The 57,671-nt window shown below is 37.4% G+C and carries 52 protein-coding genes (2 of these 52 running past the window's edge); 38 read left to right on the forward strand and 14 right to left on the reverse strand.

Features of this window, described 5'->3' with window-relative positions; all coding sequences use genetic code 11:
• The 18 genes from IGJ03_RS04830 to IGJ03_RS04915 all read left to right on the forward strand — a co-directional run.
• On the forward strand, positions 1-1,109 hold the 3' portion of the coding sequence (locus IGJ03_RS04830; RefSeq protein WP_162783962.1) for an adenine deaminase. The gene continues 676 nt to the left of window position 1, outside the view; 1,109 of the gene's 1,785 nt are visible here — the last part of the coding sequence; its start codon lies beyond the left edge, outside the window; it ends in the stop codon at positions 1,107-1,109.
• On the forward strand, positions 1,093-2,421 hold the full coding sequence (locus tag IGJ03_RS04835; RefSeq protein WP_104866617.1) for an amidohydrolase: 1,329 nt from the start codon (positions 1,093-1,095) through the stop codon (positions 2,419-2,421). The genes IGJ03_RS04830 and IGJ03_RS04835 overlap by 17 nt, the downstream gene beginning before the upstream one ends.
• Before the next feature lie 184 nt (positions 2,422-2,605).
• Positions 2,606-3,496, forward strand: coding sequence for a helix-turn-helix domain-containing protein (locus IGJ03_RS04840; protein WP_002382193.1), 891 nt, complete (start codon positions 2,606-2,608; stop codon positions 3,494-3,496).
• A gap of 222 nt (positions 3,497-3,718) precedes the next feature.
• Complete coding sequence (locus IGJ03_RS04845; protein ID WP_010824556.1) at positions 3,719-4,654, forward strand: FAD:protein FMN transferase; 936 nt, start codon at positions 3,719-3,721, stop codon at positions 4,652-4,654.
• 26 nt (positions 4,655-4,680) lie between these two features.
• Positions 4,681-5,289 (forward strand): NADPH-dependent FMN reductase, encoded by a 609-nt coding sequence (locus tag IGJ03_RS04850; protein WP_104866618.1) that lies wholly within the window; start codon positions 4,681-4,683, stop codon positions 5,287-5,289.
• A gap of 18 nt (positions 5,290-5,307) precedes the next feature.
• A complete protein-coding gene (locus tag IGJ03_RS04855; protein WP_159110099.1) occupies positions 5,308-6,564 on the forward strand; it encodes an NADPH-dependent oxidoreductase in 1,257 nt (418 codons plus the stop codon).
• Positions 6,565-6,975: 411 nt separating this feature from the next.
• A complete protein-coding gene (locus tag IGJ03_RS04860; RefSeq protein WP_010825173.1) occupies positions 6,976-8,466 on the forward strand; it encodes a helix-turn-helix domain-containing protein in 1,491 nt (496 codons plus the stop codon).
• Positions 8,417-9,091: an AP endonuclease gene (locus IGJ03_RS04865; RefSeq protein ID WP_016614976.1), complete on the forward strand. Its 675-nt coding sequence runs from the start codon at positions 8,417-8,419 to the stop codon at positions 9,089-9,091. Before IGJ03_RS04860 ends, IGJ03_RS04865 begins: the two co-directional genes overlap by 50 nt.
• 257 nt (positions 9,092-9,348) lie before the next feature.
• Positions 9,349-10,239, forward strand: coding sequence for a metallophosphoesterase (locus IGJ03_RS04870; protein ID WP_438711084.1), 891 nt, complete (start codon positions 9,349-9,351; stop codon positions 10,237-10,239).
• Positions 10,240-10,530: 291 nt separating this feature from the next.
• A complete protein-coding gene (locus tag IGJ03_RS04875) occupies positions 10,531-11,442 on the forward strand; it encodes an ABC transporter permease (protein WP_002382199.1) in 912 nt (303 codons plus the stop codon).
• Positions 11,443-11,456: 14 nt separating this feature from the next.
• Entirely contained in the window at positions 11,457-12,338 is an 882-nt protein-coding gene (locus IGJ03_RS04880; RefSeq protein ID WP_002357901.1) for a carbohydrate ABC transporter permease, read from the forward strand.
• Positions 12,339-12,355: 17 nt separating this feature from the next.
• Positions 12,356-13,954, forward strand: coding sequence for an ABC transporter substrate-binding protein (locus IGJ03_RS04885; RefSeq protein ID WP_002357899.1), 1,599 nt, complete (start codon positions 12,356-12,358; stop codon positions 13,952-13,954).
• A gap of 56 nt (positions 13,955-14,010) precedes the next feature.
• Positions 14,011-14,604: a hypothetical protein gene (locus tag IGJ03_RS04890; protein ID WP_375804691.1), complete on the forward strand. Its 594-nt coding sequence runs from the start codon at positions 14,011-14,013 to the stop codon at positions 14,602-14,604.
• Positions 14,597-15,514, forward strand: coding sequence for an acetylxylan esterase (locus IGJ03_RS04895; RefSeq protein ID WP_033598838.1), 918 nt, complete (start codon positions 14,597-14,599; stop codon positions 15,512-15,514). The genes IGJ03_RS04890 and IGJ03_RS04895 overlap by 8 nt, the downstream gene beginning before the upstream one ends.
• Positions 15,495-16,259, forward strand: coding sequence for an endonuclease/exonuclease/phosphatase family protein (locus IGJ03_RS04900; protein ID WP_010822724.1), 765 nt, complete (start codon positions 15,495-15,497; stop codon positions 16,257-16,259). Before IGJ03_RS04895 ends, IGJ03_RS04900 begins: the two co-directional genes overlap by 20 nt.
• Before the next feature lie 4 nt (positions 16,260-16,263).
• Positions 16,264-18,414, forward strand: coding sequence for a glycoside hydrolase family 3 N-terminal domain-containing protein (locus IGJ03_RS04905; RefSeq protein ID WP_375804692.1), 2,151 nt, complete (start codon positions 16,264-16,266; stop codon positions 18,412-18,414).
• Between the two features lie 17 nt (positions 18,415-18,431).
• Positions 18,432-21,707, forward strand: coding sequence for a GH36-type glycosyl hydrolase domain-containing protein (locus IGJ03_RS04910; RefSeq protein WP_375804693.1), 3,276 nt, complete (start codon positions 18,432-18,434; stop codon positions 21,705-21,707).
• 15 nt (positions 21,708-21,722) lie between these two features.
• Positions 21,723-22,688 carry a LacI family DNA-binding transcriptional regulator gene (locus IGJ03_RS04915; RefSeq protein WP_002363772.1) on the forward strand — a complete coding sequence of 322 codons (966 nt, stop codon included), beginning with the start codon at positions 21,723-21,725 and terminating at the stop codon, positions 22,686-22,688.
• 32 nt (positions 22,689-22,720) lie between these two features.
• On the opposite strand, the gene IGJ03_RS04920 is transcribed toward IGJ03_RS04915, so the two are convergent.
• Positions 22,721-23,251, reverse strand: a complete 531-nt coding sequence (locus tag IGJ03_RS04920) for a DUF5067 domain-containing protein (RefSeq protein ID WP_002384665.1) — start codon at positions 23,249-23,251, stop codon at positions 22,721-22,723.
• 270 nt (positions 23,252-23,521) lie between these two features.
• A complete protein-coding gene (locus tag IGJ03_RS04925) occupies positions 23,522-24,235 on the reverse strand; it encodes a GntR family transcriptional regulator (protein WP_002363775.1) in 714 nt (237 codons plus the stop codon).
• 242 nt (positions 24,236-24,477) lie between these two features.
• Here IGJ03_RS04925 and IGJ03_RS04930 point away from each other — a divergent pair, with 242 nt between their 5' ends.
• The 3 genes from IGJ03_RS04930 (at position 24,478) to IGJ03_RS04940 (ending at position 27,917) form a co-directional block, all read left to right on the forward strand.
• Positions 24,478-25,911 carry a glycoside hydrolase family 1 protein gene (locus IGJ03_RS04930; RefSeq protein WP_438711086.1) on the forward strand — a complete coding sequence of 478 codons (1,434 nt, stop codon included), beginning with the start codon at positions 24,478-24,480 and terminating at the stop codon, positions 25,909-25,911.
• A 24-nt stretch (positions 25,912-25,935) separates the two neighbouring features.
• Positions 25,936-26,985, forward strand: coding sequence for an oxidoreductase (locus IGJ03_RS04935; protein ID WP_010712336.1), 1,050 nt, complete (start codon positions 25,936-25,938; stop codon positions 26,983-26,985).
• A gap of 473 nt (positions 26,986-27,458) precedes the next feature.
• Entirely contained in the window at positions 27,459-27,917 is a 459-nt protein-coding gene (locus tag IGJ03_RS04940; RefSeq protein ID WP_010824564.1) for a DUF441 domain-containing protein, read from the forward strand.
• A gap of 38 nt (positions 27,918-27,955) precedes the next feature.
• Here the strand turns inward: IGJ03_RS04940 and IGJ03_RS04945 are convergent, their stop codons facing one another.
• The 3 genes from IGJ03_RS04945 to efbA all read right to left on the reverse strand — a co-directional run bounded on the left by IGJ03_RS04945 (position 27,956) and on the right by efbA (position 30,502).
• Entirely contained in the window at positions 27,956-28,297 is a 342-nt protein-coding gene (locus IGJ03_RS04945) for an iron-sulfur cluster biosynthesis family protein (RefSeq protein ID WP_010824565.1), read from the reverse strand.
• 73 nt (positions 28,298-28,370) lie between these two features.
• Positions 28,371-28,634: a hypothetical protein gene (locus IGJ03_RS04950; protein ID WP_429861466.1), complete on the reverse strand. Its 264-nt coding sequence runs from the start codon at positions 28,632-28,634 to the stop codon at positions 28,371-28,373.
• A 155-nt stretch (positions 28,635-28,789) separates the two neighbouring features.
• Entirely contained in the window at positions 28,790-30,502 is a 1,713-nt protein-coding gene (gene efbA, locus IGJ03_RS04955) for a fibronectin-binding protein EfbA (RefSeq protein ID WP_002395068.1), read from the reverse strand.
• Between the two features lie 219 nt (positions 30,503-30,721).
• On the opposite strand from efbA, the gene IGJ03_RS04960 reads away from it, so the two are divergent.
• The 4 genes from IGJ03_RS04960 (at position 30,722) to IGJ03_RS04975 (ending at position 35,126) form a co-directional block, all read left to right on the forward strand.
• Positions 30,722-31,381: a hypothetical protein gene (locus tag IGJ03_RS04960; RefSeq protein ID WP_002386659.1), complete on the forward strand. Its 660-nt coding sequence runs from the start codon at positions 30,722-30,724 to the stop codon at positions 31,379-31,381.
• Between the two features lie 1,079 nt (positions 31,382-32,460).
• Positions 32,461-33,450, forward strand: coding sequence for a tryptophan ABC transporter substrate-binding protein (gene trpX, locus IGJ03_RS04965; RefSeq protein WP_002391629.1), 990 nt, complete (start codon positions 32,461-32,463; stop codon positions 33,448-33,450).
• Between the two features lie 24 nt (positions 33,451-33,474).
• Positions 33,475-34,362 carry an ABC transporter permease gene (locus tag IGJ03_RS04970; protein ID WP_002357879.1) on the forward strand — a complete coding sequence of 296 codons (888 nt, stop codon included), beginning with the start codon at positions 33,475-33,477 and terminating at the stop codon, positions 34,360-34,362.
• Positions 34,359-35,126, forward strand: coding sequence for an ABC transporter ATP-binding protein (locus IGJ03_RS04975; RefSeq protein ID WP_002357878.1), 768 nt, complete (start codon positions 34,359-34,361; stop codon positions 35,124-35,126). Before IGJ03_RS04970 ends, IGJ03_RS04975 begins: the two co-directional genes overlap by 4 nt.
• Before the next feature lie 32 nt (positions 35,127-35,158).
• Here the strand turns inward: IGJ03_RS04975 and IGJ03_RS04980 are convergent, their stop codons facing one another.
• Both IGJ03_RS04980 and IGJ03_RS04985 read right to left on the reverse strand, forming a co-directional pair.
• Positions 35,159-35,620, reverse strand: coding sequence for a threonine/serine exporter family protein (locus IGJ03_RS04980; RefSeq protein ID WP_002357877.1), 462 nt, complete (start codon positions 35,618-35,620; stop codon positions 35,159-35,161).
• Positions 35,621-35,631: 11 nt separating this feature from the next.
• Positions 35,632-36,408 (reverse strand): threonine/serine exporter family protein, encoded by a 777-nt coding sequence (locus IGJ03_RS04985; protein ID WP_002378231.1) that lies wholly within the window; start codon positions 36,406-36,408, stop codon positions 35,632-35,634.
• A 231-nt stretch (positions 36,409-36,639) separates the two neighbouring features.
• Here IGJ03_RS04985 and IGJ03_RS04990 point away from each other — a divergent pair, with 231 nt between their 5' ends.
• Complete coding sequence (locus tag IGJ03_RS04990) at positions 36,640-36,846, forward strand: hypothetical protein (RefSeq protein ID WP_375804694.1); 207 nt, start codon at positions 36,640-36,642, stop codon at positions 36,844-36,846.
• Between the two features lie 17 nt (positions 36,847-36,863).
• Here IGJ03_RS04990 and IGJ03_RS04995 read toward each other — a convergent pair whose 3' ends face one another.
• A complete protein-coding gene (locus IGJ03_RS04995; RefSeq protein WP_002363786.1) occupies positions 36,864-37,643 on the reverse strand; it encodes a Cof-type HAD-IIB family hydrolase in 780 nt (259 codons plus the stop codon).
• A gap of 215 nt (positions 37,644-37,858) precedes the next feature.
• On the opposite strand from IGJ03_RS04995, the gene IGJ03_RS05000 reads away from it, so the two are divergent.
• Positions 37,859-38,578, forward strand: a complete 720-nt coding sequence (locus tag IGJ03_RS05000) for a response regulator transcription factor (protein WP_002381953.1) — start codon at positions 37,859-37,861, stop codon at positions 38,576-38,578.
• Positions 38,578-40,047 carry a sensor histidine kinase gene (locus tag IGJ03_RS05005; RefSeq protein WP_002357872.1) on the forward strand — a complete coding sequence of 490 codons (1,470 nt, stop codon included), beginning with the start codon at positions 38,578-38,580 and terminating at the stop codon, positions 40,045-40,047. Before IGJ03_RS05000 ends, IGJ03_RS05005 begins: the two co-directional genes overlap by 1 nt.
• A 37-nt stretch (positions 40,048-40,084) precedes the next feature.
• Here IGJ03_RS05005 and IGJ03_RS05010 read toward each other — a convergent pair whose 3' ends face one another.
• From IGJ03_RS05010 to IGJ03_RS05020, 3 genes are all read right to left on the reverse strand, one after another.
• A complete protein-coding gene (locus IGJ03_RS05010; protein WP_010822737.1) occupies positions 40,085-40,636 on the reverse strand; it encodes a hypothetical protein in 552 nt (183 codons plus the stop codon).
• Positions 40,637-40,650: 14 nt separating this feature from the next.
• Positions 40,651-41,352 (reverse strand): hypothetical protein, encoded by a 702-nt coding sequence (locus tag IGJ03_RS05015; protein WP_010822738.1) that lies wholly within the window; start codon positions 41,350-41,352, stop codon positions 40,651-40,653.
• Between the two features lie 105 nt (positions 41,353-41,457).
• Entirely contained in the window at positions 41,458-43,566 is a 2,109-nt protein-coding gene (locus IGJ03_RS05020; RefSeq protein WP_375804695.1) for an LTA synthase family protein, read from the reverse strand.
• Positions 43,567-43,823: 257 nt separating this feature from the next.
• On the opposite strand from IGJ03_RS05020, the gene IGJ03_RS05025 reads away from it, so the two are divergent.
• A complete protein-coding gene (locus tag IGJ03_RS05025; protein ID WP_002365543.1) occupies positions 43,824-44,996 on the forward strand; it encodes a class I SAM-dependent rRNA methyltransferase in 1,173 nt (390 codons plus the stop codon).
• 66 nt (positions 44,997-45,062) lie between these two features.
• Here IGJ03_RS05025 and rnhC read toward each other — a convergent pair whose 3' ends face one another.
• Positions 45,063-45,980 carry a ribonuclease HIII gene (gene rnhC / locus IGJ03_RS05030; protein WP_002390139.1) on the reverse strand — a complete coding sequence of 306 codons (918 nt, stop codon included), beginning with the start codon at positions 45,978-45,980 and terminating at the stop codon, positions 45,063-45,065.
• Positions 45,981-46,198: 218 nt separating this feature from the next.
• Between rnhC and IGJ03_RS05035 the strand changes: the two genes are divergently transcribed.
• From IGJ03_RS05035 to rbfA, 8 genes are all read left to right on the forward strand, one after another.
• A complete protein-coding gene (locus IGJ03_RS05035) occupies positions 46,199-48,619 on the forward strand; it encodes a cation-translocating P-type ATPase (RefSeq protein ID WP_002384650.1) in 2,421 nt (806 codons plus the stop codon).
• 141 nt (positions 48,620-48,760) lie between these two features.
• On the forward strand, positions 48,761-50,647 hold the full coding sequence (locus tag IGJ03_RS05040) for an Ig-like domain-containing protein (RefSeq protein WP_142956624.1): 1,887 nt from the start codon (positions 48,761-48,763) through the stop codon (positions 50,645-50,647).
• Positions 50,648-50,852: 205 nt separating this feature from the next.
• A complete protein-coding gene (gene rimP / locus IGJ03_RS05045; RefSeq protein WP_002357863.1) occupies positions 50,853-51,326 on the forward strand; it encodes a ribosome maturation factor RimP in 474 nt (157 codons plus the stop codon).
• Between the two features lie 143 nt (positions 51,327-51,469).
• Entirely contained in the window at positions 51,470-52,669 is a 1,200-nt protein-coding gene (nusA, locus tag IGJ03_RS05050; RefSeq protein WP_002360499.1) for a transcription termination factor NusA, read from the forward strand.
• A 20-nt stretch (positions 52,670-52,689) separates the two neighbouring features.
• Positions 52,690-52,989 carry an RNase P modulator RnpM gene (gene rnpM / locus IGJ03_RS05055; RefSeq protein WP_002363794.1) on the forward strand — a complete coding sequence of 100 codons (300 nt, stop codon included), beginning with the start codon at positions 52,690-52,692 and terminating at the stop codon, positions 52,987-52,989.
• A complete protein-coding gene (locus IGJ03_RS05060; RefSeq protein WP_002357860.1) occupies positions 52,979-53,284 on the forward strand; it encodes a YlxQ-related RNA-binding protein in 306 nt (101 codons plus the stop codon). Before rnpM ends, IGJ03_RS05060 begins: the two co-directional genes overlap by 11 nt.
• Positions 53,285-53,296: 12 nt before the next feature.
• On the forward strand, positions 53,297-55,693 hold the full coding sequence (infB, locus tag IGJ03_RS05065) for a translation initiation factor IF-2 (protein WP_010824569.1): 2,397 nt from the start codon (positions 53,297-53,299) through the stop codon (positions 55,691-55,693).
• Positions 55,694-55,717: 24 nt separating this feature from the next.
• A complete protein-coding gene (gene rbfA / locus IGJ03_RS05070) occupies positions 55,718-56,068 on the forward strand; it encodes a 30S ribosome-binding factor RbfA (protein WP_002360497.1) in 351 nt (116 codons plus the stop codon).
• 372 nt (positions 56,069-56,440) lie between these two features.
• On the opposite strand, the gene IGJ03_RS05075 is transcribed toward rbfA, so the two are convergent.
• Positions 56,441-56,926: a toxin gene (locus IGJ03_RS05075; protein WP_438711088.1), complete on the reverse strand. Its 486-nt coding sequence runs from the start codon at positions 56,924-56,926 to the stop codon at positions 56,441-56,443.
• Between the two features lie 34 nt (positions 56,927-56,960).
• The gene (locus IGJ03_RS05080; RefSeq protein WP_002357856.1) at positions 56,961-57,443 is read right to left on the reverse strand and encodes a helix-turn-helix domain-containing protein; all 483 of its coding nucleotides are present in this window, start codon (positions 57,441-57,443) and stop codon (positions 56,961-56,963) included.
• A gap of 167 nt (positions 57,444-57,610) precedes the next feature.
• Here IGJ03_RS05080 and IGJ03_RS05085 point away from each other — a divergent pair, with 167 nt between their 5' ends.
• On the forward strand, positions 57,611-57,671 hold the start of the coding sequence (locus IGJ03_RS05085) for a hypothetical protein (protein ID WP_002369529.1). The gene runs 122 nt beyond the window's last position; 61 of the gene's 183 nt are visible here — the first part of the coding sequence; it begins with the start codon at positions 57,611-57,613; the stop codon falls past the right edge of the window.

Raw genomic sequence — 57,671 nt, forward strand, 5'->3', positions numbered from 1 at the left:
CAGATCATACCCATCAATTTCCTAAAACGTTAAAAGAAAAAATTGAAGCGGGCGTCTTTATTCAATTTCAAAATAAATCAATCACTCCTGAAAACATTCAGGTGATAGTAGACAATGACTTCTACAATTATGCAAGTATTATCACGGATGACGTGATGGCTGATGATTTGCTAAAAGGTCATCTAAATGAAAATGTCAAAAAAGCCGTTCAAGCAGGGTTGCCTATCGAAAAAGCCATTTATATGACAACTTATACGCCGGCCAAACGAATGGGTCTCCATGATCGTGGCGAAATTGCACCTGGTAAAAAAGCTGACTTTTTGTTATTAAATGACTTAGAAAGTTTTGATATTAATACGGTTTATAAATCTGGAAAGGTCGTTTTTGAAAAAGGCGAGCCCTTCCATTATCCAGAAAAAATCGAAGAGTTTCCAGCCGCTTACCAACAAACCATCCAATGTAAAAAGTTAACAGAAGAAGATTTACTTTTAAAGGTGGCTACAACAAAAGAAACAGTTCGTTGTAATGTGATTCAAAAACAAGAAATTGGCACATTTACAGAACGAATTACAAAAGAAATTCCTGTTGAAAATGGATTGTTGCAATGGCAAAAAGCCAACTGCGCCTTATTAATTGTGATGGAACGTTACGGAAAAAATGGTAATATTTCTTTTTCTTTAATGGATCAACCTCTTTCCGAGAAAGGAGCCATTGCGACAACCTGGGCCCATGATCATCATAATTTAATGGTGATGGGTAATACGATTGAGGATATTCTGTTAGCGCAGAATGAATTATTAGCGATGCAAGGCGGCTATTTGGTTGCTTCGGATCAGCAAGTGATGGCAACTTGTCCTTTACCAATTGGTGGGATTTTATCGCAAGCACCGATTGAACAATTAGGCGCTTCTTTACAAAAAGTCCGACAAGCTATGCAAGCGTTAGGTTATCAAAATATGAATGAAATCATGTCCTTTTCTACACTATCATTACCTGTCTCGCCAGCCATTAAAGTGACAGATTTTGGGATGATGGATACGAAGTCACAACGTTTCTATCCATTAGTTTTTCCAGAGGATGGAGTTCTTTTGCATGAAAACACTCATTAAAAATGTGCATATACTAACAATGGATGAGCAATTTTCAGAAATCAAAGCCGGCTATTTAGTGATTGAAGAAGACACAATTGTGGAATTAGCATCAATGACCACACTTGATGAAAAGCGAGTGGCTGCAAATCAAATAATCGATGGCCAAAATGGAATTTTAATACCTGGGATGATTAACACCCATACCCATGTAGGCATGATTCCGTTTCGTTCGTTAGGAGACGATGTGCCAGATCGACTCCGGCGTTTTCTTTTTCCATTAGAACAATTCATGACAAAAGAATTAGTAGGATGCAGTAGTGATTATGCAATTGCTGAAATGTTACTGAGTGGTATTACGAGCTTTTGTGATATGTATTATTTTGAAGATGAAATTGCTAAAAGTTGTGAAAAAATGAGTGTTCGTGCTTTGCTCGGAGAGACGATCATTGATATGCCCACTTGTGATAGTCCAGAGCCTTCAGGCGGTCTTTTTTACGCGGAAACCTTTATTCGCAAGTGGCAAGGCCATCCGTTGATTACGCCTATACTTGCGCCACATGCACCGAATACCAATTCACCAGAAGTGTTGGCAAAAATTATTGAACTTAGTCGGCAATACCAAGTTCCTGTGACCATGCACGTTGCTGAAATGACTTATGAAATGGCTGAGTTTGAAAAAGCCTATCAAAAAACACCAATTGCTTTCTTAGAAGAACTGGGTTATTTGAGCGAGCCGTTTATTTTAGCGCATTGTATTTTGGCAACAGATGAAGATCTTGCGAGTTTAGCTGCTACTAATGGAAAAGCGCGTGTCGCTCATTGTATTGGTGCGAATACTAAATCAGCCAAAGGCGTAGCGCCGATTAAGCAAATGCTTGATCAAGGGATTATTGTCGGTTTAGGCACGGATGGACCTAGTAGTGGGAATACATTAGATTTATTCACCCAAATGCGTATGGTTGCGAATTTTCATAAGACAGCACACCAAGATCGCTCTTTGTTTCCTGCTAAAGAAATTGTTTATCTGGCAACGATGGGGGGCGCTAAAACGTTAGGCTTGGCGGAGCAAGTCGGCTCATTGGAAGTGGGCAAAAAAGCGGATATAACATTAATTGAAACGCAATCAGTTAATATGTTTCCGATTTTTGATGCCTATTCAGCGTTGGTCTATTCAGCAAATGCTAGCAATGTTGAAGCCGTTTGGGTGAACGGTCAACAGTTAGTTGCCAATAAAGAATTACAACAAGCTAATCTCAAAGAAATCAAGGAAAAATTATATCAGGCCATGAATACGTTTGTGAAAGAAGCTAAAAAAAGAGCTGCTCTCTAAACAAAGCAAGTAGGACGTATCGGATTGATTAAATAACGCTGGATTGACGTTTAGTGATTCAGGTTCTAATAGAGCGCAGACAAACTTTTAATGAAAGAGTTGTCTGTGTTCTTTTTTGTTATAAACATTTTTCTTTTTCTATATATATTTTTAAGGTAAGTTGTATTATAGTAAGTTTGAGAAGATGAGAATGAGAGGAAAAGCAATGAATATACAACGGTTTATAGAAAAACGCAAAGCACGTGGTTTGTCGCAAAGTGAATTGGCTAAAGGGATTTGTACGCAAGTTACGGTTAGTCGCTTTGAAAAGAATGGTCAAGTCCCAACTTTAAAAATATTGATCCAACTATGTAATCGTTTAGAGCTACCTTTGGGGGAACTCTTCCCGCGCGTAGGGATTAAACAACCTGAAATTCTTGAAAAAATGGAAGAAGCAGAATTCTTCTTGATTACCAGCGAACATGACCAATTGCAAACAATTTTAAAAAATATTCCTTTTGATGAAATCAAAGATTCCCAACTGTTATTAGAATATTATTATTTACAAGGCTTTGTCATGATTTTTCAAAATGCTTCGTTGATGGATTGCTTATTTACCTTTGAAAAACTTCTGTTTGAAGAGCAAAAATACACGAGCGATATTTACCGTTTGTTAGCTTTTACTGGAATTGGCATGGCCTATGCCAAAGAAGGCGAAATTGAGAAAGCCGAATTTTATTTCAATAAGGTCTTCAAGGAAATTTATCTTTATACTATTCAATCAATGGAAGATACTTGGCGAGTATTAAATGTTGTCTTTCACTGTGGTGTTTTTTATGCAGAAAAAGGCGATTTAGAAACAAGTGATGCTTTGTTAGAGTATGCGATTTCCATCTGTTCTGATAATCACGTCACGTATTACTTGGCAAGAGCAGCTTTCCAGCTTGCGAAAAATGCCTTAGCTGAAGAAAAGCCGCAAGAGCAAATTTTAGAACTACTACAAGATGCCCGCGCGTATGCAAAAATCAATAAAAACCGCATCTTGTTGGAAGCAATTCAAACATTGAAAGAAACAATTTTATCTAAGAATAATTAGTTTATATAGAAAATTATATATATTTATTTTCAAAATATAATAAAAAAAGCGTTTTTTTAAAAGAGTTCAAGACGCGTTACGACCTTAAATGAAAATTTTAAGGTCGTTATTTTATATAAAAAAATATATAAACGACTTGACTGGCATCAAATAAAGGCGTATGATTCATTTGTGAATAAATGTGAAATAAAACACAATCTTTCGTGGAGAGGAAGTCTTGAGGTGCAACAAAGTCAAACTATTTATTTGATGGGCACAGTAATAGATGTATTTGTAGACCATGAAGAACCTGAAAAAATTCTAGAAGAAGTGCATCAACGATTGATCACTTATGAACAACGTTTTAGTGCAAATGATTCAACTTCGGAACTGATGGCTGTCAATCAACAAGCTGGGCAAAAACCAGTCAGCGTTCATCCAGAGTTGTATCAATTAATTGCATTAGGGAAAAAACATAGTTGTGATCCAGCTAGTCATTTGAATGTTACCATTGGCCCGTTAGTTCAAACGTGGCGAATCGGTTTTAAAGATGCCCGTGTCCCGTCAGACGAGGAAATTAAAGCCTGTTTGAAAAAAATTAATCCAGAAAAGATTCACTTAAATCCCTTAAAACAAACGGTTTTTTTGGAAGAAGAAGGAATGAAATTAGATCTGGGGGCTTTAGCAAAAGGCTATATCGCTGATTTACTAATTGCCTATTTGAAAGAAGTCCATGTTACGTCTGCTTTGATTAATCTGGGCGGCAATATTGTGACATTGGGGCCCTCTACGCATCAAAACAAAAAATGGCGAATTGGTATTCGCAATCCGCAAAAATCCAGAGAAACAATCAGCTTACTTGTCGAAGTGGCTAATCAATCGGTTGTGACGTCGGGCATTTATGAAAGAAGTTTAACCGAAGCTGGGCGAGTCTATCACCATTTGTTGGATCCGACAACCGGATACCCATTGGAAACTGAAATGGCCAGCATCACAATTATCTCGGATGCTTCAGTGGATGGTGAGATTTGGACAACGCGTTTATTTGGTTATCCAATTCCAGAAGCGCTTGAAATCCTCAATCAACTAGATGGGATTGAAGGAGTCATCATTACACAAGACCAGCAAATTTTATATAGCAGCGGGTTAGCAGATACTCTTCACATTATCCATTCATAGAACCGAAAAAGAAAGGACAGCTCATTATGAAAAAAATTATCGGCTTAGTAGGAACGAACTCAGAGCAATCAACCAATCGTCAACTTTTGCAATTTATGCAACACTATTTTGCGCAGGAGGCTGACATTGAACTAGTTGAAATTGTTGACTTTCCTATGTTTAACAAGCCAGAAGACAAAGTTTTGCCAGAAATAGTTAAAACGGTTGCTGAAAAAATTGAAGCAGCAGATGGCGTCATTATCAGTACGCCTGAATATGACCATGCGGTGCCGGCTTCTTTGATGAATTCTCTAAGTTGGTTATCTTACGGGATTTTTCCGTTTGTTGATAAACCAGTTATGATTACTGGTGCATCCTATGGCACGTTAGGTTCCTCTAGAGCACAAGCGCATCTACGTCAAATTTTAGATGCTCCTGAATTGAAAGCACGAATTATGCCAAGCTCTGAATTTCTATTAGCGCATTCCTTACAAGCTTTTGATGAAAACAATGCGTTAAAAGATTCAGAACAAATAGATAAACTAGCTGGTTTGTTTGCAGATTTTTGTGTATTTATTGAAATTACAGAACAGCTGAAACATGCGCATGCGCAAAATAAAAAAGAAGCAGAAAATTTCTCATGGGAAACGATTTAACGAAATGGAGTGAATAAAATGAAATTAATTGGGATCGTCGGATCAAACGCTGATTCTTCTTATAATCGGTTACTACTGCAATATATTGGCAAAGAGTTTTATAAAATGTTCGACTTGGAAATTTTAGAAATTAAAGATATTCCAATGTTTAATCAAAGTAAGGATCAAACGAACAGTGTCTTGATTCAGAATATGAATCGCAAAATTTTACAAGCAGACGGCGTAATTATTGCGACGCCCGAACATAACCATACCATTCCTGCCGGTTTGAAAAGTGTGTTAGAATGGTTATCTTTCAAAATTCATCCGCTGGAAAATAAACCAGTAATGATTGTTGGTTGCTCTTATTATGATCAAGGAACCTCACGTGCGCAATTACATCTCCGTCAAATTCTTGATGCACCTGGTGTCAATGCAATCGTGATGCCTGGAAACGAGTTTTTATTAGGAAAAGCTAAAGAAGCATTTGATGAAAACGGCAACTTAATTGCGGAGGGAACACGTCAATTTTTAGAAAGCACATTACAAAAATTCGTGGAATTCATTGATGTGATTTCAAAATTAGAAGGGGCTAATCCAAAAGACTTACCTGAGGATTTACATGCAAAAGGAACCATTGAAACAACGATCGAAGGGGTTGATATGGCAGCAGATGATTGGGTAGAACAAGCAGCAGAAGCGGTTCAGGCTGTGGAAGGCGACACATACGTAAAATTAGATCGAGGCATTTTAACCGTAGATCAGCTAAATTATTTCTTAAAATCAATGCCAATGGAATTGACTTACGCAGACAGTAATAATCAATTTTTATATTACAATAAAAAAATGGCTGCTGAAGAAATGTTTGCTAAACGGCAACCAGGACAGGTTGGTAATCCATTAGCGAATTGCCATCCGCCAAAAGCATTGAAAAATGTAGAATGGGTGATTCAACAATTACGGTCAGGAAAAACAGATGCTATTCGCGTTCATGTTCCAATGCACGGGCCAGATACCTATGTAGTGCATAATTATCAAGCGATGTATGATGATAATGGAAATTACGCGGGAATTAATGAGTATATTTTAGACTTTAAACCAATTGTTGATTGGTATTTAAAACAAACTGGGCAAGAATTAGTCGGTGGAAACAACGTCGATGCAGTCAGTGGTGCCTCCAAAAAAGAAGCGCCAGAAACGGCAGATAGTGTCTCAAGTGCATCAGTCCATGAAGAAGAGTCAGCGACCGAAAAGCCAACAGTTGACAGCGTTTCTAGCGCTTCAATTAAAGAGTAAAATAACAGCAAAAAATAGCGGCAACAAGTAGTCATACTGTATTCAGATTAGCAATGCCAAATGAGGACTTTTATTGACAGAAGCTGATACTTAAAAGAGTAAGAACTTTATAGGAAGATAGTATAGAAGACGAACCAAAAGTTTCAATCATTTTTGACGAATAGGCTAGAAAAGAAACAGAAAATTAGTCAAACAAATCAGCTTTTCTTTAAATTTAAAGTAAAAAAATAACAAAAAAAGCCTCCTTGGTGACGCAAGGGGGCTTTTTTTGGTTAAAATAATACTTTTCTATGAAGATTCCTAAATATTGAAAGAATCATTTTTAAATTTGTGGAAAAAATAAGCAAGATTGACACTCACGTCTTGTTAAAAAAATAGATACTTAAGGCGTGATAGTTTGGAGTTGAAAATGTGACTACTTTGTTAGATGAATTATTAGACCAAGAATTCCGAGATAAATTACTTATTTATCAAACTTTTATGAATAGTGAAGGTCCATTATTAAAAGAAGAATTTTATGGATATTTTGATTTATCCACTCAAAAGTTAGAATCGTTGTGCCGTCAAATAAATTATGAATGTACACAGATTTCTTCAAGGAGTCAAATTCTTTTTCCAGCTAAAGGACTGATTAGTGCGCAAAAATTATCGCAAATTGATTATCAAGCCTTAAGAAAATATTATTTTGATCAATCACTAATGGCCAAGTTACTTCTTGATGTGGGCCTCTATCAAAAGCATACGATTCAAGAATTTTCTCAAATTCATTTTATGAGCAAAAGCAAAATTTATGCCTTCTCGTATAAACTAAATCTGATTTTAGCTAATTGGCGTATTAAATTAAAGTCAACAGGCTTGGTTGGAGAAGAGAAAAATATCCGAAGTTTTTGTTTTCAATGTTTGTATTATTTTTATGGAAGTAATCAAGAAAGGCTGCCTAACATTTTGCTGGAAAATAGTCCTGGCATTAAGCGATTTATAAACGATTTACAACTGATGTATCAAAGAACGTTTAGTCTTAATCAAAGCGCACAACTATTTATTCTTTTAACGATCCAACGTTTTCGTGTATTTTCTGATCATGTAGTGGACTCTTTTACGGAAGTTCATGTGCCTAGCTGTTTACAGCATGCGTTTGAAAAAATCTATACAAGCGAAACACCTCTTTTTAAAGAGGATTTTGGCAAAGAGACTTCATATATTTTTCTTTTTTTAAGTTTAAATGAATACATTGATAGTCCGATTGTTTTTCCAGATAAGTTAACCATGTTAGACGAATTTATTAATCATATGAATAGTGTTATTCCTTTCTTTGAAAAGCGAATTACGGTGGAAACAAAAGAAAAATTAAAGTTGATTTGTTATCGCTGGGACCGCCTATACTTTTCAGTGGCTGCATTTATTCCCGCCAAGCAGAGCAGTTTCTTTGAAGAGCGGTTTCCTCAAATTCATCGCGCCTTAGATGGTTTTATACAAAAGACAGAGTCGCTGCATCAAAAACGATTTTTAATGTATGAACGCGTGCATCTATATTATGATTTTATGTTTTGTTTGTTAAATGATCGGTCTTTTTGCGCAATTGAAAAAACGATTCATGTATTTGTTGATTTTTCTGGTGGGGAGGATTATAACCGCTTTATTGCAAAAATTATTGCTTCTTTCAATTATATGGATGTCATGATTGATCACAAATTAACCTTAGAAACCGATTTGTATTTGTCCGATTTTTATAGTTCGAAAGTACGGTGTCGTCAATTGACATGGCGTCATTTGCCGGAAACAAAAGATTGGCAAGTATTTGCTGAGGTGGTCAGAGAACTAAGAAAGGGAGAGACTCAGAAAAATGAGCACTATGAGAGAAACCCAATCGAGATGTGGCGAGAACAAGAATACGAAGGATAGTCAATTGAGACAAGCAGGTAACTATAAAGACTTAACTGGTCAAAAGTTTGGTGAGTTGACAGTAGTAGCACCAACGGCAAAAAGAAAAGAAGGGCTGATTGTTTGGGCCTGTCGCTGTTCTTGTGGGAGCTATGCAGAAGCTTCAAGAAGACAACTAATTCGTGGGTATCGAACGAAATGTGCTCACCATCGCTATCAAACAATGTTGAAAAAAAACTATCATGAATTAGTCGTGGTACGGATTGAAAGTATTCAACAGACAATGAAAGCGTATTGTCTGTGTTCGTGCGGACAATCTTGCTGGGTTCGCTGTGAAAATTTGTTGAATGGCCATACCAAAAGTTGCGGTCATCGTAAAAAGAAGGATTTCCGACAAAGAGTTGCTGGCGTAATTCCAGGGAAGTTACAAAGTAAACGCCCCAAAAATAATAGCAGTGGACACAAAGGAGTGAGCCAGACCGCTTCTGGGAAATGGCTGGCTTATATCTCTTTGAAAGGCAAGCGCCATAACTTAGGTATCTTTACGAAAAAAAGTGAAGCAATTTTAGCAAGAAAATTAGCAGAACGTCGTCTATTTCAACCAATTTTACAACAAGAAATAGTGACTACAAATAAGGAAGTTTAGCGACAGAGAGGATGCGAAAGATGTTAGCAGGCTTATTTTCAGTAACTGGAATGATTTTATTGGGGATTTTATTTTGCTTAATTGGTTATCAAACGTTTCGAAAACATCATCATTAAGAGAAGAATGTTCTAGCTAGATAATTTCATCGACAGATGAAATTATCTAGCTTTTTTTATAAAAAAGCTAAGAAAAGGATAAGAGATTGTGGAAATTCTTTAGGTTGTTTAACAAAGCCTTAATTTCCTTTGTTTTAGATTGTGGTTAAGAAGATTTTTCTCTATACTAAGTCTTCGGAAATCAAAGAAAAGAAAGGAGCGAGTGATGTGGTTAAAAAAATTGGTTTAAGTATAATGCTCTTATTTTTTTTCTTAATTATCGCACTCCCAATCTATGCGTGGAAGATTGAGCCGAATTTAGTTCACGTTAATCAGGTGACTTTGGGAAAGAAAAATCAACGAGAACCATTGAATGTTGTGCAACTTTCGGATATACAAGTTTCAGAATTTTATGAGACGAAGCGGTTAGATAAAGTCATAAAAAAAGTCAATCGTGAAAAACCAGATATTATCGTTTTTACAGGTGATTTATTTGACAATCATGCCAAAAATCCGCAACAAAAAGAACCGATGATTGAAAAGTTAAAACAGTTACAAGCGACAATTGGAAAATATGCAGTTTGGGGAAATCATGATTATGGTGGCGGTGCTTCTGCGGTGTATGATGAAGTCATGGAGGCCAGTGGCTTTACCGTTATGAAAAACCAAGGAGAAACAGTAACCTTAGCAGATGGACGCCGTCTTTTTATTGGTGGTTTAGATGACTCGTTATTAGGAAATCCTTCCGTTTCAGAAACATTATCCTATCGAGAAACGTATGACTATGCGTTATTAATGACCCATGAACCAGATGTCGCGGATGCATTTATTGGTACGGGTACACAGTTAGTTTTAGCAGGACATAGCCATGGCGGACAAATTTGGATTCCTTTTTATCCAATCACAAATGTTTTAGCTGAAAAGTATACCAGAGGATTGTATCAGTTGGACCAAGAAACGCAACTATATGTTAATACAGGCTTAGGGACGACCGCCATTCATGCCCGTTTTGGGGTGATCCCTGAAATTACACATTTTACTATCTATATTTAAAAAGTCTGGTCAATCCGACCAGACTTTTTTCTGTTATTTAACAGAATTATTTTTAAGAAAAAGATGTTCATATTTTGGTGAAACGTTTCTATAAAATGCTTTAAAATATCTAGAAAAGAGTATTTTTATGGAAAAAGAAGCAGGGGAAATAATTTCTTTATAAATGGTCTATAGCGCTTTTTAATGCTGTTATTTTTAAATAAAACCATAATGTAAGGGTTTACAACCGTTTGAAGTGAATGTATAATCTGTTTGTAGAAACGTTTCACTAAAAAGAAAGGAACCCTGCTTATGAAAAAACTAAAAAAGTTTTATGATCAGCGGCAATTGCATTGGATGGTACTTCCGGGTGTAGCATTCATGATTGTCTTTAACTACATTCCAATTTATGGAATTATCATTGCTTTTAAAAATTATACGATTGTTGACACGGTTTCTTCTGCACCATGGGTTGGACTTGAAAATTTTCGAATCATTATGGAAGATAGTTTTTTTTGGGAAGCAGTTCGTAATACCTTAGCGATTAGTTTAATGAAACTTTTTTTAGGATTCGCTATTCCGATTATCTTAGCGGTAATGATTTTTGAAATGAGAGATGGCCATTTAAAAAAAGTGATTCAGACAATTTCTTATATTCCGCACTTTTTTTCTTGGATCGTTTTAGGCGGGATGTTGATTTCGTGGCTTTCAACAAATGGCTTTATCAACCAAGTCATGATGTCGTTAGGCTTAATGAATCAGGGCGTCAATCATTTGTTAGATCCTGATAAGTATTGGTGGATTGCTGTTCTTTCTGATTTGTGGAAAGAAGTAGGTTGGGGCACGATTCTCTATCTTGCTGGCATGTCTCGCATTGATCCAACGTTTTATGAAGCCGCGAGAATTGATGGTGCTTCAAAATTAACACAAATCCGAACGATTACTTTGCCCTTATTAGCGCCGATTATTTCGTTGAACTTAATTTTAAATGTTAGCGGTTTATTGGGATCGAACTTAGATCAAACGTTGGTTTTAATGAATGCTCAAAACCAAAACAAATCAGAAGTAATTAATTCATTTGTTTATCGTATGGGGCTAACGCAAGGGGACTTTTCTTATGCGACGGCAGTTGGTTTAGGGATTTCCGTTATTTCAATTGTTTTATTAGTCATTACAGATCGCATTACTAGAAAAATGAACAATGGTCGGTCGGTTATTTTATAAAGGAGGCAACAGCTGTGATTAAAAGAAAATCAAAAGAAAACAAATGGTTTTACTTTTTCAATACGTTAATTCTTGTGTTGTTTTCTTTATTAATTATCGTGCCAATTTGGAATATTTTAGTTTCCTCAGTTTCGTCAAGTTCGGGTTTAGCTGGTAAAGGCTTGGTTTTATGGCCGAAAGGATTTACGTTAGAAAATTATCGGAAAGTTTTTTCGGATAGTAGCATTCCGCGAGCGTTTTTGATTTCTGTTTTAAAAACAGTCATCGGTGCGTCGACGCATACGCTGTTCTGTGCAATTGTCGCTTATGGACTTAGTAAATCTAGACTAGTCGGGCGTAATATTTATACAACGATGGGTGTCATTACAATGTACTTTGGTGGGGGCATGATTCCCACGTATCTTTTGATTAAGTCATTAGGACTCTTAGATACCTTCTGGGTATATATCATTCCAGCTTTATTTAGCTATTATGATGTAGTTATCTTAATGAACTTTTTCCGAGAAATTCCACCATCTTTAGAAGAATCCGCCAAAATAGACGGCGCCAGTGAGTTTCAAATTTTTTATAAAATCTTTTTACCTTTAACAAAACCGGCATTAGCCACCATTATTTTATTTAATGGGGTTGGTCAATGGAATGACTTTATGACCACGAAATTATATATTACCAAAGAATATCTGTATCCATTGCAGATGAAAATTTATGAAATTATTGTTCAATCAAACTTGAGTACCATGACAGAGAGCGGCAGTACAGATATGGTGGTGCAGGCAACGACACGTGGTGTTCAGCTGGCAACAATTGTCATTACAACGATACCAATTTTAATCATTTATCCATTACTACAAAAACACTTTATCGGCGGTATGATGGCCGGTGCAGTAAAAGAATAAAGAAAGTAGGGAACAATATGAAAAAAGTTTTAGGCGGTTTATTGGTGGCAACGGCGGTCGTTAGTTTAGCGGCCTGTAGCGGTGGGGAAAAGAAAGCTAGCTCAGATGTCTCAATTAAGGATCGGTATGAATTAGATGAAAAGACGCCTGCTTGGAAGTTAGATAAGAAGAAAGAACCGACCAAAATTAAATGGTATATTAACTCAGATTGGACGGCGCTACCTTTTGGAAAAGACGTGACCACTGCGCAGATTAAAAAAGATTTAAATGTGGATATTGAATTTATTTCCGGCGATGATTCAAAATTAAATGCCATGATTTCAAGTGGAGATATGCCTGATATCGTGACATTAACTGAAAAAACTGGACAAGCAGCATTGAAAGCAGATTCTTGGGCCTATTCTTTAAACGATTTAGCTAAAAAATATGACCCCTATTTAATGAAAGTTGTTAACCAAGATACGTTTAAATGGTATGCCTTAGAGGATGGAAAAACATATGGTTACCCTAATTACTCTAATACAAAAGCAGATTATGAAAGTGGAAATATCCCAGTAAATGATAATTTTGTTATTCGTGAAGATGTCTATAATGCATTAGGCAAGCCAGACGTTTCAACACCAGAAAATTTTGAAAAAGTCATGCAACAGATTAAAGAAAAATATCCTGAGATGACCCCAATGGGCTTTACCACAGTGGGCGATGGTGCAGGACCATTTTTAGACAAATTACAAGACTTCTTAGGTGTTCCTTTAGAGGATAAAAATGGTAAATACTATGATCGAAATTTAGATAAAGAATACTTAGAATGGTTAAAAACATTTAATGATGTTTACCGAGCAGGCAATATTAGTGATGATAGCTTCACAGATGATGGAGCGACGTTTGATGAAAAAGTGAAACAAGGAAATTATGCAACCATGCTCGTTGCTGGAACCAGTGGTCAAGGTGGGAACTTCACAGAATTTATGAAAAAATCTGGCACACGTTATATAGCCATTGATGGACCAAGTAGCACTTCTGGCCGAAAACCAACATTAAATCAAACCGGCATTTCAGGTTGGTTAAGTAATTACATTACGAAAGATGCGAAAGATCCAGCGAAAGTCACTCAACTGTTCACATATTTAATTGATGAACCGGGACAAATTTTAACAAAATATGGTGTTGAAGGAGTTACTTATGCGTACAATGATCAAGGAAAAATTGATTATTTACCAGAAGTGAAAAAATTAGAACAAACAGACAATGATGCCTACAACAAAAAATATGGCATTAGTCGTTTCCTATACTTTAACAATGACCGTGTTAATAAACTAAAAGTGCCAATGGAAAGTGCTTTAACGCAAATGCAAGAATGGGGCAAAGGAAAATTAGTCCCACATTTCGTAATTGAAAATATTAATCCAGATGCAGGAACGCCGGAAGCTCGTGCGAATGAAGCGATTGAAACCAAACTAAATACAACCGTTATTTCAATGATTCGTGCGAAAGATGATAAAGCCTTTGACAAATCTTTAGAAGACTACAAAGCATTCTTAAAATCAAATAAATGGGATGCAATTGAAAAAATAAAATCTGAGAAAATGGCGGAAAACAGAGACAAACTTAAGTAAGAGAGGAGGAGAGAAAAGCGGATAAAGCAACGAGAAATCCGCTTTTCTCTTTTAATATGAATAAGCTATTTGCATATGAAGGTTGGTATTATCGGATTTTTTCTTTTATTGCCAACCTGATCATTATTAATTTTCTCTTTTTAATTACCTGTATAACAGGCATCTTTAGCGGTGTCGGCTTAATTGCGTTGTATCGAACGATTTATCGTTTGTATCGTGAAAAAGATATTCCTGTTTTAAGAACGTTTTGGACAGCGTTAAAAAATAATATCATGCGAGGTTTTATTTTAACAGGTGTCTTGTTCGTTGCTTTTATACTGGGCGGTATTGTCGTAACAAGTTTATTTAAAATAGCCACTAGTTTAGGTTTCTTAGCTATTTTTCTATTAAGTTTTGTTGCATTATTTTTGACGAGTTTTCTTTTTCTCTTTTCCGTTTTTAATTGGTCCGTTAAAAAGACACTAGGTGAGACGGTTTATGTGGTCTTAAGTAATAGTGCAAATGCGATTATTTTGTTTATTTTACCTCTTTTAACGTTTGTTTTTTTCTATAAGCTTAATTTGTTTTTATATATTGCGTTAGGATTCGGGACAACGGCTTTTCTTCAAGTTGCGTTTTTTCAGAAAGTGTTAGGTGTGGAACATGAATGAGTATTTTGAGTTTTGGCAAAAGACCAAGGAAGAACTTCAAAAAATACCGCTAGATATCCATCGGCGGGTCATTGACTATCCATTGGAAAATGTTCAAGTGGAACAGGTCGACTTTTTAAGTTTCCTAGGTGAGCGCATCTTTGGCTATTTGTTACTTCCTAAAATGGCGGGGAAACAGCCAATAGTGATTGATTGTTTAGGCTATATGAATCATATTCAAGAACCTTGGCAATTTGCTCATTGGACACAAATTGGTTGTGCTTGTTTTGTCATTGATAATCGAGGTCAAGGGGGATTAACCAAAGATCGTGTGCCATATCAAACAATTTGGCATGAAGCACCAATGGGACGAGGATTTCTAGACAAAGAAGATTGGTACCAACGCCGCTTGTTTGCCGACCATTTACGTAGCGTAGAAGTGGTGCGGACCTTTACTGAAATTAATCAGGACCAAATCATTCTTCGTGGTGGTTCCCAAGGGGGTGGCGTAGTGTTAATGGTGAACAGTTTAGTTGACTTCCCGATTTTAGCTACTTTTGCAGATGTTCCAAGTCATTCTTGTTTAGAAAATCGAGTAGCAGAAGGAACGGGTTCGTATCAAATTATTCATCAGTACTTACAAGAGCATCCTCAAGCGCATGAAAAAATTGCCGCGGTTCTTCCTTATTTTGATAGTCGTCACTTTGTTTCGCAAATTAAAAATCCAGTCTTTGCTTCTGTTGGGAGTCACGATCCGATATGTCCAATGAAAGATTTTTTCCCTTCTTATCATCAGATAAAGGCAAGAAAAGCAGTCAGAGTGTATTGGAAAAAAGGCCATGGTGGCGGTGAAACAACCCAGATCCGTCGTGAAATGCGTCAAATTCAACAACTATTGCAGGAGGTTAAAAATGAAAATAGCTACGTATAATGTCCGGGTAGATACAGAGTATGACCAAGATTGGCAATGGTCTTTTCGTAAAGAGGCTGTTTGTCAGTTAATCAATTTTCATGATTGGAGCCTTTGTTGTATTCAAGAAGTACGACCGAATCAAGTCAGGGATTTAAAGGCGTATACAACATTCACCTGTCTTTCTGCGGAAAGAGAAGGGGATGGTCAAGGAGAAGGACTAGCGATTCTCTATAACGAACAAAAAGTTCAGGCTATTGATACAGGGTATTTTTGGTTATCTGAAACACCTCAGCAGCCAAGTATCCATCCTGAAGCTGGCTGTCCAAGAATTGCTTTGTGGGGACTATTTAAGGAAACGACTCAAAATACGCCTTTTTTAGTCATCAATGTTCATTTGGATCATATTTCAGCTCATGCTCGTTTAGCAGGAATGACCGTTATCTTAGAGGAGTTACATGACAAAATTGCACAGTATCCAACTTTATTAATGGGCGATTTTAATGCAGAGTCGGAGGAAGCAGTTCATCAACTTGTTCAAAAAAAATTTCAAGATAGCAAAAATTTAGCTACTCATTATGGCCCAAGAGGAACATTTCAAAATTTTACTTACACAAAACCTTGGGCGGAATTAGAAGAAATTGATTATATTTATGTAAAAGGTTGGCAAGTACAGCAAACCGCAAGTTTAACAGATAGTATCGATGGACGTTTTCCCTCCGACCATTTTCCTTTAGAAGCAGAAGTATGTATTGAAGAAAGGTGAGAGTATGAAAGAAAATCAACTGATTCAATTAGTCGAAGAAATGACAATTGATGAGAAAATTAATCAATTATTACAATTAGCAGCAGCGTTTTATTCAGATAAAGCAGAAGAAAAGACCGGCCCTATGTCAGAGCTAGGACTAAGTCAAGAAAAGATTGATACGGCGGGGACAACACTGGGTGTTTCCGGTGCAAATGAAGCAAAACGTGTTCAAAAAGAATATATGCAAAATCATCGATTAAATATTCCAACACTTTTAATGGCGGATATTATTCATGGTTTCAGAACCATCTTTCCGATTCCTTTGGCTTTAGGAAGCACTTGGGATGAAGCAGCGGTTGAAAAAATGGCGGAGATTTCAGCAAAAGAAGCTGCTGTTTCAGGATTACATGTAACCTTTTCACCAATGGTTGATTTAGTGCGCGATCCACGTTGGGGACGTGTCATGGAGTCAACAGGTGAAGATCCATTACTCAACAGTCGCTTAGCTGCTGCAATGGTTAGAGGTTACCAAGGAGAAAATTTAAAAGAAGACAATTGGCGAGTAGCCGCGTGCGTGAAGCACTTTGCGGCATATGGTGGTGCCTTAGCTGGTCGGGATTATAATACGGTAGATATGTCTGAACGGCAGCTAAGAGAAATGTATTTACCTGGCTATAAAGCTGGATTAGATGCGGGTGCAAAACTTGTCATGACGTCCTTTAATACAGTGGATGGGGTTCCTGCTACAGGCAACCAATGGCTGTTTAGAGACGTATTACGAAATGAATTTGGCTTTGAAGGAGTTGTGATTTCAGACTGGGGAGCGATTAAAGAATTAATTCCTCATGGCGTTGCCAAAGATGAAAAACAGGCAGCAGAATTGGCTATCAAAGCTGGTGTAGATATTGAAATGATGACCACGTGTTATCCAGATTATTTAAAAGAATTACTTGAAGAAGGCCGGATTGCTGAAACACTTATTGATGAAGCAGTTATGCGAATTTTAAAACTAAAAAATGAGCTAGGCTTATTTGAAAATCCCTATCGTGGTGCGGATGAACAAGCGGAAGCAGAAGTGATTTTAAGCAAAGAACATCGAGAAATAGCTAAAAAGATTGCTCAAAAATCAATGGTTCTTTTAAAAAATGAAAATATTTTGCCTTTTACACCGCAAGAAAAAATCGCGCTTGTCGGTCCAGGGGCCCAATCACAAGATATTTTAGGGGCTTGGTCATGGCAAGGAAAGAAAGAAGAAGCCATTTCCCTCGTGGCTGGGGCCCAAAAATTAACCACAAATCTTCTAGTTGCCCAAGAACCCTTTGATTACTTTGAACCGACCGCGGCGGCCATTGAAGAGGCTTTAACATTAGCTAGTCAAGCAGATAAAGTAGTAGTGGCACTAGGCGAAACAGATTGGATGAGTGGGGAAGCTGCCAGTCGCAGTGATATTCGTCTACCCGAAAAACAATTAGCAGTAGTGGCACAAATTATTGAGAAAAATCCCAATGTTGTTGTCACGGTCTACAGTGGCCGGCCCTTAGATTTACAAGGGATAGATGTTGCAAAAGGAATTGTGCAAGCTTGGCAACCTGGAACAGAAGGGGGCAATGCGCTAGCAGAAATTTTGTGGGGAGAGTACAATCCAAGTGGTCGTTTAAGTATGTCGTTTCCAGAAACGGTTGGTCAAGTGCCAATTTTTTACAATGTCGACAATACTGGGCGTCCTTATGAGTCAGCACCAGAAGAAAAATATGTTTCTAAATATTTAGACGTCTCTAATTACGCTAAATATCCCTTTGGATTTGGCTTAAGTTATAGTCAGTTCTCTTATCAACCAATACAACTAAGTGCATTAACATTTACCAAAGAAGAACCAGTCACTGTCTCTGTTTTAGTAAAAAATGACAGTCCAATCGCTGGAGAGGAAACCGTGCAATTTTATGTACGTGATTTGGTGGGACAAGTGGTTCGCCCAATTAAAGAGTTAAAAGATTTCCAAAAAGTTTGGCTGGAACCAAAGGAAGAAAAAGAAGTTCAGTTTCTTCTTTCAGAGGATATGGTGCGCTATGTTCATTCAGACAATCAGGTAACCAGTGATGCAGGTGAATTTATCGTAATGATTGGTGGAAATAGTCGCGATGTACAAACCGCAACAGTCACGTTAAATGAATAAGATGGGAAGGATAAGTTATGCAGATAAAGAAGCTTAAGCAAGCAGACACAGTTGCTACATTTCTAGAGACAGGTGATTTAAAAGAATTGAATAGCTGTGGCATGATGATTAATCAATTAGAAGGTAATCCTTTAGACGGCAGTATGAACCAACTCTATTTGCGGATAATTACAGGGGACACAATTAATTATCGACCAATGATTGGTTCCAACAGTCAAAGTGATTTTTATCTTTCAGATAATCAATTGACATGGCGGGGTGAATTTGAAGCGGTTCGTTACCAAGTTGACTTTCGTTTGGGGCCAAGCAATCAATGGTTCTGGCGGGTTAATGTCACTGGAACTGGCTTAGTAGATATTGTTTATGGTCAAGATATTGGCTTAGCGACAAAAGGAGCCGTTCAGTCAAATGAAGCGTATGTGTCGCAGTATCTTGATCATCACATTTGGCAAGAGGGCGAAGAGCTTGTTGTTTTATCAAGACAAAATCAACCGCAAAATGAGAAGTTTCCAGCCCTTATTCAAGGGAGTTTTCAAAAATTAGCAGGCTACTCAACGGACGGCTATCAATTTTTCGGACGTTCATTTAAACAAACAAACACACCAGAAGCATTGGGGAAAAGATATTTAGCAAATGAAGTCTATCAATATGAATTTGCTTACACCGCTTTACAAACGGAAGCCGTCCAATTAACGAATGAAAGTAAGGAATTTGTTTTTTATGGTGCGGTAACAGAAACACATCCGCAAGCATTAGCTGAACCTTTTTTATCGAAAGAAGACTTACAAGCTATTTATGAAACTGTGACATTCGATTCATTAGAAGAAACACAGGACTCTCCTCCGAAACTTTTAGGAGAACCTATCACAGGAAATCCATTAACAGAAGAAGAGTTGGCCGCACTTTATCCCTTTCAGACACAAATTGAAAAATTAGCAGGTCAGACGTATTCCTTTTTCACGGAAAATTACCATCACGTTGTTCTTCAAGAAAAAGAAATTGCCATGGAAAGAGCGCATGGCCACATTTTATTAAGTGGTAAAGGCTTAACGGTTGACGAACCCTTGCTTAGTACGACAGTGTATATGTATGGCGTTTTCAATTCACAAGTAGTTTTAGGAAATACGACCATGAACAAATTAATGAGTAATAGCCGAAACGCTTTAAACGTTATGAAACGCTCTGGTCAACGAATCTACATTTTAGAGAATGGCTTATGGCGCTTACTAACAATGCCTTCTGCTTTTGAAATGGGGTTGAACTCTGCTGCGTGGTATTATAAGTTGCCAAAGGATACAATTCGAGTACGCACCTTCACTTCGCCTGATTCAAGAGTGATTCAATTGGAAGTGACCAGTCAAAAGGATGCATATATGTGGGCTGTTTCTAACCATTTGTTATTAGGACCGGAAGAAGTACCAACCTATCAATTAGAACAAACTGGCAAAACGCTTCGAGTGACGGGAAATCATTCTGCTACAGAAAATTATTACCCAGAACTAACCTATGCATTGACAGTTGATAAATCATTTCAAGTAACCGATAGCACATTATTTGGTGGAGCTGAAGCGGACTTATTAGTCTTGGCAATCGAAAAGACTCAAAAATTTTCACTACTTATTACGGGCAGTATAGAGGACCAAGCATTAGTCAATACACCATTAGATTTTGAAAAAGCAGAAAGTCAATATTTAGCATTCATTAATGGCTTGTTACATCATTTTGAGTTAACACACACAGACTCAAGTGTGCAGCAAATGAATCAATTAACTCGTTGGTATACTCATAATATGCTCGTTCATTATTTGTCGCCACATGGCTTAGAACAGTATGGTGGAGCAGCTTGGGGCACACGAGATGTGTCGCAAGGACCGACAGAATTTTTCTTTGCGACGCAACAGCCTAAGATCGTGGCCTCCATTATTCAGCATCTATTTGAAAATCAATTTGAGGACGACGGCAACTGGCCGCAATGGTTTATGTTTGACCGATACGAAGAACAAAAAGCCAGTGAAAGCCATGGCGATATTATCGTCTGGCCATTGAAAGTAGTGACTGATTATTTGGAACAAACTGCAGATTATTCAATTTTAGCTACGGAAATCCCTTATACAAGTCGCAAAGATAATCACAAAACAAAAGAAACAGCATCTTTATTTGAACATTTGAAAAAAGAAATAAATTATATTGAACAACATTTTTTACCAGAAACTTTTCTATCCTGTTACGGTGACGGCGATTGGGATGACACGTTACAACCTTATGATAATCGTCTTAAAGAGCAAATGGCTAGTAGTTGGACCGTTGCCTTAACGTATCAAGTGTTGAAAAAATTTGCGGCTTTAATTACGGAAATCGATGCTACTTATAGTCAGCACTTAACAATTTTAGTCGCAGGAATAAAGAACGATTTTCAAAAATATATGTTGGCGGATGAAACGATTCCAGGGTTTATTTATATGGAAACGCCAGAAACTTTTGAACAAATGATTCACCCAAATGACCAAAAAACAGGGATTCAATATCGATTATTGCCAATGACTCGTAGTATGTTAGCTGAATTATTAACACCGGAACAAGTAAGTCATCATTTAGAAATTATTGAAAAAGAATTAACGTTTCCTGATGGCGTGCGTTTAATGAACAAACCAGCGAACTATCGAGGCGGTGTGAGCACTAATTTTAAACGAGCAGAACAGGCGGCTAATTTTGGTCGCGAAATTGGCTTACAGTATGTTCATGCACACATTCGCTATACAGAAGCGATGGCGAAAATTGGTCAGCGAGACAAAACCTGGCAAGCATTAATGCAAATCAATCCAGTTCAATTAAAAGAAGTGGTTCACAATGCAGAGTTACGTCAAGCCAATGCCTATTTTAGTAGTTCCGATGGCGATTTTAAAACAAGGTATGAATCACAAGAAAATTTTGGTAAACTAAAAGATGGAAGTATTGGGGTAAAAGGTGGTTGGCGAATTTATTCAAGCGGGCCGGGAATTTATTTAAATCAATTAATTACAGCTGTTTTAGGGATTCGGCAAAAGGCCCAAAGTGTGGTTTTTGATCCCATGTTACCAGAAAAATTGTCTGGTTTAACACTAACTTACCAATTGTTTGATAAACCTGTCACATATAAATTTTATCCAAATCAGTCAGCGAAAATAGTTATCGATGGTCAAGAAGTTCCGTTTAAGTTTGAAGAAAACCCTTATCGAGAAGGGGGAATGGAAGTTCAAAAAGACGAGGTGCTTTCATTATTAAATGAAGCAAGTGTTATTGAAATTTACCATTAGAAAGGAGAGTAGTCCATGGTAGGAATTAAAGATATTGCAAAAAAAGCAGGCGTATCAATCTCGACCGTTTCTTACGCATTGAATGGTAGTTCAAAGGTAACTGAAGAAACACGAACGCGCATCCAAGCAATTGCTGAAGAGCTAAACTATGTTCCTAACATGGCCGCTCGCACATTAAAACGTCGTCAAACCAATATTATTGGTGTCTATTTGGCCGATTATGGCGGTAGTTTTTATGGTGAATTGTTGGAGGGGATTAAGAAAGGCTTAGCACTGTTTGATTATGAGATGATTGTCTGCAGCGGTAAAAAGTCACATCTTTTCATTCCTGAAAAAATGGTGGATGGGGCAATTATTTTAGATTGGACATTTCCAACAAAAGAAATTGAAAAGTTTGCTGAACGTGGCCATTCGATCGTTGTCCTTGATCGAACCACTGAGCATAGGAATATCCGGCAAGTTCTCTTGGATAATCGTGGCGGTGCCACGCAGGCAATTGAGCAATTTGTCAATGTGGGTTCAAAAAAAGTTCTTCTGCTTTCTGGACCAGAAAAAGGTTATGATAGCCAAGAACGATTGGCTGTTAGTACACGAGAATTAACTCGTTTTGGGATACCTTATGAAATTATCCAAGGCGATTTTACCGAACCTTCTGGTTATGCGGCTGCCAAAAAAATTTTGAGTCAACCACAGACAGAACCAGTCGATGTTTTTGCTTTTAATGATGAAATGGCGATTGGTGTCTATAAATATGTTGCAGAAACAAATTACCAAATGGGGAAAGACATTCGGATTATTGGTTTTGATAATTCTGAACTAGGTGCGTTTGTGCAACCGCGATTAGCAACAATTGCCTATTCTAAACATCGATGGGGCATGGTGGCTGCAGAGAAAATTATTCATTTAATGCGGGGAGAAGCTGCTGAGAGCGAACACATTTACACACGTTTTATAGAAGGAGAATCTTTTCCGTCTGAATAATAAATAAAAAGTTTGGTCCAATGCTAGCTAAGCTAGCGGACCAAACTTTTTTCTGTAATGGTAATTTCTTCTGATGCAATGGGTTCATCCAGACTGAGAAGGCGATCTCTAAATTTAAAATGGACCGGCTTGTTCTCATTAATAAATTCATACGGGTAAGCGCCTTGGATTGTTTCACCAGGATTGATTTCATCTGCTAAACGATCTAATTTGTCTTGGAAAGGTGAATCTGTTAAGACTGCATATTGTAAATTTTGGGCTTTTCCGTGGACAGTTTGACTAACTTCCATAAAACTTTGAATCATTAGCTGAATATTTTGTGTTTTTTCGGTTGTATTGGTTAATTCAAACAGGACATAAAACATTGGTTTGCCTTGATAATCTTTTCCTTTATGCAAGGCAGTTAAGGCTAAACGCCCATCTGGAACCAACAATGTTCGATTTTCATACGTCCCAATACTTGTCGCCAAGACTTCATCAGGTGCGGGCGCACTTTGACTTGCTGGGCTGCCACTTACAGTTGAACAAGCACTTAATAAGGTACTTAGAACGAGTAAGCTCATTAAAATGTAGGGTTTCCTCATATAAAGTCCTCACTTTGGTTAATTGACTATGTAAAAAACAAATTGCTTGTATCTATATTAAAAAGAGCGCTACAAGCAATATTTTAATCGTAGTTCTAGTAAATAGCAATACTTTTATCAAAATTCATGTTTGGAAATATAATTTGAAAAATATTTTTAACTAGCAGAAAAACATTTCTAACAAAAAGTATTGGCTCAAAGTAAAGAGATCGTTTTGTTAGAAATGAGAAATGGTAACATAAAAGTTTTCTATTTTTCTGCAATTAAGACAGTTTCAAAAGTGAATTCACTAGGAATATGATTCGCAATTGAGTATTCAAAAATATGCCCATTGCCTAGGTAAGCAATTTGTTCTGCACGCATCAGGAAATCATTATCGGTTAAGTTTAAATATTTTTTTTCCAACGGAGAAGGACGAATCCCAGAAATGCTGACCCGCGCACTTTGAATTTTTTGATGCAATTGTTCCGAAATATATTGATAAATGGAGACTTTCAATTCTTTCATTGTCAAGTTCGGAATTAGGGCAACGGGCATCCAAGTATATTCAATAATTGAGGGCACATCTTCAATAATCCGTAAGCGAATAATTTTGTAGACTAACTCTTCTTCTGTAATACTTAATTTTTCAGTCACCCAAGGCTCAGGTACTTCTGTTGCAAAGCCTAAAACCACGGATTCAACTTTTCCATCGTAGGTTGAGTAAGTGCCGGTTAACGGAGAAAATTTAGTAATGGTTCGATTTTGAAAGTCTTGAACAAAGCTGCCCGAGCCACGTCGTCTGACAACATAACCTTCTTGCACAAGCAAATGTAAGGCTTTTGTAATGGTTAGTTCGCTGACCTGATATTTTTCTGCAAGAAGACGACCTTGGGGTAACTTTTGATTAATTGGATAAACACCTGCTTCAATATCCTGTTTTATAGCTGCATAAATTTCTTTATAACGTGTATTTGTCCGCATCAGAGTCCTCCTTTATCACCAGTATTTCTCTCATTATACCATGAATTTAACATGTTAAAACTATATATTTATTTTTAACGTAACCACTTAATAATCAAGTACTTAAATAAAAGTAGTTGACTTATCCTTTTTAAAACTATATAGTTTTAAAAGTAAACAGAAGAACTTATTGATCTGATTGGTACTTTTTGTGAAAACCTTTTACAATAAAAGGGCAGCACAGAAAAGAGGGAGGAATGACAATGGAACATCACCAACTAAAAGCATTTCCGCAAGATTTTTTATGGGGCTCTGCTTCGGCAGCTTATCAAGTAGAAGGTGCTTGGAATGAAGACGGCAAAGGCGCATCTGTTTGGGATGAATTTGTTCGGCTACCAGGAAAAACGTTCAAAGAGACAACTGGCGATTTAGCCGTCGATCATTATCATCGTTTTAAAGAAGATGTGGCTTTAATGAAACAACAAGGTTTAAAAGCATATCGTTTCTCGATTGCATGGACACGAATTTTACCTGAAGGACGTGGTCAAGTAAATCAAGCGGGACTGAAATTTTATTCAGATTTAATTGATGAGTTATTAGCGGCAGGAATTGAACCAATGGTAACTTTATATCATTGGGATTTGCCAGCTGTTTTGCAAAAAGAATATGGTGGCTGGGAATCAAGAAAAATTATTGCTGATTTTGTGGCCTATGCGAAAATTTTATTTGACGCTTTCCGTAGCAAAGTTCGCTATTGGATTAGTTTAAACGAACAAAATGTGTTTACTTCGTTAGGTTATCAATTAGCCGTGCATCCTCCCGGCGTAACAGACAATAAACGGATGTATGAGGCCAATCATATTGCTAATTTAGCCAATGCAGCAGTGATTAATGCGTTTCATGAATTAGAAATGCCTGGCAAAATTGGCCCTAGCTTTGCTTATACGCCTGTTTATGCCGTTGATGCGCATCCTGCCAATGTTTTAGCGGCTGAAAATGCAGAAGATTTGCTGTCGCATTTTTGGTTAGATGTCTATCTTTGGGGAGAATACCCAATTGCCGCATTAAATTACTTACAGGAGCAAGGTGTGGCCCCAACGATAAGAGAGGGCGATTTAGCGTTACTACGTTCAGCCAAGCCTGATTTTCTAGGTATTAATTATTATCGGACGGATACGGTTGCTGCTAATCCATTAGATGGCGTCGGAATAGGGAAGATGAATACAACGGGTGAAAAGGGTTCTGAAACGGAATCTGGGGTACCGGGTTTATTTAAAAAAGTAAATAATCCATATGTTGAACGGACGAACTGGGATTGGGCCATTGACCCGCAAGGTTTGAGAATTGCCTTACGACGATTAGCTAGTCGCTATCAAGTGCCTATTTTAATTACTGAAAATGGGTTAGGCGAATATGATACCTTAACAGAAGATAAACAAATTCATGATACGTATCGCATTGATTATTTACGAAGCCATATCCAAGCGATTCAAGAGGCGATTACGGATGGTGTTTCAGTTATTGGTTATTGTACATGGAGTTACACCGATTTACTGTCGTGGCTCAACGGCTATCAAAAGCGTTATGGTTTTGTCTATGTGGATCAAGATGAAACACAAAAAGGTTCCTTAGAAAGAATCCCGAAAGACAGTTATTATTGGTATCAAAAAGTCATTGAAACAAATGGACTTATCTAATTATAAGAAAAGAGTGTGGAAAATATGACAGTAAAAATGGGGTTTATTGGATTTGGTAAAAGTGCCAACCGCTACCATTTACCTTACGTAATGATTCGAGAAACACTAGAAGTGAAAACAATTTTCGATTTACATGTTAATGAAAAAGCAGCAGCGCCCTTTAAAGAAAAAGGCGTAAATTTTACCACTGACCTTAATGAATTATTAACGGATCCAGAAATTGAATTGATCACAATCTGTACGCCTGCGCATACACATTATGATTTAGCCAAACAAGCCATTTTAGCTGGTAAATCAGTGATTGTGGAAAAACCATTTTGTGATACGTTAGAACATGCAGAGGAATTATTTGCTTTAGGGCAAGAAAAAGGGGTAGTAGTGATGCCTTATCAAAATCGACGTTTCGACGGCGATTACCTAGCGATGAAGCAAGTAGTAGAGCAAGGCTTTTTAGGAGAAATCAATGAAGTGGAAACGCATATTGATTATTATCGACCAGGAAGTATCACGGAACAAGGACCTAAAGAAAATGGTTCGTTTTACGGACTAGGCATTCATTTAATGGATCGCATGATTGCTCTTTTCGGGCGTCCAGATCAAGTCACTTATGATATTCGTAATAATGAAGTGAGTGAGGCAGTCGATAATTATTTTGACGTTGATTTACATTATGGTTCAAAATTAAAAGTAAAAGTTAAAACGAATCATTCTGTCGCTAGTCCGTATCCACGTTTTATTGTTCATGGTAGCAATGGCTCGTTCATCAAATATGGCGAAGATCAACAAGAAAATGATTTAAAAGCCGGAATCATGCCGGATGCACCAGGCTTTGGAGAAGATTCACCAATGTATTATGGAGAAGTGACTTACCGTAATGGCAATGGCGACTGGATTAAAAAACAAATTAAAACGCCTGTAGGTGATTACGGTCGTTATTATGATGCCGTCTATGAAACGTTGAAAAATGGTGCACCGCAACTAGTAACTAAAGAGCAAGCATTAACTAACATCGAAATTTTAGAAGCGGGTTTCCTTAACCCAAGTCCAAGTGTTTATCGTTTGAAAGAAAACTAAAGCGTGCTTAAATGACTTGAAAAGCGCCTGCCCTACAGTCCAGACAACTGTGGGGCAGGCGCTTTTATTTATAAAGAATTGTGAATTTTAATATAAGAAACGTATATTGTTAGTAAAAATAAAAAAAGGAAAGACATCTTAGTAGCACTACTTCCCCAAGAATTGCTACTAAAATGTCTTTTGTGATGCTCGCTCAATTGAAGAGCCTTAAATAGGATATCGAATATCCAGTATAAATGCAAGTAAACTACTTTATAGTTAATATTAGTATACTTCATAAAATAATTTTTCAAAGAGAAAAAGGCTTGTTATGAGAAAAAATTAATTTTTAACTCGTTTTTTCTAAGCAAGATTCGTGCGAAAAAGACAATAATTACTGAAGCTGAATGGTAATTAAAGAGGTTCTTTGCTAAAATAGGAAAGACAAGAAAGTTTGGTTAACGAAAGAACCAAATCAGAAAGGAGGACAACCAGTGGAAAGTTGGCTTTTTTTACTACTGATTGCCTTGATTGCGTTTGTTGCAAAAAATCAAAGTTTATTAATTGCGTCAGTTGTTGTGCTTGCTTTAAAAGCTTTACCAAATAGTGCGAAAATCATGTCGTGGTTGTCAGATAAAGGCATTAATTTAGGTGTCACAATTATTTCAATTACCATTTTAGTCCCGATTGCTACAGGACAAATTGGCTTAAGGGATTTAATCCAATCATTCAAAACACCGATGGGATGGCTGGGGATACTTTGTGGAATTCTGGTAGCTGTTTTATCCTCAAAAGGAGTAGGTTTAATTAATCAATCACCAGAGATTACGGTTGCCTTAGTTTTTGGAACGATTCTTGGCGTCGTTTTTTTAAAAGGAATTGCAGCTGGTCCGATTATTGCATCGGGGATGATGTACGTAATCATTACTACCTTTCAAGCCTTTCAACACTAAAAAAGCAAACAAAACGCGTAAACGTTTTGTTTGCTTTTTTAGTGTTGATAAATGTCCACATTACTATCTAATATGCCACTTTCATTTTTTAAAGTAATGGTTCCCGCATTCGGATGAATCACTAGCTGTAAATGCCCTGTTAAAAACATTTGGTCATACGTCGAAGTATAGACGTGAAAAGAATCATTAGCAATTGTTTCGGTATAAGGCGCTTCTGCTTGATCAATAGGAACGATAATGAAACGATCGCCAATCATACAACAACCTTCTGCGGAAGAATAAGGATTAGAGCCGTCATTTGCTACCAACAAGAAGGTGTTCGTTTCAGTTAAGAAAGGGGCTAAACGTTGTTTTACTTCTTCAGAAATAGTCAGAGACATTTGCCTCACTCCTTTAAATAGTATGTAAAAGGAAGAGGGTAGCTTGTCGCTATGCCGCTCTTCAAAGGTTTTGTTATTTGCTTGTTTCTTTACTGCTTTTTTTGAAAAGAGCAATAGAAAAGGCGACAACTAAGACAACTGTTGCAGCTAAAACAAATGGATTTTTTGTTGCTGATGTGAACCCTAGGACTGTTGAACCAATCGCACCTACGTAAGATAAAATAATCGCTGCTTTCTTTGGTGTTGAAAGTTCTGTAAAGCTATCGCGGAAGGCGACACCTAAACCTAAAGCGCCAATAAAGGCAAACATCCCAAAAATAATGTGTAAAAAGATCATGAATTTCACCTCCAACAGTCAGTATAGAGAGAAATAGCTAGTTTGTAAACTAATTGAGCTTACTTGTGTTATTTATCACTTGATAAATATCTTTGCCAATGCAAAAAAACAACGTACGATCAATCGGCAGTACGTTGTTTTTTAGTTTAATATAATTAGGAAGCAGAAGCCTTATTTTGCTGGATTTTTTTGATCGATTCTTCTGTTGGCGTCACATATAACGTTCGTTGGTTTTCATAAATCACATAACCTGGTTTTGCTCCATTGGGTTTATGCACATGTTTTACTTGGACATAGTCAACAGGCACTTGTGAAGAAAGTCGATATTTTGAAAAATAAGCTGCTAGAAGTGCGGCTTCAGTAAGGGTTTCTTCGCTAGGATGTGCGTCACGAATAATTACATGAGATCCAGGAATATCTTTGGCATGGAGCCAATAATCAGTTTTTTTAGCGGTTCGTAAAGTCAATTGATCATTTTGCAAATTGTTTTTTCCAACGAGAATAGGTGTGCCATCTGTGGCATAAAAAAGATCGGGTTGGCTTTTTTTCGGCTGTTTTTGTTTTTTATTTTTTTTACGTTTTAAATAGCCTTGCTCAATCAGTTCTTCACGAATCACTTCAATGTCCATTGGTGTCGCAATTTCAAGTTGTGCCACAACTGACTCTAAATAAGAAATTTCTTGTTGTGTTTGCTGAATTTGTGTCTTAACAACTCGGACAGCATTTTTCAATTTTTGGTATTTTTGAAAATATTTTTGTGCATTTTGATTAGGTGAAAGTGCAGGATTTAGCGAGATACGCAACGGTGCATTTTCTTCATAATAATTTGGTAATTCCACCTCGGTGGCTCCTTTTGGGACTTGTGCCATGAAGGTTGTTAATAGTTCTCCGTCGCGACGGTAATTTTCAGCGTTTTCTGTATCGGCTAAGGTTTGTTGTAATTTTTTAAGTTTCTTTTGATTTCTTTTTAGTTCATTTTCAATTTTGCGAATTAGTTCGCCGCCTTGTTGTTTGACACGGTCTTTCTCTGCTTTACCAGAATAAAAGGCATCTAGTAATTCACTGAGTGTCGCATACGTTGTTTGTTCACCAACTAATGATTGATAAGGAATGGGCGTAAAATATTCTTTTTTTTCAGTGATAGTTAATGTCGGTACAACAGCTTCAGTGACTGAGGACCAAAATTCCGTCCAGATGGCCATTTTTTCATTTGGTTGTGAAAGTAAACGGGCACTTAATTCGTCTGCTGTATCTTTGCCTAGACCTTGGAAATGCTGTTGTAAATAGCGTCCGTTTAATTCAGGAGCTGTAGAAAGAAGCGCAAAGACTTCTTCTTTTGAGGCCGTGAGCGGATTAAGTCCCAGTGGTTTTGGCGGTTCAATATAAGTTGCTCCAGGAAGCAACGAACGATAACTATTTTGGCTCATTCCAATGTGTTTAATCGCATCTAAGATTTTTCCAGAAGATTGGTTAACTAAAACGATTGTACTGTGACGTCCCATTAATTCAACAATCAAAACAATATTTTGTAAGTCACCTAGTTCATCTCTTTTTGAAAAGGTGAAGTGAATCACACGATCATTTTCTATTTGTTGAATCGTTTCTAAAATGGCACCGTCCAGAAATTTTCGTAACATCATCACAAAATTAGGAGGTGTTTCCGGATTGCTATAGGTAATTGTAGATAGTTGTATGCGCGCATAACTAGGATGTGCTGATAATAATAATTTATGGTTTTTACCTTTCGCACGAATGACTAAAACGACTTCGTTTTCATAAGGCTGATGGATTTTTGAAATCCGGCCACTTACGAGTGTTTCTGTCAACTCATGAACCATGCTATGAGTAAATACGCCATCAAATGACATAATAAATCCCTCGTTTCTTTCCGACTAATAGCTTTATTATAGCGGAGTTTTTGAATTTAAGAAAGAAGCTTGTTAAAAAGGAGTTGGGTTTTCCTTAGAAAGCTGGGGAAGTTTGCTGGTTTTTTTAGTAATTAAAGCGCAAGGGTAGGCAAGAAAGAAAATGATTAGTATAATAGATAAGAACTAAAAGCGAGGAGCGATTAGAAGTTGAATAATTTTATGGAAGAACTAAAAGAGGCACTTTATGAATTAAGACAAAGAAAACTGTTAATGATTACCGCTATTGTAGCATTAGTATTAATAATTGGCTCAATCATTTTTATTCCAACGATGCAAAAAAATATTCGAGCTGCTCAAGTTGAATCGTTAGTCGCAGGACCCATCAAATCAGAGAAAGTCAGTGTCTTAGATTACAAAACAGCAGACAAGAAAATCCAAGAAACAGGAGCCATGTCAGTCATGTTTGCTAAACCATCTGGCAAGCAATACGATCAAATGGTGAAGCTGTTTAATTCAGATAAAATGAATGAATTTCATCGTTCGCTGTATATCTATCCGTTAATTTATAATGCTGGCAAAGCACAAGAGCAATACAATGTTAGCGGCGATGAGATTACGCTTGTTTTCTTTGAAAACGGCAAAGAAAAGACACGGACGGTTGTCGAAAAATCTATGGATTTAAAAACACAATTAATACCAGAATTAAATCGATTACCAATGGCTGGCGTTTTGAAAGACCAGCAAAAAGCGGCGCAAGAAGCTGAAAAAGAAGCAGCAAAGACCGCTGAAACACAGACGACGACCAGCACGACTGGCGTTGCTCAATCTACTGAAACGACGACAGAAAGCACTGATACAGTACCAGAAACTGGTGAATAATAGCTAGCTATGTTAAACTTAGATTGTAGAAAGTTTTAAGGAATTAGAAAGAGGGGATTTTCGATGGCATTAGTAATTTCAATGACGATTTTAGTAAGTTTATGGCTGATTCAATCGCAAAAACAAGCAGTTAAAGTTCCCGTGAAAATTGAAAGAAACCGAAACAATTAAGTGGTAAATATGCTGAAATAAAGAAAAACGAGCCTCTCATAAGAGTGGCTCGTTTTTAGAAGTAAAAGAAATGCAAGAAAATAAAAACTTTTTCTTGACGAACAAAATCAATATAGTGTAGACTACCTTTAACAACATAACTAGGAGGGAAAATACATGACACAATTATCTAACGTAAAAGAAATGCACCAATCATGGCAAAACTGGCGTAGATAGTTGTATGTATGATTCTTTCATAGATACAACTTTAGAAGACTTATTCTAAAAAGTGTATCTATGCTGGTTATATTCAAGAAGAAAAAACGACCACATAGAGGACCCATCTATGTGGTTTTTGTTTTGCATAAAAACAACGACCACTCCTAAACACTTAGGATAAGTCGTTGTTTTTTTGCTACGAATCACTACGATTGGCACGAAGTGACAGAGTAGATGCAGGCTGCGCATACTCGCCGCAGTTTGGCCTTCAAGAGTGATGAGTAGTACAAGGAGAATGAAGAGAACGTTGTCCCAATCGTAGAAAAAGTGCTCCTGCGATTCTCACCAAAGTTGCGATCCTCGTCGCAGTTAAATCCTGACAAGCACTACGATTGGCACAAAGTGACAGAGTAGATGCAGGCTGCGTATACTCGCCGCAGTTTGGCCTTCAAGAGTGATGAGTAGCACAAGGTGAACGAAGAGAACGTTGTCACATTCGTAGAAAAAGTGCTCCTGCGATTCTCACCAAAATTGCGAGCCTCGTCGCAGCTAAATCCTGACATTTGTAAAAAAGTGTTCCTAGGATTTTGACTAAGCAGAGGATTACGAATCTCAGTTTCACTTTCAACGGAAGAAACGCCCTATAGATAATGGTTTTATTATTAAAAAGAAAAAGTTGCCAAACAAAAGGGCAGTTAGGAGAATGCAAAATGAAAAATAAACGTTTAACGTTTGTCGTGTCTTTATTAGCTATTTATTTAATTGGTGCTTTTTTTGTGAATCAAAAAGTGACGAATTCAAAGAAAGAAACAGTTACTGTAGGGGTTTTGCAGTTTGTCAGTCACCCCGCATTGGATGAAATTTATAAAGGTGTTGAGGAAGGGTTAAAGGAAAATGGCTATGACAAAGGCAAAAACTTAGAAATTATTTTTCAAAATGGTCAAGCCGACCAGAGTAAGTTAGCAATCATGAGTCAACAATTAGTACAAAAAAAGGCAGACGTTTTAATTGGCATCGCCACGCCAGCTGCGCAAGCGTTAGCCAACACTACCCAAGAAATCCCAATCATTTTAGGCGCCATTACGGACCCTGTTAGTGCTGGATTGGTGAAAGACAATCAAAAGCCAGGCGGTAACATCACGGGTGTTAGTGATCAATCACCTTTGTCAGCCCAGATGGATTTACTAAAAGAATTGATACCAGCTGCCAAAAAAATAGGTATTCTCTATGCTTCCTCAGAAGAAAACTCTCGATACCAAGTAGCTGAAGCGCAGAAAGCAGCTGAAGCCAAAGGATTGACAGTGAAAACATATGCTGTGCCATCAAGTAATGAAATTGCACAAACGGTTCAAGTGATGACTAAGGAAACAGATGTGATTTATATACCAACTGATAATACGATTGCTAATGCCATGCAAACGGTAGTCGGAGAAGCAAATCGAACCAAGACGCCGATTATTCCTTCGGTGGATACAATGGTAGAACAAGGCGGTTTAGCAACTGTAGGGATTAATCAACATGCATTGGGGGTACAAGCCGGCAAAATGGCAGCAGAGGTTCTGTCTGGGAAAAGTCAACCAGCAACTACACCCATTTATACCTTTAATACAGGCGACACAATTATCAATGAAAAACAAGCTCAAAAGTTAGGGATTACGATTCCCGCAGAGTTAGCAAAAAAATCGAAATTGATTAACTAATTATCAAAGAAAGTAGGAGAAGCGATGATTGTTTCAGCAATTGGACAAGGAATGTTATGGGCCTTGTTAGGACTAGGTATTTTTATGACTTATCGTATTTTAAATTTTCCAGATATGACCACAGAAGGTTCATTTCCGTTAGGAGGGGCGGTTTGTGTAACTGCCATTACAACAGGGGTTTCACCATTTGTAGCGACTCTTTTAGGGGTCGGAGCAGGAATGCTTGCCGGTTTAGTGACTGGTTTACTATTTACAAAAGGAAAAATTCCAATTATTTTAGCAGGAATTTTAGTGATGTCTGGTTTAAATTCCGTGATTTTATTTGTGATGAAATCGCCAAATAAGTCTTTATTAAACCAACCGAAGATTCAAGATGTTTTTCAAAAAATGGCCTTACCAGATTATTATGATACTATTTTTTTAGGGATTAGTGTTTTGGCTGTGGTAATGATTTTACTGTTATTTTTCTTTAACACTAGTTTAGGACAAGCCTATATTGCGACAGGTGACAATGAAGAAATGGCTCGCTCGATTGGCATTCAAACGGATCGCATGAAAATTTTAGGATTGGTTTTATCGAATGGCTTGATTGGCTTATCTGGCGCTTTGATTGCTCAAAATGATGGATATGCGGATGTAAGTAAAGGAACCGGTGTCATTGTGATTGGCTTGGCTTCACTCATTATTGGTGAAGTACTGTTTGGAGAATTAACGTTTGGTGAACGGTTGATGGCGATTGTTGTAGGGAGTATTATTTATCAACTATTGATTTTATTAGTGATTAAATTAGGCTTTGATACGACGTATTTGAAAATCTTCTCAGCAGTGATTTTAGCAATCTGTTTAATGATCCCACAATTGAAAAAAGCATTACGACTACACGGCTTTTCTGATAAGGGGGAAACGAAATGAAACCAGTTGTTGAATTAAAAAATGCGACAAAAATCATTGATAATGGGATGAATGAAAAAAAAGTGATTTTGGATCATGTGAACTTAGCCATTTATCCTGGGGACTTCATTACTGTTTTAGGTGGAAATGGCGCAGGCAAGAGTACTCTATTCAATAGTTTAGCAGGAACTTTGACACTAACAGAAGGACAATTTTTAATTGAAGGAGTCAATCGCACCAATCTTTCTGAAGTCAAACGGGCCAAATCTCTAGCGCGTGTTTTTCAAGATCCTAAAATGGGGACAGCACCAAGAATGACTGTGGCAGAAAATTTATTGCTTGCCATGAAACGCGGACAAAAACGTCCCTTAACATTACGGAAGATAAATGAGCAACGCGCCTTGTTTACAAAAATCTGCCAAGAAGTTGGCAATGGCTTGGAAAATCATCTGGATACACCGACAGGTAACCTTTCTGGCGGTCAACGCCAAGCCTTAAGTTTATTAATGGCCACTATCACAAAACCAGAATTATTACTTTTAGATGAACATACTGCTGCCTTAGATCCCAAAACGTCCAAGCAGTTGATGCACTTAACGGAACAACGGATTGAAGAAGGGAACTTAACTTGTTTGATGATTACCCATCGAATGGAAGATGCTTTACGATATGGCAATCGTTTAATTGTTTTACAAAAAGGTAAAATTGTTCAAGATTTAAACGCTGCTGAAAAAGCACAATTAACGCTACAAGATTTGTTGCTGTTCTTTGAAGAAGTAGAATAAAAAAAACAAGCTCGTTTTCTGAGCTTGTTTTTTTATTTTTTGACCAATCGGAAGAGTCGCTTGGGGAAAAAACGTTTGACAATTCGTTCCAGTAGCGATGTCACCATAAAGCCCGCTGCGATAGCTGCAGCAGTAAAGACAACTTTTAAAATCAACTGCAAACCGTCATCAATATTTCCTAACAAAATGCTCCGAACCGCTTGATAGGCAGGGCCTCCTGGCACTAAAGGAACCAAACTCGGAATGTAAAAAATAATCATCGGCATTTTTTTGTAACGAGAAAAAAAGATACTAGCGATTCCTAACCCGACCGTTCCTAAAAAGTTTGCAAAGGTTTGACTAGCATCAAAAGTTTGCGTTAAGACATAATAAATCATCCAGCCTGTCATGCCAGTAATGCCACAAGCCACCAGTGCTTTACGAGGAATGTTCGTGATAATACCAAACGTCACAGTCGCTAAAAAACTAAAGAGAAGATGAAAAATTAGTTCCATTTGAACACTCCTTACATAAATAATTTAAAAATCAAGGCAATCCCTAGGCCAACAGACCCAGCAATAAAAATAGCTTCTGTTCCTCGCGCCGTCCCGCTGATGAGGTGGCCGGCTAAAATGTCGCGAAAAGAGTTCGTAATCGCCACACCTGGAACTAACGGCATCACCGCACCAATAATAATATTATCGATGTTGACCGCTAAGTGAAAATGCACAGCCAAATAGGCCAACAAACCAATGACAAAAGCGGCTGCGAATGAATCGAGGTAAGGAACTTGGAATAACTTTTGGGTAAAAAGATAACTAGCATACCCAATCACGCCAACAAAAAAAGTTGCAATAAAATCTTGCCAAGTGCCACCAAAAATGTACATTAACGTACAACTAACAATCCCAGCTGCTAACAAGCGTAACGAAATTGAAAAAGTGGGGGTATCTGTTTCTAATAGAGTTAAGCGCTGATAAAGCTCTGGCAAAGTAATCTCTTTTTGCGCAAATTCTCTTGATAATTGATTGACAAGGCTAACTTTTTCCAAATTAATCGAGCGCTGGGGGATGTTTTCTAATTGCGTATAATTACTGGAACGAAAGCCCACGAAAATCCCTGTAGCCGTCGTGTAACAAACGCTCTCTGGCTCGCCAGCATTTGCAGCAATCCGAGTAATCGTATCTTCGGTTCTATATACTTCAGATCCGCTTTCCAGCATAATTTTTCCAGCTAAAATGCATGTATCAATAATTAATTGTTTTCTTTTTTCGCTATTAACCAAAGGAATGGCTCCTTTCATTTCGAGTTCACTTTTAGTGTATCATTTTTTTTAAGAACTGTACGCAATTTAAAACAGAGATAGAAAAAAAGTGTGATTTTTTACAAAAATGAAACGAATCTTAAGAATAAATGAAAACAAATAAGGAATTAGTAAAAATTATGGGTTAGTTGTAAGAATCTAGGATCTTTCCTTGCATTTTAGTAGGAAACATCCTATCCTAAACATAGAAAAACAAAGGGGTCAATAAAAATGGACAACCAATGGTTACTCTACGGAATTAGCAGTGTTGTATTAATTATTTTAATCAGAAGAACAATCCTATCAGGAAACACCGTATTAAGTTGTTTGTTGGGAGCGATTTTGCTGATTCAAGTAGTGGGAGTAGCTCTCTGTGCACAGCAGAAAAAGAAAAATGAACATACAAAAGAACTACCTTCTTCTAAAGTACATCAATAGAAGAAGGTAGTTTTCTCTTATAGTAAATCAAATTTTTTCAAGCCATTAACAATGCCATTCTCAGTATTTTTAGTTGAAATAAAGGTGGCTTTTTCTTTTAGTTCTTCTCGCGCATTACCCATGGCAATTCCATAATCACAGGCCTCAAACAGCGCCAAATCATTGATGCCATCACCAAAGGCATAAGTGGGAATGCCGTTTAATCCCAAGGTGTTAAAAAGATTTTTGACACCAGAGCCTTTAGAGACCCCTTTACGAACAATATCAATTGAAAAAGGACCATTGCGATAAAAGGTCAATTCAGGAAACCGCTCATAGTAATATTCATCATCATCGCCATGTTGACTTAAGACCAACATCATGTTGACGGCATCATTCTCATAACCTGTGGGATCAATTTCTGGAACAGCTGAATGAATATAATCATAGGCTTGTTTCACTGTGCCAGTATGCCCTGTACAAAAAATACGGCGCTCATTGTAAAAAGCCAATTCATGACCACGCTGTTTGACATGTTCATGCAGTGAAACACATTCCTCTGTTGTAAATTCATCTGAATAAATCGTTTTTCCTTCATAATGAATAAATTGCCCGTTCATTACAATCGCTGAGTCAATACCACTGGCTTTCATGATTGGCTGAATCTCACACAAGGTCCGTCCTGTCGCAATTAAAGGTAAAATTTGATTGTCTTTCAAGGCCGCCACTGCTGCGGTAATCTCAGGAGTAATTTGCGATGTTCCATCTAACAAAGTTCCATCTAAATCAAAAAAAGTAATAGCTTTCATTTTATCCATACCCTAACATCCTCTCTACGCTTGTTATTTTAACAAACTTTTCTGAAAAGACAATGGGTTCCCATCGTTTTCTTTAAAAGAGCAGGAAAAAAAGTGATTTTTGATGGTTCTGTAAAGGATTTTTGAAGAAATATAGAATCGGTTGGTACAAATTCAATTTTAGAGTATACTACAATAGAGCAGTTTTTATGAAAAGTGAATAAGGAGTGAATGAAATGAATATATTAATGATTGAAGACAATGAATCCGTCTCAGAAATGATGCAAATGTTTTTCTTAAATGAAGGGTGGGAAGCTACCTTTAAAGATGATGGCAAAGAAGGATTGGCGACTTTTCTTGCTTCGCCAGAAAAATGGGACATGATTACGTTAGATTTAAACTTACCTAGTATGGATGGGATGGCTGTTTGTCGTGAAATTCGCAAAGTTTCAGCCAATGTTCCCATTATTATGTTGACCGCTCGTGATTCTGAAAGTGACCAAGTAATTGGCCTTGAAATGGGTGCGGATGATTATGTGACAAAACCATTTAGTCCATTAACTTTGATTGCACGGATGAAAGCTCTACATCGTCGTGCCGAGGTGGCAGAGGCTGCGCATGATACGTCTGAGAATACAGATGAAACATTTGACGTGATTACGGATCATTTTAAAATGAATACGAAAACACGAGAAACATATTTAGATAATCAATTAATTGAAGGCTTAACACCTAAAGAATTTGATTTGCTATACACTTTAGCAAAAAAACCACGCCAAGTCTTTTCACGCGAACAACTACTAGAATTGGTTTGGGACTATCAATACTTTGGCGATGAACGGACAGTTGATGCCCATATCAAAAAATTACGACAAAAAATTGAAAAAGTGGGTCCTCAAGTCATCCAAACGGTTTGGGGCGTAGGGTATAAATTCGACGATTCAGGTGTTGCTTAATGAAGTATTTGTATCAACAATTACTTGCTTTTATAGGTGTGATTGCTCTGATAATTCTCATTGTCGGAACGTCTTTCACACAATTGACCAAGCGCACAATGCAAGAAAATAACTATGAACAGCTGTATGGTTATGCAGAATCGGCTTTAGAAACACGTGACTTTTTTATTAATGTTGCAGGTGTTTCAGATCGAGATGTTTTATCCTATTCATTTCAGTTGACTGAGCGCGTACTCCAGAAGCAAGATGTGCAATTTGTGTTTATTAACAAGGACCGCGAAGTGCAGTACCCACCAGTTGATAGCACAAAAAAATTAGACTTTTCCTTAATCGATAAAAATTGGGATCAAATCATGAAAGGCAATCGTGTTTATGCAACAGAAAACATTGATATTTACGGGGCCCGAAATACTTCATCCTATGTAATGTTACCGGTGTATGCATCAAATCAGTCTTCTGATAAAAAAGTGATTATTGGTTCACTCGTTATTACACAACCTGCCAAAAACGTTGACCGAAGTGTTCAGTCCGTGACACAAAACTTGATTAAAGGCTTTATTTTTTCTGGTGTGATTGCCTTGTTACTAAGCTATCTATTTGCGACTTTCCAAGTGAAACGAATTAATCGGATGCGTAAAGCCACCAAAGAAATCACTAGTGGAAATTTTGATATTCAATTACCAGTACATGACAAAGATGAATTTGATGACCTAGCAGAAGATTTTAATAAAATGGCTGCGTCTTTAAAAGAATCACAAGAAGAAATCAATCGGCAAGAAGAGCGCCGTCGTCAATTTATGGCGGATGCCTCTCATGAAATGCGGACGCCTTTAACAACTATTAATGGCTTGTTAGAGGGATTGCAGTATAATGCTATTCCTGAAAATCAAAAAGAGAATGCGATTAAACTGATGCAAAATGAGACCGCTCGCTTGATTCGCTTAGTCAATGAAAATCTTGATTATGAAAAAATTCGGACCAACCAGATTCAAATTGTTGTGAAGAAGTTCAACGGAACAGAAGCTTTAGAAAATATTGTGACTCAACTAACGGCCAAAGCTGAAGCCGCTGGTAATCAATTGTATTTAGACACCACCGAACCAATTGATGTGTATGCCGATTATGATCGTTTCGTTCAAGTAGTTGTCAATATTGTTCAAAATGCCATCCAATTTACTGAAAATGGCGAAATTCATATTGCTTTAGAAAAAGGCTATTTAGAAACTATTGTCCGTATTTCTGATACAGGAATCGGCATGACGGAAGAGCAAATTCTGAATATCTGGGATCGTTATTACAAAGTAGATCCATCCCGTAAAAATACGAAATATGGAGAATCAGGATTAGGCTTACCAATCGTTCAACAATTGGTCCGCTTGCATAAAGGAAAAATCAATGTTGAGAGTGAACTTGGTAAAGGCACCACGTTTATTATTTCATTTCCTGATGTTGAAATTACTGAAAACTAAAGAAAACGTCTGGTCACAATCAGTGCCAGACGTTTTTTTAGTTTAATAACGCATGTAGAGACAGGGGGCGCACATAGGGACTATCAATAATTTGTGGCTCTTTTGTCAGAAATAGCAAGCGCTTGTTTCTTTTTTGAACTGCTATTTTTAATTGAGGTAAAATTTCTTGACGTTGTCCAATCGTTAATGAAGAAAAGATGTCATCAATCACTAACGTACTTGTTTTTGAAAGCAAAAGTTGTATTATGCGCATTTTAATTTTTTCAAAAGTCGTAAAAGAAGTAAAGGAACGACCAAGTAAGGCAGGTTCTAATTGGAACACCTGGAAAGCTTCGGCTAGAACTACTTTTCGATCCCGTTCTTTGATCGTACTAGCGATAAATAAATTTTCTTCTAATGACAAGTAGGGCAAAAAGGTTTCACTAGAAGAAAGCCTAGTAATGGTTAGTTGGTTTGTTTGGAAAAAATCGGCCAATGCGAGTTCTTGTTCTGGAGCAGAATAAATGATTCCATAAACTTCTCGCAAAGCTAACGCGTCGAATGAGGATTTTTTTTCGGTTGTTTTTTTGAATGATGGTGTGACATTCATAGAAAATCCCTCCCTTATTTCTGATGTGTGCGTAAATAAATCAATGTGAAAGGAGTCCCGCAAACAAGAGGAATGCCAAACAAGATTAAGCAGTTAACAAAGCAATTACGGATTGTATAAAGCGACTGCATACTTTTAAAATCAAAAGAAAACGCTTGGATCGTTTGAATCCCTAAATGCTGGATATTTGTAATCGTGACATCCTGGTCGGTACTTTTAGCTAAAAATGCTGGAGGTTCCAAATGAGACCACTGTAAAATAGCATCACGAGCAGCCCAAAGAACAGTATTATACGTTTCTTGAAACATTAAAGTGAAAAGTAAAAAACTGAAAATTCCTAATAGAGCCGGTAAACATAACTCTAGTAAGAGCTGTTTGGTGACATACATATTTGAAAAGTGCATGTGATACCATGTATGTATTTCTTCCTTTTTTATGCGTAATGTCACATACATCAACAGAAGAAAAGTAACACCAAAGAAAATGACACTACCTAGATAGAGGTGCCAATAGTATTGAATCAGTTGGTAATGGTAACTAGTTTGTTTTTCAATATCGACAAAGTCTGGCATCGTTCGTAAAAACTCTTTTTCAAAATCAATTAAGTTAAACAGCCCAGTCAATAAGAAAGAGAACAGGAAGAAGAAGAGTGCGGTGATTAACGTGATTTTTTTATGATAAAAACTACTAGCTGTAGCGTAACGGACACTTCTCATCAACTTTCACCTCTCTAAACTATCTTTAGTATAGTGAAATAATATGAATTAATTATGAAAAAGTAGCAAAAAAGCTTGAGCAAATTGCTCAAGCTTTTTGAAGATTTATTTACCAGTTTTTTGATAGCCTTGATAACTGTCAGTGTGATATTCATCAACGGTTGATTTATTATTGTTTTTACTGTAAACACTCGTTGATTTTTCACCTTTTTCTTTTTCAATTGCTTCCAGTTGTTGCAATTGGTTCTTGTAATCATAGTCTTCTGGGTTAACTAGTTTTAAGCCGCTATTGGTATAGAAACGAAGCAAGTCACCGTTAGTAATTTGGTCAGACGTTTCTAATTGTTTCGTCGCTTTGGCTTTTAAATCAGCGACTTCTTTCTTAACTTCTTCGGTTGGTTCTGTAATTAAAGTGCCTGTTTTAGTATCGTAAATGCTAGAACCTAAAATAGTATATTTAGGTGTTACAACATTGCCGTTGCGGAAAGCAACGATTTGATTGTGTTGTTTAGAGAATAAATCTTGGCCTAGCTGAATGTAGTTTTTCGTATCGACACCAAGCAAGTGTAGAAGGGTTGGTAAGGCATCAACTTGGCCGCCATAAGTATGGTTCACACCGCCATTTTCTTGACCAGGAACGTGGATCATATAAGGAACACGTTGCATATTGGCGTTGTCAAAATCGTTCCAATCTGCTTTGGTTTTACCTACTAACTCTGCTAAGTTTTGGTTTCTTGAATTAGAAACCCCATAGTGATCGCCATAAAGAACAATGACTGAGTTTTCATAGAGACCTGAAGATTTCAAGTAGTTAAAGAATTCTTCGACCGCTTTATCTAAATAATTCGCTGTTGCAAAGTAACCATTAATTGTTTCGTCAGAGGTTTTTGCAATTGGGAATCCTGCTTCATCGTTTGTAAATTGAGAATAAGGATAATGATTGGATACAGCAATAAATTTAGAATAGAACGGTTGTTGTAAATGTTCTAAATATTGAACGGATTGATTAAAGAATGGTTTATCGTGTAACCCATATTGGAATGAGTTATCTGAATTAACATCATAATAACTAGCATCAAAGAAATAGTCATAGCCTAAACGTTTATAGGTTTCATTCCGATTCCAGAAGTTACCGGCATTTCCGTGGAAAGCAGCGCTAGTGTAACCTTGCGTTTGTTTTAAAATATCGGGTGCTGCTTCAAACGTATTTTTCCCACCAACTTGTGTAAAGAGTGAACCTTGGTCTAAACCAAATAGTGAATTTTCAAGTAACGTTTCGGCATCACTTGTTTTTCCTTGACCAACTTGGTGGAAGAAGTTATCAAAGCTAAAGGTACTTTTACTATTGTAAAGACTATTGATAAATGGTGTGACTTCGTGTTCTACGCCATTTTCATCTTTTAATTTGTAATTAACTAAAAATTGTTGGAAACTTTCTAAATGGATATAAATTACATTTTTGCCTTTTGCAATACCAAACTTACTATCATCGGGTGCCGCATATTGTTGTTTCACGTAATCTTCAACTTGTTTCATATCGTTAGCACTAGCTTCGGCACGGACTTGGTTTGTTTGGTAAGTTGTAATGCCATCGTATACGGTAAAGGCATTTAAGCCTAAGAATTTCACGATATAGTCACGAGAGAATTGACGTCCTAATAATTGGGGACGTTCTGTTTCAGCCATAAATAGATTGAATAAGAAAAAGACAACAGAAAGGAGTGTGACAGAGACTGCTACACGTGCGCGGACTGGACGCGCATCTGTTTTAATTTTTTTCGTTAATAATAATACGCCAATAATAATGAAGTCTAAGAAATAAATGACGTCATAAGGTCTAAAGAGACGTAAGGCACTTTCGCCAAGACCGCTAGCTACTTTGCCAGCACCAAGCATCGTATTAACTGTGATGAAGTCAGTAAATTCTCGATAATACACGACATTTGAGAAGAGCAGTAAACTCATCAAGAAGTAAATAATCATCATTGTAATATAAGAAGCTTTTTTACGGCGAACATACAAAGCGATGGCTAATAAAAAGACCGTTGTGGCAATTGGATTAATTAAGAGTATGAAGTACTCGTTAATATTTTCCAAACGTAAATGGAAATCAACGGCGTACGCAAAGAGGTTTTTTAGCCACAGTAAGATGGCGATTAGCGAGAATAACCCCAGTCGCGTGTTTAAAATATTTGTTTTAAATAATTTTTTCAAAATAAACGTCCTTTCTAAACGATGATTCTATAAAAGTAAAATTAGGTAAATTTCGTATTTTACAATATCGCTTTAATTTTACTCTTTCACAAATTTTATGTCAATTCTTACCGAAGTGAGGAATGGGGATGTTAAAGAAAACTTACTATTTCCTTAAACTTTTTAGTTCGTTAAATGACGTGAAGCTTGAATCCTTTAAAGACAGATGGGCCTTTTTTTGCTATACTAGATAGGACTTTGAAAAGTAGGTGTACAGAATGAAACTTCAAGTAACTAAAAAAGCAGAACATAAATTTAAAAAAGGATATCCTTTAATTCAGAAAGAAGATTTGCAACAAGTGCCAGCGCAGTTACCAACAGATTGGCTTACTTTGATTGATAGTAAAGGCCAGCGTTTAGCCGAAGGATATTTAGGCGAACAAAATAAAGGAATTGGTTGGTTGCTGTCATGGCATGGACCAATTAATCAATCTTTTTTTCAACAACTCTTTGAAATAAGTCGTGAGAAGCGGACATCTTTTGAAAAGGATTCGCTGACAACCGCTTATCGATTATTTAATGGAGAAGGAGATGGCATTGGGGGTCTAATCATCGATCGCTATGCAGATTACGCCGTTTTTTCATGGTATAATGAAACCCTTTATCAGAAAAAAGCCGAACTTTTGACGGCGTTTCGCACAGTTTACCCTGACATTATTGGTGCCTACGAAAAGATTCGCTTTTCCACAAAAGATTTACCCGAATCACAGTTTTTATATGGTGAACAAGCACCCGAGCCATTACTTGTCACCGAAAATGGCGTTCAATTTGCTACCTATTTAAACGAAGGATTAATGACAGGCATCTTTTTAGATCAAAAAGAAGTTCGTGGTCGATTAGTAGATGGGTTTGCAGTAGGTAAAACAGTCTTAAATATGTTTAGTTATACAGGTGCTTTTTCAGTAGCTGCCGCTATGGGAGGTGCTGTGGCCACCACTAGTGTGGATTTAGCTAAACGAAGCTTACCGAAAACGACTGAGCAATTTGAAGTCAATCATTTAAATCTTGCCGCGCAAAAGATTATTGTTATGGATGTTTTTGACTACTTTAAATATGCTTCACGTAAAGGCTTGAGTTATGACATGATCATTTTGGATCCGCCGAGTTTTGCTCGCAACAAAAAGAAAGTTTTTTCCGTTGCTAAAAATTATGGGGAGCTAGTGAAAGATTCTATTGATATTTTAACGGATAAGGGAACGCTTATTGCCTCAACCAATGCGGCAAATTTATCCTTAGCCAAATATAAAAAAATGGTGATTACTGCCTTGCAAGAGAAAAATGTTCGTTACAAGATTACGGACACGTATCAATTACCGGCAGACTTTCAAGTGAATCCTAATTTTCCAGAAGGTAATTACTTAAAAGTCCTGTTTATCGAAATTGAAAAATAATTTTTTACACCAAGCAAAAGTCCCAGCGCCGCTAATCGGCATTGGGACTTTTGCTTGGTGTTTATTTTATAGTAACTTTTGGGCTTTTTGGGTGTTTGCAAAATGCAGCTTCGCGTAATTCGCTAATAAGTCTAGGCCGCCTTTTTTCAAAATACGGGCGGCTACTTGGTCTGATTTGCTGCCGGCACCAGAGGGCACAGAGAAACCCAATTCTGCAGATTCTTTGTCTAACTCTTCTAAAAAAGCAGCGCGGCTAATAATAGAGGCGGCAGCAACAGCAACATGATACTGCTCTCCTTTAGTGACGAAGAACAATTTTTCAGTGACTTGATTTTTTTCATTACGAACATATTTCCGATAATTATTTTCAGGGGTGAATTGGTCAATCAAAATCCCTTCTGGCTTTGTGGGAGCCAACTCTTGTAGCAACAGATAAATCGCTTGGTTATGCAAAGCGACTTTCATGTGTACAGCATTGTAGTTTGGTTGGATCTCATTGTATTTTTTTGGTTCAACGATTAATAACTTGTAAGGAATCAGTTCTTTAATGACATGTGACAATTGAATAATTTGTGGGTCGGTTAATTCTTTGGAATCACGAACACCTAATGCTTTTAGTTTGCTAATCATGCTTTTGTCAACATAGGCAGCACAGACAGTTACTGGACCAAAATAGCTACCATTACCGACTTCATCGGAACCTATCACAGACCAGTTGCCAAAATCAGCAGGCAGCGTTGTAGTCTGGGGGGACACTTTTTTCTGTGGTGTGGTACTCGTTCCTTCCCAACGAGCGGCCTCTTTTTCAGCTTGAGGTCCCTGAAACATGACTTTACCTGATTGATAAGCAGTGATGGTAGTGGTGCCAACCTTGGCCACGAAGACAGTATAAGGGACCGTTTTATTTAAACGATTGGGTTGATAAACAGTGGTCATCTCTGCTAATGTTTTTTTACTAACTTTAATTACGTGATTCTGTGCCATCAATTGTTCCTCATTTCTTGATATTTCTTCTTTACTATAGTAAAGGAAAAACAAGTAAATGAAAAGGTTTTGCGTTAGCTTGTTCCTGAAAATGACAATGTTTAGGAAATGTATAATTTTTTTCTATAGTTGGACGCTAGTTGTTATCTAAATTTTTATTCAGTGCTATACTGTGGGAGAGAAGGAGACGATGAAAGAGTCGACTAGAACAAGGGGTGATGTGTTTGAGAAGAAAAAAAGAAATGCAAGAAAATGAACCAATAGCAGTGACTGCTAACGCGGAACGCTATTATCCAGAAGATAAACAAGGCTTGACGGCCGCACAAGTTGAAGAAAGACAGCGAAAAGGCTTAGTCAATGCCGCCGTCGACACAGAGTTTATCACAACGAAACAGATTGTTATTAATAACGTATTTACGTATTTCAACTTAATTTTTGTGGTACTAGGTGTGTTATTAATGCTGGTACAATCTTATAAAAATATGACCTTTTTGCCAGTAGTAATCATTAATACGGTCATTGGAATTTACCAAGAAATTAAGTCGAAGAAAGTATTAGATAGCTTAAATATTCTAAACGCTACAAAAGTAACCGTTGTGAGGGATGGCCAAGAACAAGAAATTTCGCCAGATGAACTGGTTTTGGATGATGTGGTGCTCTTTAAATCGGGTGAACAGATTTCTGGGGATGCAATTGTCTTATCTGGTGAAGTCCGTGTGAATGAATCCTTGTTAACTGGGGAATCTGATGAGATTACCAAAGTAGCAGATAGTCAACTTTTGTCAGGTAGCTTTATTGTGTCAGGTTCTTGTTATGCAAGAATTGATAAAATTGGCGCTGAGGCCTATGTTCATCAATTAACGCTTGAAGCCAAATCAATTAAAAAAGGGGAACAATCAGAGATGGTCGGTTCCATTAACCGTTTGGTGAAATGGGTAGGGATTATTATTATTCCAATCGGCTGTGTTCTATTTTTCCAAAGTTATTTCATCAACCATCAAGGGCTTCATGACAGCATTGTCTCCATGGAAGCTGCCTTGATTGGGATGATTCCAGAAGGGTTGTACCTTTTAACAACCGTTGCATTAGCTGCCAGCACAATGCGCTTAGCGAAGCGCGGCGTTTTATTGCACAACATGAAAAGTATCGAATCCTTAGCACGTGTTGATGTGTTATGTGTAGATAAAACAGGAACAATTACTGAAAACACGATGGAAGTCCAAGAGTTGGTTCCTGTGGTGAGTATCGAAAATGATGGTACAGACTTAACCAATGTCGAAAAATTAATTGGCGATTTTTGCCGAACAATGTCAGCTGACAACGATACGATGAAAGCGATGAAAGAATTTTTTGTTACTAATAATCAAAGGGAAGCCGTTAGCTACACCTCGTTTTCGTCTGTCGAAAAATTTAGTAGCGTGACTTTCCCGGAAGCGACGTATATTCTTGGGGCGCCAGAGATGATTTTGAGAGACAATTATGAAATGTATCAATCTGAAGTGGAACATTATACAAGTCAAGGCTATCGCTTATTGGTGTTCGGAAAGTATTTAGGAGAATTTCAGGAAACGTTGGCAGCAGAGGTTCAACCTCTAGGCTACATTCTTCTTTGGAATCCGATTCGTAAAGAAGCCAAAGCAACTTTTGAATATTTCGCTGAACAAAATGTGGCTATTAAGGTCATTTCTGGTGATAATCCTTTAACAGTATCCAATGTAGCACAAGCGGCAGGCATTATTGGTGCTGAAAATTATGTGGACGCGCGAACATTAACTACAATGGAAGCCCAGACAGAAGCGTTAGAAAAATACACCGTTTTTGGTCGTGTCACGCCAGAACAAAAGAAACAATTTGTACTATTGTTGAAAAAATTAGATCATACAGTGGCGATGACAGGGGATGGAGTCAATGATATTTTAGCCATGAAAGAAGCAGATTGTAGTATTGCCATGGCTTCAGGAAATCAAGCTACAGCACAAGCCTCGCAAGTTGTGTTGTTGGATTCTGATTTTTCAACGATGCCGGAGGTTGTCTTTGAAGGCCGCCAAGTAGTTAATAACATTGAACGTTCTTCAAGTTTATTCCTTGTAAAAAATATTTTCTCCTTGCTGATGTCTGTCTTTGCTATGATTTTTGCCGTGACATATCCTTTACAACCGACACAAGTCACATTGATTAGTTTATTTACAATTGGGATTCCTTCGACATTTCTAGCTTTGGAACCAAATCATCGTCGCATTGAAGGGAAATTTCTTTTCAATGTGTTATCAAAAGCAATTCCTGGTGGGTTAACGGATATGTTAGTAGTCGGTGCCTTACTAATTTGTGGTGATATTCTTGCACTTCAAAAAACGGACATTTCAACGACTGCAACATTGTTGCTAGTTTCAGTCGGCTTTATGGTTCTTTATAAAATTAGTTCACCAATGAATCGTTACCGCAAGCGCGTAATGATTGGCTGTTTAATCGGAATGGTTATTACAAGTATTTCCATGAAAAACTTGTTCTCGTTAACTTCGGTATCGCCAACAGCCTTGTTACTTTTAGCCATTCTTTTCTTTGCAGCAGACTCAACTTTCCAACATTTATCAACCATTTCTGAAAAAGTTCAATTATGGTTTTATAAGAAAAGACATTAGGAGCAAAACACCGAGCCAAAATTATTTTGGTTCGGTGTTTTTTGTTTTTTATTGTTGGGAAAAATAAAAACACTTGCACCTAGTTAATCCTTGATAGTATAAACCTAACCAATTATTTTAGATAGGAAGGATTGAATAAAAATGAAAAAAAGAAGTTTTGTCTATTGGGGAATGTTTTTCATTCTTTTGTCGACGCTGATAACGCCTTTTCTGAAACTTGAAACAGGATATGCGCAAACGGAACCAACTAGTACCAGTGAAACCAATCAAATTTCTGCTACGCCAAACGTAGTGCCGCGTAAGCAAGTAGGCAACATTGTGACAGCGATTCAACTAACGGACAAAGAGGGAAACCCGCTTGGGACCATTAATCAATATACAGACATCTACCTCCGAATTGAGTTCAACTTACCAGATAATACCGTTAATAGTGGGGATACGAGTGTGATTACTTTGCCCGAAGAGCTACGTCTCGAGAAAAATATGACCTTTAATGTAGTAGATGATACAGGTGCTGTGGTTGCAATTGCACAGACCGATGTAGCAAATAAAACGGTCACGTTAACGTATACAGATTACGTAGAAAACCATGCCAATATTAGTGGGTCTTTATATTTTACAAGTTTGATTGATTTCGAAAATGTGGAAAATGAATCCAAGATTCCTATTTACGTCACGGTTGAAGGGGAAAAAATATTTGCTGGCGATCTTGATTACCAAGGTGAAGGCGATGATGTTAACGAAAAATTTAGCAAGTATTCATGGTTTATCGAAGACGATCCAACCGAAATTTACAATGTGCTACGGATTAATCCAACAGGGCAAACGTATACTGATTTAGAAGTGGAAGATGTGCTAAAAACAGAAAGTTTAAGTTATATGAAAGACACTATGAAAATTGAACGAGGACAATGGACACTGGATGGAAATGCTATTTGGCAGTTCACGTCAGAGGAAGATATAACTGGTCAGTTGTCTGTCCAGTATGGTCCTGGTGACCGCAATTTTTCGGTGCATTTTGGCAATATTGGGACTAATGAATATCGTATCACCTATAAAACCAAAATCGATCATCTTCCCGAAAAAGGTGAAACCTTCACAAATTATGCAAAATTAACAGAAAATCAAACGGTGGTGGAAGAAGTCGAAGTGAGTCGTGTCTCACAAACGGGTGGTGGAGAAGCCAATGGTGAACAATATGTTGTTGAAATTCATAAAGAAGATGAAGCGGGCCAGCGTTTAGCAGGTGCAGAGTTTGAACTCATTCGTAACTCAACCAATCAAACAGTGGCCAAAATCACAACAGATCAAAACGGAACAGCGATTGTTAAAGGCTTGTTAAAAGATAACTATACTTTAGTAGAAACCAAAGCACCTATCGGTTACCAACTTTCGCAAAACAAGATTTCAATAACACCTGAAGACTTTGGTAAAAACTTAGTTGCACTGAAAACTGTTGTGAATCATAAGATTTCATATCAACCAGTCGCTGCTTCATTTTTAGCTGGAAAAGTTCTTTTAGGAAAACCACTGAAGGATGCTGAATTTCAATTTGAATTGTTAGATGAGAAAGGCACAGTACTAGAAACGGTTAGTAACGATACTTTAGGGAAAATTCAATTTTCACCATTAACCTTTGAAACTCCTGGAAACTATCAATACACCATTCGGGAAGTAAACACGCAACAGGCAGGTGTTTCCTACGATACGCACAACCTTCAAGTTCAAGTAACCGTCGAGGCGCTTTTAGGAAATCTTGTGGCGACTACTCAGTATGATGGAGGTCAAGTATTTACTAATCACTATACGCCAGAAAAACCTATAGAAAGTACCACACCACCAACGAGTGGGACAACAGATACTACCACGAATTCAACCACAGAAACTACTTCAATAACCATTGAAAAACAGGCGATTCGTAATAAGGAATTGCCAAAAACAGGAGAAACAAAAGAAAACGCGTTTCTTTTCTTAGGTACCCTTCTTTTGATTCAAGGATTATTTATCTATTTTAAAACGAAAAAATAATCGCTTAGATAGTTTCAGTAATCGAGACAAAATGTGCAAATTTCGAGAGATTTAGCTTGTTCATTTGAGTTTGGAATGGTTCTGTGCTATACTATCTTTAGCGTAATGATACTAGTTGGGAGTGAGCGGATTTCTGCTCACTCTTTTTGATGGAAAAGTCATCAGGACACGGTTCGTTACATCAATCTCGAAGGAGGCGAAAATTTTGAGTAGTGCTGTGGAAACTGTAACAAAGTTAGTCACACCAATCTTAGAAGAACAAAATTTTGAACTTGTGGAAGTAGAGTTTGTTAAGGAAGGAAAAAATTGGTTTTTACGAGTATTTATCGATAAAGAAGGTGGCATTGATATTGAGGAATGTGCCTTTGTCAGCGAAAAATTAAGTGAAAAACTAGATGCAATGGATCCAGATCCAATTCCGCAAGCGTACTTTCTGGAAGTTTCTTCTCCGGGAGCAGAACGTCCGTTAAAGAAAGAAAGCGATTATGAACAAGCGGTAGGTAAGTACATTCATATTTCTCTTTATCAAGCAGTTGATGGAGAAAAACAGATTGAGGGTACCTTAGTCCATCTTGATTCAGAACAATTAACATTAAGTGTAAAAATTAAAACCAGAGTGAAGGAAATGACTTTTGAACGTAAAAATATCGCAAAAGCTCGTTTAGCCATTCAATTTTAATCAACAGACTCGAATGTAAAAAAGGGTCCACTAAAAGTTTTACTTTTAGCCGGGCCTGTGACAAGTTTTAACGAGAAGTTTTTCCCTTGGAAGAAGAACCACTCGTTCAGCTTTAACGAATCCATAGGAGGAAAAGAAAAACAATGAGCAAAGAAATGTTAAATGCATTAGACGTATTAGAAGCTGAAAAAGGGATTCCTAAAGATACGGTGATTGAAGCGTTACAAGCAGCTTTAGTTTCTGCATATAAAAGACATTATGGACAAGCAAGCAACGTCGAAGTTGAATTTGAACCAAAAAAAGGCAATATTCACGTGTATGCTGTCAAAGAAGTAACAGAAGAAGTATTTGATTCACAATTGGAAGTTTCATTAAAAGATGCCGTTGCATTAAATGGGGCATATGAAATCGGCGACAAAATTCGTTTTGAAGTTACGCCAAAAGACTTTGGCCGCATTGCTGCCCAAACAGCAAAGCAAGTGATTTTACAACGTGTCCGTGAAGCAGAAAGAACAATTATTTATAATGAATTTAGCGAATATGAAAATGACATCATGCAAGGAATTGTTGAACGTCAAGATCGTCGTTATATTTATGTAAACTTAGGTAAAATCGAAGCAGTCTTATCAAAACAAGATCAAATGCCAAATGAATTTTACCAACCGCATGATCGGATTAAAGTTTACGTATCACGTGTTGAAAACACATCAAAAGGCCCACAAGTTTTTGTAAGCCGTAGTCATCCAGATTTACTAAAACGTCTTTTTGAACAAGAAATTCCAGAAGTTTATGATGGAATTGTTGAAATCGTAAGCGTCGCTCGTGAAGCTGGCGATCGTTCAAAAGTAGCCGTTCGTTCAACAGATCCTAATATTGACCCAGTGGGTACCTGTGTTGGTCCAAAAGGCCAACGTGTCCAAGCGATTGTGAATGAATTAAAAGGCGAAAATATGGATATTGTGGAATGGAACGAAGATCCAGCTATTTATATTAGTAATGCCTTGAATCCAGCTCAAGTATTAGATGTTATTTTTGATCCAGAAAATAGCAAAGCATGTACAGTTGTTGTACCTGATTATCAATTGTCATTAGCAATTGGTAAACGTGGTCAAAATGCGCGCTTAGCTGCTAAATTAACGGGCCATAAAATTGATATCAAATCAGAATCTGATATGGCTGAATTTTATGAACAACAAGCCAATCAAGAAGTTGCCGAAGTGGCAGAAGAAATGGATGAAGCAATTATCCATTCAGATATGACGGCAGATGATTACGAAAACTTGGCTACTGAAGAAGCAGTTGTTGAAGCAGAAATTACAGAAGAATTACCTGAACAAGAATAACGTTTTTGGAGGGTGAAAAAATGAAAAAGAGAAAAATTCCAATGCGTAAATCGGTTGTTTCAGGCGAAATGAAACCGAAAAAAGAATTAGTCAGAATTACTCGCTCCAAAGAAGGCGAAGTGGCTTTAGATCCAACTGGTAAATTGCCTGGACGTGGCGCTTACGTTGATTTGGATCCTGCGGAAGTCCAAAAAGCTTGGGATAAAAAAATTCTTGATCGTGTCTTAGAAACAAAATTAAGTGATGAATTTTATCAAGAACTATTGGATTATGTAACGCACCAAAAAGCCCGCAAAGAGTTGTTTGGCGATGGAAAATAAAACCAAAATTTTGAACCTTTTAGGTTTAGCAATGCGCGCCGGTAAATTAGTCACAGGCGAGGAATTAACCCTTAAAGATATTCGTGCAAACAAAGCGAAATTTGTGTTTGTTGCGCAAGATGCCAGTGAGAATACTAGAAAGAAAATCAAGGACAAAAGTTCTTATTATAATGTTCCTGTTAGCGAACTGTTCAGTCAATTCGAGCTCAGCCAAGCGATTGGGCGACCACGAATGGTTATCGGAGTAACTGATGCAGGATTTGCCACCAAAATCAAGGAATTACTAAAAGGTTAGGAAGGTGATTGCATGGGAAAAAAAAGAATTTATGAACTAGCAAAAGAAATGAATAAAGCAAGCAAAGACGTTGTCGATAAAGCGCATCAATTAGGTATGGATGTTAAAAACCATATGGGCGCAATTAGTTCCGAGCAAGAAACAAAGCTTCGTCAAGCATTCGGAGGAGGAAGTACCGTAAATACTCAATCAAAAGCAACAAACAACCAAAAGCAACAAACAACACAAAATAAACCAGCCAATAAGAAACCAATGAACAATAAACCTGGTGAACAAAGAAATAACCAAAATCGTCCAAACAATCAATCAACGAATGGACAACAAAGAAACAACAACAACCAAAATCGTCACGGCCAAAGCAACACACAAAACCGTAGCAATCAAACAAATACAAACAATCAAAACCGCAATACCCAAAACAATAACGGTTCTACAACGAATCAAAATCGGACCAGCCAAAATAACAATGGCGGGAACAACCAAAACCGTGGCGGCCAAAACCGCAACAACAATTTTGGTGGCGGTCAAAATCGTAATAATCGGAATAACTTTAATAACCAAAACCGCAATCGTTTCAATAAAAAAGGGAAAAAAGGCAAACATCAACAAGAATCAGCGAAGCCAGCAGTACCAGCACGTAAATTCCGTGAATTACCAGATGTTTTAGAATATACAGAAGGTATGAACGTGGCGGATATTGCGAAAAAAATCCACCGCGAACCAGCGGAAATCATCAAAAAATTATTTATGATGGGTGTCATGGTTAACCAAAACCAAGCCCTAGATAAAGATACAATTGAATTATTAGCTGTGGACTATGGCATGGAACCGCAAGAAAAAGTCCAAGTTGATATTGCGGACATTGATAAATTCTTCGAACCAGAAGCAGTTGTTGAAGAAAACTTAATTACACGTCCCCCTGTTGTCACAATCATGGGACACGTAGACCACGGGAAAACAACATTATTAGATACATTGCGCCATTCTCGTGTGACTTCAGGTGAAGCGGGCGGAATCACGCAGCATATTGGGGCCTATCAGTTAGATATTGATGGCAAACCAATTACGTTCTTAGATACACCAGGACATGCGGCCTTTACTAGTATGCGCGCGCGTGGTGCCAGCATCACTGATATTACCATCTTAGTTGTTGCAGCGGACGATGGAGTAATGCCACAAACAATCGAGGCGATTAACCATGCGAAAGCGGCAAAAGTGCCAATTATTGTAGCAGTTAACAAAATTGATAAGCCTGGTGCAAATCCTGATCATGTGAAACAAGAATTAAGTGAACATGAATTAATTCCTGAAGAATGGGGCGGAGATACGATTTTTGTCAATATTTCAGCGAAATTCAATCAAAACATTGATGAGTTGTTGGAAAATATTTTACTGATTGCTGAAGTAGAAGACTTAAAAGCTGATCCAACGCAAAAAGCAATTGGAACAGTGATTGAAGCGCGCTTAGATAAAGGTAAAGGTCCGGTTGCGACATTACTCGTTCAACAAGGAACTTTACATGTTGGTGATCCAATCGTTGTTGGTAATACTTACGGACGTGTTCGTGTGATGACCAATGACATGGGCCGCCGTGATAAAGAAGCAGGACCCGCAACTCCTGTAGAAATTACCGGATTAAATGATGTTCCTCAAGCGGGTGATCGTTTTGTGGTCTTTGAAGATGAAAAAACAGCACGTCAAGCAGGGGAAGAACGGGCTAAACGTGCGTTGCTTGAACAACGTTCAGCAAGTAGCCGTGTGACATTGGATAACTTATTTGAAAGCCTAAAAGAAGGCGAATTAAAAGAAGTTAATATCATTGTCAAAGCAGACGTACAAGGATCTGCCGAAGCCGTTTCAGCAAGTTTACAAAAAATTGATGTAGAAGGCGTTCGTGTGAAAATTGTTCACGCGGCAGTTGGGGCCATCAATGAAAGCGACGTAACTTTAGCCGCAGCAAGTAATGCGATTATTATCGGCTTTAACGTTCGCCCAACACCACAAGCGAAACAACAAGCAGAACAAGAAGAAGTTGATATTCGTTTACACCGTATTATCTATAAAGCCCTAGAAGAAATCGAAACAGCGATGAAAGGGTTATTAGATCCAGAATTTGAAGAAAAAATTACGGGTCAAATGACGGTTCGTGAATTGTACAAAGTATCTAAAGTTGGCACAATCGCTGGCTGTTATGTTACAGAAGGCTTTATTCGCCGCGATAGTGGCGTTCGTGTCATTCGTGATGGTATTGTTATTTATGAAGGTAAATTAGCAAGCTTGAAACGCTTTAAAGATGACGTGAAAGAAGTCAAACTTGGTTTTGAATGTGGTGCTATGATTGAAAACTTCAATGATTTACGTGTAGATGATGCGATTGAAGGCTTCATTATGGAAGAAATCAAACAATAATTTTAGTAATTGGAGGAAGACACTATGGCAAATTATCGTGACCGTCGTGTAGGCCAAGAAATCATGCGTGAAGTGAATGATATCTTGAACAAACGCATCAGAGATCCACGCGTCCAAGGCATCACTATTACAGATGTTCGTGTGACCGGTGATTTACAACAAGCAACGATTTATTACAGCTTGTTATCTGATTTAGCTTCCGAACAACAAAAAGCTCAACAAGGATTAGACAAAGCCAAAGGACTGATTCGTAAAGAATTAGGACAACGGTTAACCTTGTATAAAACACCAGAGTTGATTTTTGAAAGAGACGAATCTGTCCAATACGGAAATCACATTGATGAGTTGATTCGTAAGTTGAATCAAGGTGAATAATTAAAAAGAAAAAGCACACCAGACGAATGGTGTGCTTTTTCTTTTCCTGATTTCTTGATAAAATAGTCATGGAGGTGCAAAAATGAAAAGAATTGTTGGTTTCTATAAAAATGGAGATCGTTATTTAAAAGAAATGGGTTCAGGCAAGAGTTCCCTGTACTTTTTTCTTTTCTTCTTTGTACTACATAGTATGCGGGAACGTATTATTCAGTTCATCGGATTTTGGCCGTCATTTATATTCGTCCTCATACTTGTCCCAAATCTTATGATTGGCGTCGGACATATTAACCATTGGTACCAAAATCGCTCTTGAATTTTCCAGAATACTTTTAAGCATGGAACAAAATCCTTATTGATTTTGTTCCATGCTTTTTAAGTTAACCCAGTATTTAATACCATCACAGAATAATCCCTAAATTCAAAAATCCGTCCTTTATAAAGATAAGTGGCGCCATACTTTTGTCGATAGTACGTAATCACATTTTTTAATGTCTCAACATCGATTTCCAAAAATTCAGCACAAGAATAATGGTTGCTTAAGCCAGCTTCAGAGCAACGAATTAAATCGTCTAATGTAACTAATTGCTCTAAGGCCACATTGCGGGCTTTCAACTCTTGCTTCCGATTTTCTGTACAATTTTGATTTAAAATAGTGCAAACGGATGTTTGATAATGCCCGTATTCCTCGGCTAAAATGTTCTTCTTTTGACGGGTACTCAATGTTTTTTCAATATAAATTTTGCCATTTCGATACAACCCATAACAACCTGTTTGATTGTATAAATCAATTTCTAAAACCGTCACATCCTTTTGAATGGAACTGACGAGTTTTTCATAATCATTCACTTTACCATTCACCTGCCATTACTTAATAAAAAGAGTAGATGGGAAGTTAATCCTCTTTTTTGTCAGAAGAAATCGATTGTTGATATTTGGCATCAATTTCATCCAAGTAATCGTGAATTTTCTCGATTTCTTCTTTTGAAAATATCTTTTCTGGATCCCCAGCGTGGGCAGCCAGTGTCATTTCGTCACGGCGAGGGAATGAGAGAATTTCTGCTTGCGTTTGTTGTTCGTGTAATTGTTGTTCGGCAAATTGATAAACGATGGCTTGTCGTTGGGGTTCTAATTTTTTATAAATGCGGTCGATAGTTGAGGCATTTTTTTCCATGGGAACTTCTTGCCCCATCAACCAGGCCTCATTAATGTCTAATGCATCTGCAATGCGATAAACTTTGTCTTGTTTTGCTTCGTAACGACCAGCTAGCCAATCGCTGATCGAAGATTTACCGATGCCAGTTTTTTTCGCTAATTCACTAGGTTTGATGTTCTTGGCTGTTAAAGCTTCTTTTAAACGGATAGCAAAAATGTTCATATTTCCGAACCTCCTATTGTCTCAAAGTATACTATACCTGTTTAGAGAAGGCAAGTAACAATCGCAATTAAAATTAGCGGTTCATAAAACCGAACTTATGAGTTGACAGTGAAAATATTTGGTGCTAAGATAGAGCCATTCAAATGTTCGGTTAACTGAACTATTTTTTGAACACTTTGTTCGGAAAACCGTATTTTGGTAGAAAGGGTGAAGAAATGAGTCGGAATT

The sequence above is a fragment of the Enterococcus sp. DIV1315a genome (genome assembly GCF_051712325.1).
GTDB classification, from domain to species: Bacteria; Bacillota; Bacilli; order Lactobacillales; family Enterococcaceae; genus Enterococcus; species Enterococcus faecalis.

What these genes read in the sequence shown, in the direction of transcription:
- IGJ03_RS04835 (WP_104866617.1), top strand. Translation starts at nt 1,093, where the DNA reads ATGAAAACACTCATTAAAAATGTGCATATACTAACAATGGATGAGCAA.
- IGJ03_RS04840 (WP_002382193.1), top strand. Translation starts at nt 2,606, where the DNA reads ATGAGAATGAGAGGAAAAGCAATGAATATACAACGGTTTATAGAAAAA.
- IGJ03_RS04850 (WP_104866618.1), top strand. Translation starts at nt 4,681, where the DNA reads ATGAAAAAAATTATCGGCTTAGTAGGAACGAACTCAGAGCAATCAACC.
- IGJ03_RS04855 (WP_159110099.1), top strand. Translation starts at nt 5,308, where the DNA reads ATGAAATTAATTGGGATCGTCGGATCAAACGCTGATTCTTCTTATAAT.
- IGJ03_RS04865 (WP_016614976.1), top strand. Translation starts at nt 8,417, where the DNA reads ATGAGAGAAACCCAATCGAGATGTGGCGAGAACAAGAATACGAAGGAT.
- IGJ03_RS04875 (WP_002382199.1), top strand. Translation starts at nt 10,531, where the DNA reads ATGAAAAAACTAAAAAAGTTTTATGATCAGCGGCAATTGCATTGGATG.
- IGJ03_RS04885 (WP_002357899.1), top strand. Translation starts at nt 12,356, where the DNA reads ATGAAAAAAGTTTTAGGCGGTTTATTGGTGGCAACGGCGGTCGTTAGT.
- IGJ03_RS04890 (WP_375804691.1), top strand. Translation starts at nt 14,011, where the DNA reads ATGAATAAGCTATTTGCATATGAAGGTTGGTATTATCGGATTTTTTCT.
- IGJ03_RS04895 (WP_033598838.1), top strand. Translation starts at nt 14,597, where the DNA reads ATGAATGAGTATTTTGAGTTTTGGCAAAAGACCAAGGAAGAACTTCAA.
- IGJ03_RS04900 (WP_010822724.1), top strand. Translation starts at nt 15,495, where the DNA reads ATGAAAATAGCTACGTATAATGTCCGGGTAGATACAGAGTATGACCAA.
- IGJ03_RS04905 (WP_375804692.1), top strand. Translation starts at nt 16,264, where the DNA reads ATGAAAGAAAATCAACTGATTCAATTAGTCGAAGAAATGACAATTGAT.
- IGJ03_RS04910 (WP_375804693.1), top strand. Translation starts at nt 18,432, where the DNA reads ATGCAGATAAAGAAGCTTAAGCAAGCAGACACAGTTGCTACATTTCTA.
- IGJ03_RS04915 (WP_002363772.1), top strand. Translation starts at nt 21,723, where the DNA reads ATGGTAGGAATTAAAGATATTGCAAAAAAAGCAGGCGTATCAATCTCG.
- IGJ03_RS04920 (WP_002384665.1), bottom strand. Translation starts at nt 23,251, where the DNA reads ATGAGCTTACTCGTTCTAAGTACCTTATTAAGTGCTTGTTCAACTGTA.
- IGJ03_RS04925 (WP_002363775.1), bottom strand. Translation starts at nt 24,235, where the DNA reads ATGCGGACAAATACACGTTATAAAGAAATTTATGCAGCTATAAAACAG.
- IGJ03_RS04930 (WP_438711086.1), top strand. Translation starts at nt 24,478, where the DNA reads ATGGAACATCACCAACTAAAAGCATTTCCGCAAGATTTTTTATGGGGC.
- IGJ03_RS04935 (WP_010712336.1), top strand. Translation starts at nt 25,936, where the DNA reads ATGACAGTAAAAATGGGGTTTATTGGATTTGGTAAAAGTGCCAACCGC.
- IGJ03_RS04945 (WP_010824565.1), bottom strand. Translation starts at nt 28,297, where the DNA reads ATGTCTCTGACTATTTCTGAAGAAGTAAAACAACGTTTAGCCCCTTTC.
- IGJ03_RS04950 (WP_429861466.1), bottom strand. Translation starts at nt 28,634, where the DNA reads ATGATCTTTTTACACATTATTTTTGGGATGTTTGCCTTTATTGGCGCT.
- efbA (WP_002395068.1), bottom strand. Translation starts at nt 30,502, where the DNA reads ATGTCATTTGATGGCGTATTTACTCATAGCATGGTTCATGAGTTGACA.
- IGJ03_RS04960 (WP_002386659.1), top strand. Translation starts at nt 30,722, where the DNA reads ATGGAAGAACTAAAAGAGGCACTTTATGAATTAAGACAAAGAAAACTG.
- trpX (WP_002391629.1), top strand. Translation starts at nt 32,461, where the DNA reads ATGAAAAATAAACGTTTAACGTTTGTCGTGTCTTTATTAGCTATTTAT.
- IGJ03_RS04970 (WP_002357879.1), top strand. Translation starts at nt 33,475, where the DNA reads ATGATTGTTTCAGCAATTGGACAAGGAATGTTATGGGCCTTGTTAGGA.
- IGJ03_RS04975 (WP_002357878.1), top strand. Translation starts at nt 34,359, where the DNA reads ATGAAACCAGTTGTTGAATTAAAAAATGCGACAAAAATCATTGATAAT.
- IGJ03_RS04980 (WP_002357877.1), bottom strand. Translation starts at nt 35,620, where the DNA reads ATGGAACTAATTTTTCATCTTCTCTTTAGTTTTTTAGCGACTGTGACG.
- IGJ03_RS04985 (WP_002378231.1), bottom strand. Translation starts at nt 36,408, where the DNA reads ATGAAAGGAGCCATTCCTTTGGTTAATAGCGAAAAAAGAAAACAATTA.
- IGJ03_RS04990 (WP_375804694.1), top strand. Translation starts at nt 36,640, where the DNA reads ATGGACAACCAATGGTTACTCTACGGAATTAGCAGTGTTGTATTAATT.
- IGJ03_RS04995 (WP_002363786.1), bottom strand. Translation starts at nt 37,643, where the DNA reads ATGGATAAAATGAAAGCTATTACTTTTTTTGATTTAGATGGAACTTTG.
- IGJ03_RS05000 (WP_002381953.1), top strand. Translation starts at nt 37,859, where the DNA reads ATGAATATATTAATGATTGAAGACAATGAATCCGTCTCAGAAATGATG.
- IGJ03_RS05005 (WP_002357872.1), top strand. Translation starts at nt 38,578, where the DNA reads ATGAAGTATTTGTATCAACAATTACTTGCTTTTATAGGTGTGATTGCT.
- IGJ03_RS05010 (WP_010822737.1), bottom strand. Translation starts at nt 40,636, where the DNA reads ATGAATGTCACACCATCATTCAAAAAAACAACCGAAAAAAAATCCTCA.
- IGJ03_RS05015 (WP_010822738.1), bottom strand. Translation starts at nt 41,352, where the DNA reads ATGAGAAGTGTCCGTTACGCTACAGCTAGTAGTTTTTATCATAAAAAA.
- IGJ03_RS05025 (WP_002365543.1), top strand. Translation starts at nt 43,824, where the DNA reads ATGAAACTTCAAGTAACTAAAAAAGCAGAACATAAATTTAAAAAAGGA.
- rnhC (WP_002390139.1), bottom strand. Translation starts at nt 45,980, where the DNA reads ATGGCACAGAATCACGTAATTAAAGTTAGTAAAAAAACATTAGCAGAG.
- IGJ03_RS05035 (WP_002384650.1), top strand. Translation starts at nt 46,199, where the DNA reads ATGTGTTTGAGAAGAAAAAAAGAAATGCAAGAAAATGAACCAATAGCA.
- IGJ03_RS05040 (WP_142956624.1), top strand. Translation starts at nt 48,761, where the DNA reads ATGAAAAAAAGAAGTTTTGTCTATTGGGGAATGTTTTTCATTCTTTTG.
- nusA (WP_002360499.1), top strand. Translation starts at nt 51,470, where the DNA reads ATGAGCAAAGAAATGTTAAATGCATTAGACGTATTAGAAGCTGAAAAA.
- rnpM (WP_002363794.1), top strand. Translation starts at nt 52,690, where the DNA reads ATGAAAAAGAGAAAAATTCCAATGCGTAAATCGGTTGTTTCAGGCGAA.
- IGJ03_RS05060 (WP_002357860.1), top strand. Translation starts at nt 52,979, where the DNA reads ATGGAAAATAAAACCAAAATTTTGAACCTTTTAGGTTTAGCAATGCGC.
- infB (WP_010824569.1), top strand. Translation starts at nt 53,297, where the DNA reads ATGGGAAAAAAAAGAATTTATGAACTAGCAAAAGAAATGAATAAAGCA.
- rbfA (WP_002360497.1), top strand. Translation starts at nt 55,718, where the DNA reads ATGGCAAATTATCGTGACCGTCGTGTAGGCCAAGAAATCATGCGTGAA.
- IGJ03_RS05080 (WP_002357856.1), bottom strand. Translation starts at nt 57,443, where the DNA reads ATGAACATTTTTGCTATCCGTTTAAAAGAAGCTTTAACAGCCAAGAAC.